The organism is Bradyrhizobium genosp. A (genome assembly GCF_049949275.1).
Taxonomy (GTDB): domain Bacteria; phylum Pseudomonadota; class Alphaproteobacteria; order Rhizobiales; family Xanthobacteraceae; genus Bradyrhizobium.
The window spans coordinates 4,064,448-4,121,458 of the sequence record NZ_CP188196.1 but is presented as its reverse complement, the minus strand read 5'-3'; the positions used below and the strand labels follow the sequence as shown (position 1 = coordinate 4,121,458).

Annotated in this window: 49 protein-coding genes and 1 pseudogene (2 of these 50 cut by a window edge); 25 read left to right on the top strand and 25 right to left on the bottom strand. The window is 64.6% G+C overall.

Annotated elements, in window-relative coordinates; translation table 11 throughout:
* The 4 genes from sufD to ACP2YP_RS19050 form a co-directional block, all read right to left on the bottom strand.
* Positions 1-541: the 5' portion of a Fe-S cluster assembly protein SufD gene (sufD, locus tag ACP2YP_RS19065; protein WP_426425957.1), read on the bottom strand. 764 nt of this gene lie to the left of the window's left edge; the window shows 541 of its 1,305 coding nt (coding positions 1-541); the start codon lies at positions 539-541; the stop codon falls past the left edge of the window.
* Between the two features lie 11 nt (positions 542-552).
* On the bottom strand, positions 553-1,305 hold the full coding sequence (gene sufC / locus ACP2YP_RS19060; RefSeq protein WP_200468012.1) for a Fe-S cluster assembly ATPase SufC: 753 nt from the start codon (positions 1,303-1,305) through the stop codon (positions 553-555).
* A gap of 133 nt (positions 1,306-1,438) precedes the next feature.
* Positions 1,439-2,935, bottom strand: coding sequence for a Fe-S cluster assembly protein SufB (sufB, locus tag ACP2YP_RS19055; protein ID WP_426425956.1), 1,497 nt, complete (start codon positions 2,933-2,935; stop codon positions 1,439-1,441).
* 113 nt (positions 2,936-3,048) lie between these two features.
* On the bottom strand, positions 3,049-4,188 hold the full coding sequence (locus ACP2YP_RS19050; protein WP_426425954.1) for a cysteine desulfurase family protein: 1,140 nt from the start codon (positions 4,186-4,188) through the stop codon (positions 3,049-3,051).
* 347 nt (positions 4,189-4,535) lie between these two features.
* Here ACP2YP_RS19050 and ACP2YP_RS19045 point away from each other — a divergent pair, with 347 nt between their 5' ends.
* Entirely contained in the window at positions 4,536-5,183 is a 648-nt protein-coding gene (locus tag ACP2YP_RS19045) for an alpha/beta hydrolase (RefSeq protein ID WP_014495555.1), read from the top strand.
* Between the two features lie 10 nt (positions 5,184-5,193).
* Here the strand turns inward: ACP2YP_RS19045 and ACP2YP_RS19040 are convergent, their stop codons facing one another.
* The 3 genes from ACP2YP_RS19040 to ACP2YP_RS19030 all read right to left on the bottom strand — a co-directional run bounded on the left by ACP2YP_RS19040 (position 5,194) and on the right by ACP2YP_RS19030 (position 7,420).
* Complete coding sequence (locus tag ACP2YP_RS19040; RefSeq protein ID WP_426425953.1) at positions 5,194-5,517, bottom strand: DMT family transporter; 324 nt, start codon at positions 5,515-5,517, stop codon at positions 5,194-5,196.
* A 10-nt stretch (positions 5,518-5,527) separates the two neighbouring features.
* Positions 5,528-6,205 (bottom strand): glutathione S-transferase family protein, encoded by a 678-nt coding sequence (locus tag ACP2YP_RS19035; protein ID WP_426425952.1) that lies wholly within the window; start codon positions 6,203-6,205, stop codon positions 5,528-5,530.
* 111 nt (positions 6,206-6,316) lie between these two features.
* On the bottom strand, positions 6,317-7,420 hold the full coding sequence (locus tag ACP2YP_RS19030) for an anhydro-N-acetylmuramic acid kinase (protein WP_426425951.1): 1,104 nt from the start codon (positions 7,418-7,420) through the stop codon (positions 6,317-6,319).
* Between the two features lie 166 nt (positions 7,421-7,586).
* Between ACP2YP_RS19030 and tyrS the strand changes: the two genes are divergently transcribed.
* The 3 genes from tyrS to ACP2YP_RS19015 all read left to right on the top strand — a co-directional run bounded on the left by tyrS (position 7,587) and on the right by ACP2YP_RS19015 (position 10,823).
* Positions 7,587-8,840, top strand: coding sequence for a tyrosine--tRNA ligase (gene tyrS, locus ACP2YP_RS19025; protein WP_426425949.1), 1,254 nt, complete (start codon positions 7,587-7,589; stop codon positions 8,838-8,840).
* Between the two features lie 56 nt (positions 8,841-8,896).
* Positions 8,897-10,165 carry an MFS transporter gene (locus ACP2YP_RS19020; protein WP_426425948.1) on the top strand — a complete coding sequence of 423 codons (1,269 nt, stop codon included), beginning with the start codon at positions 8,897-8,899 and terminating at the stop codon, positions 10,163-10,165.
* A 220-nt stretch (positions 10,166-10,385) separates the two neighbouring features.
* Positions 10,386-10,823, top strand: coding sequence for a DoxX family protein (locus tag ACP2YP_RS19015; RefSeq protein WP_426425947.1), 438 nt, complete (start codon positions 10,386-10,388; stop codon positions 10,821-10,823).
* Between the two features lie 160 nt (positions 10,824-10,983).
* On the opposite strand, the gene ACP2YP_RS19010 is transcribed toward ACP2YP_RS19015, so the two are convergent.
* Complete coding sequence (locus ACP2YP_RS19010; protein WP_426425946.1) at positions 10,984-11,199, bottom strand: hypothetical protein; 216 nt, start codon at positions 11,197-11,199, stop codon at positions 10,984-10,986.
* Between ACP2YP_RS19010 and ACP2YP_RS19005 the strand changes: the two genes are divergently transcribed.
* Positions 11,182-12,876, top strand: a complete 1,695-nt coding sequence (locus ACP2YP_RS19005) for a methyl-accepting chemotaxis protein (protein WP_426425945.1) — start codon at positions 11,182-11,184, stop codon at positions 12,874-12,876. The two genes, ACP2YP_RS19010 and ACP2YP_RS19005, sit on opposite strands and share 18 nt — an antisense overlap.
* Before the next feature lie 168 nt (positions 12,877-13,044).
* On the opposite strand, the gene ACP2YP_RS19000 is transcribed toward ACP2YP_RS19005, so the two are convergent.
* Positions 13,045-16,851 carry a DUF3971 domain-containing protein gene (locus ACP2YP_RS19000; protein ID WP_426426200.1) on the bottom strand — a complete coding sequence of 1,269 codons (3,807 nt, stop codon included), beginning with the start codon at positions 16,849-16,851 and terminating at the stop codon, positions 13,045-13,047.
* A 204-nt stretch (positions 16,852-17,055) separates the two neighbouring features.
* Here ACP2YP_RS19000 and ACP2YP_RS18995 point away from each other — a divergent pair, with 204 nt between their 5' ends.
* Both ACP2YP_RS18995 and ACP2YP_RS18990 read left to right on the top strand, forming a co-directional pair.
* Complete coding sequence (locus tag ACP2YP_RS18995) at positions 17,056-17,757, top strand: peroxiredoxin (protein ID WP_426425943.1); 702 nt, start codon at positions 17,056-17,058, stop codon at positions 17,755-17,757.
* A gap of 111 nt (positions 17,758-17,868) precedes the next feature.
* Positions 17,869-19,233, top strand: a complete 1,365-nt coding sequence (locus ACP2YP_RS18990) for a M23 family metallopeptidase (protein ID WP_426425942.1) — start codon at positions 17,869-17,871, stop codon at positions 19,231-19,233.
* Between the two features lie 18 nt (positions 19,234-19,251).
* On the opposite strand, the gene ACP2YP_RS18985 is transcribed toward ACP2YP_RS18990, so the two are convergent.
* The 6 genes from ACP2YP_RS18985 to ACP2YP_RS18960 form a co-directional block, all read right to left on the bottom strand.
* Complete coding sequence (locus tag ACP2YP_RS18985) at positions 19,252-20,487, bottom strand: ABC transporter substrate-binding protein (RefSeq protein ID WP_426425941.1); 1,236 nt, start codon at positions 20,485-20,487, stop codon at positions 19,252-19,254.
* 160 nt (positions 20,488-20,647) lie between these two features.
* A complete protein-coding gene (locus ACP2YP_RS18980; protein WP_426425940.1) occupies positions 20,648-21,517 on the bottom strand; it encodes a DMT family transporter in 870 nt (289 codons plus the stop codon).
* 14 nt (positions 21,518-21,531) lie between these two features.
* Entirely contained in the window at positions 21,532-22,413 is an 882-nt protein-coding gene (locus ACP2YP_RS18975) for an NAD(P)-dependent oxidoreductase (protein ID WP_426425939.1), read from the bottom strand.
* A 2-nt stretch (positions 22,414-22,415) separates the two neighbouring features.
* Positions 22,416-23,547 (bottom strand): peptide chain release factor 2 gene (gene prfB, locus ACP2YP_RS18970; RefSeq protein WP_426425938.1). Its coding sequence is split into 2 segments (ribosomal slippage): positions 22,416-23,477 and positions 23,479-23,547, totalling 1,131 coding nucleotides; the frame shifts between segments, so codons are not numbered across the junction.
* 108 nt (positions 23,548-23,655) lie between these two features.
* The gene (locus tag ACP2YP_RS18965) at positions 23,656-26,163 is read right to left on the bottom strand and encodes a penicillin-binding protein 1A (protein ID WP_426425937.1); all 2,508 of its coding nucleotides are present in this window, start codon (positions 26,161-26,163) and stop codon (positions 23,656-23,658) included.
* Positions 26,164-26,394: 231 nt separating this feature from the next.
* Positions 26,395-27,693, bottom strand: coding sequence for an N-acetylmuramoyl-L-alanine amidase (locus tag ACP2YP_RS18960; protein WP_426425935.1), 1,299 nt, complete (start codon positions 27,691-27,693; stop codon positions 26,395-26,397).
* Between the two features lie 706 nt (positions 27,694-28,399).
* Here ACP2YP_RS18960 and ACP2YP_RS18955 point away from each other — a divergent pair.
* Both ACP2YP_RS18955 and ACP2YP_RS18950 read left to right on the top strand, forming a co-directional pair.
* Positions 28,400-31,519 carry an Rne/Rng family ribonuclease gene (locus tag ACP2YP_RS18955; protein WP_426425934.1) on the top strand — a complete coding sequence of 1,040 codons (3,120 nt, stop codon included), beginning with the start codon at positions 28,400-28,402 and terminating at the stop codon, positions 31,517-31,519.
* Positions 31,520-31,583: 64 nt separating this feature from the next.
* Entirely contained in the window at positions 31,584-32,816 is a 1,233-nt protein-coding gene (locus tag ACP2YP_RS18950) for an NAD(P)/FAD-dependent oxidoreductase (RefSeq protein ID WP_426425933.1), read from the top strand.
* On the opposite strand, the gene ACP2YP_RS18945 is transcribed toward ACP2YP_RS18950, so the two are convergent.
* From ACP2YP_RS18945 to ACP2YP_RS18935, 3 genes are all read right to left on the bottom strand, one after another.
* Positions 32,813-33,532, bottom strand: coding sequence for a tetratricopeptide repeat protein (locus ACP2YP_RS18945; protein ID WP_426425932.1), 720 nt, complete (start codon positions 33,530-33,532; stop codon positions 32,813-32,815). The genes ACP2YP_RS18950 and ACP2YP_RS18945 overlap by 4 nt on opposite strands.
* 61 nt (positions 33,533-33,593) lie before the next feature.
* The gene (locus ACP2YP_RS18940; RefSeq protein WP_426425931.1) at positions 33,594-33,719 is read right to left on the bottom strand and encodes a hypothetical protein; all 126 of its coding nucleotides are present in this window, start codon (positions 33,717-33,719) and stop codon (positions 33,594-33,596) included.
* A gap of 7 nt (positions 33,720-33,726) precedes the next feature.
* On the bottom strand, positions 33,727-34,161 hold the full coding sequence (locus tag ACP2YP_RS18935; RefSeq protein WP_426425930.1) for an Lrp/AsnC family transcriptional regulator: 435 nt from the start codon (positions 34,159-34,161) through the stop codon (positions 33,727-33,729).
* Between the two features lie 131 nt (positions 34,162-34,292).
* Here ACP2YP_RS18935 and ACP2YP_RS18930 point away from each other — a divergent pair, with 131 nt between their 5' ends.
* Complete coding sequence (locus ACP2YP_RS18930) at positions 34,293-35,186, top strand: EamA family transporter (RefSeq protein ID WP_426425929.1); 894 nt, start codon at positions 34,293-34,295, stop codon at positions 35,184-35,186.
* On the opposite strand, the gene ACP2YP_RS18925 is transcribed toward ACP2YP_RS18930, so the two are convergent.
* From ACP2YP_RS18925 to ACP2YP_RS18915, 3 genes are all read right to left on the bottom strand, one after another.
* Positions 35,183-36,517: a dicarboxylate/amino acid:cation symporter gene (locus tag ACP2YP_RS18925; protein WP_426425928.1), complete on the bottom strand. Its 1,335-nt coding sequence runs from the start codon at positions 36,515-36,517 to the stop codon at positions 35,183-35,185. The two genes, ACP2YP_RS18930 and ACP2YP_RS18925, sit on opposite strands and share 4 nt — an antisense overlap.
* A gap of 83 nt (positions 36,518-36,600) precedes the next feature.
* Positions 36,601-37,149, bottom strand: a complete 549-nt coding sequence (locus ACP2YP_RS18920; RefSeq protein ID WP_426426199.1) for a biotin transporter BioY — start codon at positions 37,147-37,149, stop codon at positions 36,601-36,603.
* A 90-nt stretch (positions 37,150-37,239) separates the two neighbouring features.
* Positions 37,240-38,427 carry a pyridoxal phosphate-dependent aminotransferase gene (locus ACP2YP_RS18915; protein ID WP_426425927.1) on the bottom strand — a complete coding sequence of 396 codons (1,188 nt, stop codon included), beginning with the start codon at positions 38,425-38,427 and terminating at the stop codon, positions 37,240-37,242.
* 188 nt (positions 38,428-38,615) lie between these two features.
* On the opposite strand from ACP2YP_RS18915, the gene ACP2YP_RS18910 reads away from it, so the two are divergent.
* The 10 genes from ACP2YP_RS18910 to aat all read left to right on the top strand — a co-directional run bounded on the left by ACP2YP_RS18910 (position 38,616) and on the right by aat (position 48,530).
* Complete coding sequence (locus tag ACP2YP_RS18910) at positions 38,616-40,019, top strand: M48 family metalloprotease (protein WP_426425926.1); 1,404 nt, start codon at positions 38,616-38,618, stop codon at positions 40,017-40,019.
* Positions 40,020-40,115: 96 nt separating this feature from the next.
* The gene (locus tag ACP2YP_RS18905) at positions 40,116-40,883 is read left to right on the top strand and encodes a DsbA family protein (protein ID WP_426425925.1); all 768 of its coding nucleotides are present in this window, start codon (positions 40,116-40,118) and stop codon (positions 40,881-40,883) included.
* Between the two features lie 210 nt (positions 40,884-41,093).
* Positions 41,094-41,930, top strand: coding sequence for a DUF1236 domain-containing protein (locus tag ACP2YP_RS18900; protein ID WP_426425924.1), 837 nt, complete (start codon positions 41,094-41,096; stop codon positions 41,928-41,930).
* Between the two features lie 256 nt (positions 41,931-42,186).
* Positions 42,187-42,654: a type II 3-dehydroquinate dehydratase gene (aroQ, locus tag ACP2YP_RS18895; protein ID WP_027530894.1), complete on the top strand. Its 468-nt coding sequence runs from the start codon at positions 42,187-42,189 to the stop codon at positions 42,652-42,654.
* A 37-nt stretch (positions 42,655-42,691) separates the two neighbouring features.
* Positions 42,692-43,183, top strand: a complete 492-nt coding sequence (gene accB, locus ACP2YP_RS18890; protein WP_426425923.1) for an acetyl-CoA carboxylase biotin carboxyl carrier protein — start codon at positions 42,692-42,694, stop codon at positions 43,181-43,183.
* A 58-nt stretch (positions 43,184-43,241) separates the two neighbouring features.
* Positions 43,242-44,600, top strand: coding sequence for an acetyl-CoA carboxylase biotin carboxylase subunit (gene accC / locus ACP2YP_RS18885; protein WP_426425921.1), 1,359 nt, complete (start codon positions 43,242-43,244; stop codon positions 44,598-44,600).
* A gap of 109 nt (positions 44,601-44,709) precedes the next feature.
* Positions 44,710-46,227, top strand: a complete 1,518-nt coding sequence (locus ACP2YP_RS18880) for a sensor histidine kinase (protein WP_426425919.1) — start codon at positions 44,710-44,712, stop codon at positions 46,225-46,227.
* Positions 46,224-46,664, top strand: a complete 441-nt coding sequence (locus tag ACP2YP_RS18875) for a response regulator (protein WP_426425918.1) — start codon at positions 46,224-46,226, stop codon at positions 46,662-46,664. The genes ACP2YP_RS18880 and ACP2YP_RS18875 overlap by 4 nt, the downstream gene beginning before the upstream one ends.
* Complete coding sequence (locus ACP2YP_RS18870; RefSeq protein ID WP_426425917.1) at positions 46,661-47,788, top strand: sensor histidine kinase; 1,128 nt, start codon at positions 46,661-46,663, stop codon at positions 47,786-47,788. Before ACP2YP_RS18875 ends, ACP2YP_RS18870 begins: the two co-directional genes overlap by 4 nt.
* A gap of 61 nt (positions 47,789-47,849) precedes the next feature.
* A complete protein-coding gene (aat, locus tag ACP2YP_RS18865; protein WP_426425916.1) occupies positions 47,850-48,530 on the top strand; it encodes a leucyl/phenylalanyl-tRNA--protein transferase in 681 nt (226 codons plus the stop codon).
* Between the two features lie 28 nt (positions 48,531-48,558).
* Here aat and ACP2YP_RS18860 read toward each other — a convergent pair whose 3' ends face one another.
* Complete coding sequence (locus ACP2YP_RS18860; protein WP_426425914.1) at positions 48,559-49,068, bottom strand: GNAT family N-acetyltransferase; 510 nt, start codon at positions 49,066-49,068, stop codon at positions 48,559-48,561.
* Between the two features lie 112 nt (positions 49,069-49,180).
* A pseudogene (locus ACP2YP_RS18855) lies at positions 49,181-50,235 on the bottom strand (DUF2155 domain-containing protein).
* A 304-nt stretch (positions 50,236-50,539) separates the two neighbouring features.
* Here ACP2YP_RS18855 and ACP2YP_RS18850 point away from each other — a divergent pair.
* Complete coding sequence (locus ACP2YP_RS18850) at positions 50,540-51,577, top strand: Na+-dependent transporter (protein ID WP_426425913.1); 1,038 nt, start codon at positions 50,540-50,542, stop codon at positions 51,575-51,577.
* A gap of 378 nt (positions 51,578-51,955) precedes the next feature.
* Here the strand turns inward: ACP2YP_RS18850 and ACP2YP_RS18845 are convergent, their stop codons facing one another.
* The gene (locus ACP2YP_RS18845; protein ID WP_426425912.1) at positions 51,956-52,894 is read right to left on the bottom strand and encodes a GlxA family transcriptional regulator; all 939 of its coding nucleotides are present in this window, start codon (positions 52,892-52,894) and stop codon (positions 51,956-51,958) included.
* A gap of 92 nt (positions 52,895-52,986) precedes the next feature.
* On the opposite strand from ACP2YP_RS18845, the gene ACP2YP_RS18840 reads away from it, so the two are divergent.
* A complete protein-coding gene (locus tag ACP2YP_RS18840; RefSeq protein ID WP_426425911.1) occupies positions 52,987-53,673 on the top strand; it encodes a DJ-1/PfpI family protein in 687 nt (228 codons plus the stop codon).
* Between the two features lie 479 nt (positions 53,674-54,152).
* Here ACP2YP_RS18840 and ACP2YP_RS18835 read toward each other — a convergent pair whose 3' ends face one another.
* Positions 54,153-54,560, bottom strand: a complete 408-nt coding sequence (locus ACP2YP_RS18835) for an NADH:ubiquinone oxidoreductase subunit NDUFA12 (protein WP_426425910.1) — start codon at positions 54,558-54,560, stop codon at positions 54,153-54,155.
* Positions 54,561-54,806: 246 nt separating this feature from the next.
* On the opposite strand from ACP2YP_RS18835, the gene ACP2YP_RS18830 reads away from it, so the two are divergent.
* The 3 genes from ACP2YP_RS18830 to ACP2YP_RS18820 form a co-directional block, all read left to right on the top strand.
* Entirely contained in the window at positions 54,807-55,406 is a 600-nt protein-coding gene (locus ACP2YP_RS18830; protein ID WP_426425909.1) for a BA14K family protein, read from the top strand.
* A 517-nt stretch (positions 55,407-55,923) separates the two neighbouring features.
* On the top strand, positions 55,924-56,337 hold the full coding sequence (locus tag ACP2YP_RS18825; protein WP_200468062.1) for a response regulator: 414 nt from the start codon (positions 55,924-55,926) through the stop codon (positions 56,335-56,337).
* On the top strand, positions 56,334-57,011 hold the 5' end (the start) of the coding sequence (locus ACP2YP_RS18820) for a CHASE3 domain-containing protein (RefSeq protein WP_426425908.1). The gene runs 1,581 nt beyond the window's last position; 678 of the gene's 2,259 nt are visible here — the first part of the coding sequence; its start codon is at positions 56,334-56,336; its stop codon lies off the right edge, out of view. Before ACP2YP_RS18825 ends, ACP2YP_RS18820 begins: the two co-directional genes overlap by 4 nt.

Genomic DNA, 57,011 nt, shown 5'->3' with positions numbered 1-57,011 from the left:
CCGACGCGGAAGCTGCGGTCGCGATGTGGATGATCTGGATCGGTGCGGACAGCTGGGCGCCGTCAGCAATCGACAGCACCACGCCATCGGTCGCCATCGCCGCGTTGAGCGCAATCACGGCGTCGGTGGAAGCGGTCTTCAGCAGCCCCGCATCCTTCTCCAGCGTCTCCTGCAACGTCTCGAAGCCCGCCTCAGCGGCGAGCGCCTTCACGTCGGAGAAATCGGCCGCGAACACGCCGTCGACCAGCACCAGCTTGCGGGCGCCATCGATCGCATGCGCCTTCACCGCGTCCGCCGCGCGCTTCAGCGCGGCCGCATCGGGCGCGGCTGCGAGCGGCAGAACCTCGCCGACCAGCGCGCGCAAATCGGTGTATTTCCATTCTTCGATCCGGCGATGCGGCAGGCCGAGACGCTCATAGGTCTCGAATGCCTCGCGGCGCGCCGCGATCACGGAAGGCGAACCCGGCAAACGGCCTTCGGCGCTGGCGAAGAGATCGCTCACCGCGCGGCCGCTTCCGGTCTTTGCCACAGCAACGTTCATCGCAAAATTCCTTACGCGGCGTCCTCGAACTGGGTGTAGCCGGACGCTTCCAGCTCGAGCGCCAGTTCCTTGCCGCCGCTTTTCACGACACGGCCCTTCGACATCACGTGCACGACGTCGGGCACAATGTAGTTCAGCAGCCGCTGATAATGGGTGATGACGACCATCGCGCGCTTGGGCGAATGCAGCGCGTTGACGCCGTCGGCCGCAATGCGCAGCGCGTCAATGTCCAGGCCGGAATCCATCTCGTCGAGGATGCACAGGCTCGGCTCGAACAGCGCCATCTGCAGCACTTCGTTGCGCTTCTTCTCGCCGCCGGAGAAGCCGACATTGACGCCCCGCTTGAGCATGTCCTGCGGGATGTTCAGCGATTTCGAGACCTCGCGGACCTTCTTCAGGAAGTCCGGGACCATCAGCTCGCTCTCGCCGCGCGCCTTGCGCTGGGCATTCAGCGCGGTCCGCAGGAAATTCATGGTTGTGACGCCGGGGATCTCGACCGGATATTGGAACGCCAGGAACACGCCCTTGGCAGCTCGCTCCTCGGGAGCCATCTCCAGGAGATCCTCACCCTTGAACAGGATCTGGCCGTCGGTCACCTCATAGCCGGGCTTGCCGGCGATGACGTGCGAGAGCGTCGACTTGCCGGAGCCGTTCGGCCCCATGATGGCGTGGATCTCGCCCTCGTTCACGGTCAGCGTCAGCCCGTGGAGGATTTCACGCTCCTCGACACGAACCTTCAGGTCTTTCACTTCAAGCAAAGCCATTATGTTTTTCCATCTATCCCCTCATCCTGAGGAGCGCCGCAGGCGCGTCTCGAAGGAATGAGGCCAACAATCTTTCCGGTATCCATCCTTCGAGACGGCCGCTTGCGCGGCCTCCTCAGGATGAGGTCGGCGATTAGCCGACCGACCCTTCAAGCGAGATCGAGATCAGCTTCTGCGCTTCCACCGCGAATTCCATCGGCAGCTGCTGAAGCACGTCCTTGACGAAGCCGTTGACGACAAGGCCGACGGCCTCTTCCTGGCTGAGGCCGCGCTGGACGCAGTAGAACAGCACGTCCTCGGAGATTTTCGATGTCGTGGCCTCGTGCTCGAAGGTCGCCGAGGAGTTCTTGGCCTCGATGTAGGGCACGGTGTGCGCGCCGCATTTGTCGCCGATCAACAGGGAATCGCAGGCGGTGAAGTTGCGCGCGCCGGTCGCTTTCCGGTGCGCGGTCACGAGACCGCGATACGTGTTCTGCGACTTGCCGGCGGCAATGCCCTTCGAGATGATGCGGCTCGACGTGTTCTTGCCGAGATGGATCATCTTGGTGCCCGAATCGACCTGCTGGAAGCCATTCGAGATCGCGATCGAGTAGAACTCGCCGCGCGAATTATCGCCGCGCAGGATGCAGCTCGGATACTTCCAGGTGATCGCCGAACCGGTCTCGACCTGGGTCCAGGAGATCTTGGAGTTGTTGCCGCGGCAGTCGCCACGCTTGGTGACGAAATTGTAGATGCCGCCCTTGCCCTCCGAGTTGCCCGGGTACCAGTTCTGCACCGTCGAATATTTGATCTCGGCGTCGTCATGCGCGACGAGCTCGACCACGGCGGCGTGCAGCTGATTCTCGTCGCGCTGCGGCGCGGTGCAGCCTTCGAGATAGGAGACGTAGGAGCCCTTGTCGGCGATGATCAGCGTGCGCTCGAACTGGCCGGTGTTGCGCTCGTTGATGCGGAAATAGGTCGACAGCTCCATCGGGCAGCGCACGCCCGGCGGCACGTAGACGAACGAGCCGTCGGAGAACACCGCAGAATTCAGCGTCGCGTAGAAATTGTCCGAGGTCGGAACAACCGAACCCAGATACTTCTGCACGAGCTCAGGATGCTCGCGGATGGCCTCCGAGATCGGCATGAAGATCACGCCGGCCTTCTTCAGCTCCGCCTTGAAGGTAGTCGCGACCGAGACCGAATCGAACACCGCGTCGACCGCTATCTTGCGGCGGGCCGGATCTTCCTCGCCTGGCTTGGGCTCGACGCCTTCGAGCATGGCGACTTCCCGCAGGGGAATGCCGAGCTTCTCGTAGGTCTTCAGGATCTCCGGATCGATCTCGTCGAGCGAGGTGATCGTCTTCTTCGGCTTCGGCGCTGCGTAATAATAGAGGTCCTGGAAGTCGATCTTGGGATAGTCGACGCGGGCCCAGGTCGGCTCAGTCATCGTCAGCCAACGCCGATAGGCTTCGAGCCGCCACTGGAGCATCCAGGCGGGCTCGTTCTTCTTCTCGGAGATGAACTTGACGGTCTCTTCCGACAGCCCTTTGGGGGCCTTGTCGGACTCGATCAGGGTCTCAAACCCATAACGATACTGATCGACGTCGATGCGCTTCACGCGCTCGACCGTCTCTTGCACGGCTGGCATTCTATCCTCCGCTCGCGGTTTCAAGGACCGCGGTGGATCAAACTCGGACGAGTATTACGATGTTTTTTGGCACAAAGCACGGGCTTAGAACCATTCAAGCCGTGTTTCGTCGCTTAGCCCTTAAGTAGGGTATTACCGAGCTTTCGCCAAGCCTCTAACGTCCTATTGATGTCATCTGGTTCCGTGGACCAGCCCAGACTGAGACGCACCGCTCCCTGGGCTACGGCGGCATCGTACCCCATCGCCGACAGCACGTGGGATGGCTGCACCTTGCCCGAGGAGCAGGCTGAGCCTGAGGATACTGCGATGCCTTCAAGGTCGAAGCCGATCACTGCGGTCTCGGCCTTGAGCCCAGGCGCGGTGAACAGGACGGTATTTGGCAACCTCTTCACGTCGTCCGCGAGGACGATCGCTTCGGCAATTGATCGAAGGCCATTTTCCAAGCGATTCCTGAGGCTTGTCATCCGCTCCGCATGTTCCGGCAAAGCCTGAAGGGCGACCTTGACCGCCGCACCGAAGCCGGCGATGCCGGCGACATTCTCGGTTCCCGCCCGCCGGCCGAGCTCCTGTCCGCCGCCCCTTAGTACCGGTTCCAGTCCAGACAGCCCCTCGCCCATGACCAGCGCCCCCACGCCTTTGGGGCCGCCGATCTTGTGCCCAGAAAAGCTCGCAAGGTCCGCGCCTATCGCGTTAATATTGAAAGCAATTTTGCCGAGCGCCTGGATCGCGTCGACATGCAGGAGGCCGCCGGCCTCGTGAACAAGCCCTGCCGCCTCCGCAACCGGCTGGAGGGCGCCAGTCTCGTTGTTGGCCGCCATGATCGAGACCAGCGCCGGCGGGCCAGCGGCGAGCAGTGCCCGGAGATGATCGAGGTCAACAACGCCGGAGCGGATGACACGGATCTGGCCGATGTCGTCGGCCGGGAATCGGCCGCCCGCGAGCACCGAGGCATGCTCGACCGCGGAAACCAGGAGCCGCCGCACCGGCTCGCCTGATCGGCTGCGCAAGCCGGGCGAAAGCGCCAGCGCATTGGCCTCGGTTCCGGCGGAGGTGAAAACCACGTTCCGCGGCAGCGCGCCGACGGCTGCCGCAAGCGCGGCACGGGCATCCTCGACCAGCCGCCGCGCCTCGCGCCCCTCGGCGTGGACCGAGGACGGATTGCCGATCAGCTCGTAAGCGGCCAGCATCGCTGCGCGCGCCTCGGCACGCAGCGGCGTGGTCGCATTCCAGTCGAGATAGACGCGGCTTGGCATGAAAGTAATATAATACCCTGCAACGGGACCTGCTCCGCCCGCTCCGGTCCCCGACATGGGCTGCTACCACGCGATTGGCAACCGCAAAACCGATCCGGGCCGGGCCATGACGCGGCGGTGACACGCTAACATCTTGAGGCGATTGCGGGATGTTCAAGATGCTTGCTTTTTGACCCACGCCTCATGTTAGAACGCGCGCGTCAGTTCACCGCGCGCCGCTCGCGCATCATCCGAGGGCGCCGCTCCACCCTTCCATTCGCGGCTTGATCGGCACAGCAGTCGATGAAGTCCGCACAATCGGTTGATTGCTGAAGACCGTCTTCCAGGGATCAATCAAGAGACCATCCATGCCCGAAGTTATTTTCACCGGCCCCGCCGGCCGTCTCGAAGGCCGCTATCACCCGGCCAAGCAGAAGAACGCGCCGATCGCGATGATCCTGCATCCGCATCCGCAGTTTCACGGCACGATGAACCATCAGATCGTGTACCAGTGCTACTACGCCTTCGCGCATCGCGGCTTCTCGGTGCTGCGCTTCAACTTCCGCGGCGTCGGCCGCAGCCAGGGCTCGTTCGATCACGGCACCGGCGAGTTGTCGGATGCGGCGGCCGCGCTCGACTGGGCGCAGACCATCAATCCCGAAGCGCGCGCCTGCTGGGTCGCCGGCTTCTCCTTCGGCGCCTGGATCGGCATGCAGCTTCTGATGCGCCGCCCCGAGGTCGAGGGCTTCATCTCGATCGCGCCGCCGGCCAATCTCTATGACTTCTCGTTCCTTGCACCCTGCCCGTCGTCGGGCCTGATCGTGCATGGCGAGAAGGACGCCGTGGTGCCGCCGAAGGACGTCAACACGCTGGTCGAGAAGCTGAAGACGCAGAAGGGCATCGTGATCGACCAGCAGGTCATCCCCGGCGCCAACCACTTCTTCGACGCCAAGCTCGAGCCGCTGATGGAAACCATCACGGCCTATCTCGACATGCGTCTCGCCAACGTGCGGTAAGACGCGCAGCTCAAGCCAGCTTGAGCGCGACGATCCCCATCAAGACGAGCGCGATGCCGGCGAGCTTCATCGCGCTCAAGGTCTCACCGAACAGCACGACGCCCATGACGAAAGTGCCGGCAGCCCCAAGGCCGGTCCACACCGAATAGGCGACGCCGACCTCGAGCACCTTCAGCGCGCGCCCGAGCAGGAAGACGAAGGCGGCGAGTAGCACGAACGAAATGATGCTCCAACCGATGCGCGTGTAGCCTTCGGCATACTTCATCGAAATCGCCCAGCCGACATCGAGTGCGCCGGCGATCACCAGCATCATCCAGGCCAGAGATTGCGACATCGGCGTGCGCTCAGGCCGCGAGCTTGAGGAGATGCGCGTCGTGGCGCACGAGGAAGGCGCGCAGCAATTGCGGATAGTCTGCACCGACCGCGGTGACCACACTCGGACGTTTCGCGAGCTCGCTCCGCCACGCGCGCACCGTCGGGACATCGCTGAAGATGCCGTGCTCGGTCAGCTCGTCGAACAGATCGAAATAGCGGAAGATCGGCGCGAACACGGCATCGACCAGGCTGAACGCCTCGCCGGCGAAGAACGGGCCTGCGCCCAGTGCCGCCTCCACGCGCGCGAACTTTGACACGAGCGCCTGACGCTTGCTCTCGAATGTCGCGGGATCCGTCGTGGTCTCCAGGCCCCAGAGATCGCCGAGGATCGCAGAGCCAAACTCCATCCAGGCGCGATGCTCTGCGCGCTTGAGCGGATCAGCCGGGTGCAATTTTGCACCGCCCTGCGTCTCCTCGATGTATTCGCAGATCACGTTGCTCTCGAACAGCGCGACTTCGCCCTTGTCGGTCGTGACCACCAGCACCGGCACCTTGCCCAGCGGCGACAGTTTTAGAAACCAGTCCGGCTTGTTGGCGAGATCGATATCGATCCGCTCGAACGGCACGCCCTTCTCCTTGAGCGCGATCACGGCGCGCTGCACGTACGGGCAAAGCTTATGGCTGATTAATTTCAGTGAAGCGGTCATGGCAACGATCCCAGCGGTTGAATGCATCTGCATTCAACATAGATGCACTTGCATGCACCCGTCAAGGTAAATGCAATTGCATCAACCCACCGTGACCTCAGGCAGTCCTTTTTAGGGTCTGGCGATCACCCCACCCGTCATCGGCATCGGCACGCCTGTGGTGGCGGGATAGGACAGCGGCAAGCCCTTCAGGCCACGCGCGGCGAGGAAGCCGAAGGCCTGCGCCTCGATCGCGTCGGAGGCCCAGCCGAGCGTCCCGGCGGCCTCGACCGTCGCCGACCCTACCTGCTCCCGCAGCATGCGCAGCATAGTGAGGTTGCGGGCACCGCCGCCGCAGACGATCCAACTGCGCGGCCTCCGCGGCAGCAACGGAATGATGCGCGTGATCGCAGCCGCAGTGAAGGCGGTGAGCGTCGCAGCGCCATCGGCCGGCGCGACGTCGCCGAGCTTCAGCGCGGCAAAATCGTTGCGGTCGAGCGATTTCGGCGGCGGGCTTGCGAAGAACGGCAGCTCCAGCGCCCGCGCGATCCAGGCTTCATCGACCTTGCCGAGTGCTGCGAACTTGCCCTCCGTATCAAACGCCTGGTTCATGGTGCGGTACATGAAATCGTCGAGCAGCGCGTTGCCGGGCCCGGTATCGCAGGCGATCAGCGTGTCGTTGCCGTCGATATAAGTGATGTTGGAGACGCCGCCGATATTGACCACGACGATCGGCCCTTCGCGCGCCAGCGAATTGGCAAGTGCCCGGTGATAGACCGGCACCAACGGCGCGCCCTGTCCGCCAGCCTCGACGTCGGCGGCGCGGAAGTCGTGCATCACGGGGATATGGATGGCCCTGGCCAGCGCAAGCGCGTCGCCGATCTGCACCGTCAGCCGCCGCTCGGGGCGGTGCAGCACGGTCTGGCCGTGGAAGCCGACGATGTCGATGTCTTCGGGCTTCATCCGGTTCTGGGCGATGAAGGCGGCAACCGCCTCGGCATGCGCCAGCGTTACTGCGCGCTCGGCCTCGGCCAGGATCCCCGGCCGGGCATCGCGTTGCGGCAAATGCACGGCCTCGGACAGCGCCTGGCGCAGCAGGTTGCGCTCGGCCGGGCTATAGGGCCGGTAACCGTACGGTCCGAACGCCTTCACCTGCTTTCCGTCGGTCTCGATCAGCGCGATGTCCACCCCGTCCAGCGAAGTGCCGCTCATCAAACCGAGTGCCGTCAACATCATGGGATCAGCGTCCTCAAAACACCCCCTCCGGCATGCCGATCTTGTGCCAGAGGGACACATCTTATAATGCCACAGCGCCAAGCGGCGGGCAGCAATCGAGTTCCAACGGAAGACCTTTAAATTGCTCCCAAAACAGTAAACCAAGAATTGTCAGGCATGCCGACAGATGACTGCATTTAAATCGGATTTCCTCAATACCCTGCAGGAACGTGGTTTCATCCACCAGTGCTCCGATTTCGAGGGGCTGGACGCGCTCGCGGCCAAGGGCGAGGCGATCGCCTATGTCGGTTACGATTGTACCGCCCCCTCGCTGCACATCGGCAACTACCTGACCATGATGCTGCTGCACTGGTTTCAGCAGTCCGGCAACAAGCCGATCACGCTGATGGGCGGCGGCACCACCATGGTCGGCGACCCTTCCGGCAAGGACGAGACGCGCGCGATCCGCACCGTCGCCGAGATCGAGGCCAACAAGGCTTCGATTCGCGGCGTGTTCGCAAAGGTGCTGCGCTATGGCGAGGGCAAGAGCGACGCCATCATGCTCGACAATGCGGAGTGGCTCACAAAGCTCAACTGGATCGAGATGCTGCGCGACGTCGGCCGGCATTTCTCGGTCAACCGCATGCTGACGATGGACTCCGTACGCCTGCGCCTCGAGCGCGAGCAGGAGATGAGCTTCATCGAGTTCAACTACATGATCTGCCAAGCCTACGACTTCGTCGAATTGGCCAAGCGGACCGGCTGCCATTTGCAGATGGGCGGCTCCGACCAATGGGGCAACATCATCATGGGCGTCGATCTCGGCCGCCGCATGGGCACGCATCAGCTGTTCGCGCTGACGACGCCGCTGCTGACAACCGCATCGGGCGCCAAGATGGGCAAGACCGCGCAAGGCGCGGTGTGGCTCAACGCCGACCAGTTCTCGCCGTATGATTTCTGGCAGTACTGGCGCAACACCGAGGACGCCGACGTCGCCAAATTCCTGAAGCTGTTCACGACGCTGCCGATGAGCGAGATCAAACAGCTCGAAGCGCTCGGCGGCTCGGAAATCAACGAGGCCAAGAAGGTGCTCGCGACGGAAGCGACCGCGCTGCTGCATGGTCGCGACGCGGCAAACGAAGCGGCCGAAACGGCACGCCGCACCTTTGAGGAAGGCGCGCTCGCCGAGAGCCTGCCGACAGTGGAAATTCCGCGTGGCGAGCTGGAGGCCGGACTTGGCGTGCTCAACGCCTTCGTCAAGGCGGGCCTCGTCGCCTCCAATGGCGAGGCGCGGCGCCAGATCAAGGGCGGCGGCCTGCGCGTCAATGACGAGTCCGTCACCGACGAAAAGATGGCGCTGTCAGCGGCCAATTTGACGCCGGAAGGCCTGATCAAGCTGTCCTTCGGCAAGAAGAAGCACGTCCTGCTCAAGCCTGCATAGGCGTATGAGCTTTTGATGCTTGTCAGGGCGCGCCGAAGCGCGCTCCCTGACGAGCAATGGATCAGAACACGCCCAGGCAAATTTCGAAGGAAGCGGCTAAGGAACAAGGAAGCACGCAGCAGGACACCGTGCGAACCGCGCTCGTCGTGCTCGCGCTGTGCTTCACGCTGGCCGTGCTCGGCCGCGGCTTGAGCGAAAGCTTCACCGTCTTCCTCAAGCCGATTTCCGAAAATTTTGGTTGGGACCGGGCGCAAGTCGTCTCGATCTACTCGCTGACCTGGCTGATCAGCGGACTGACAGCGCCGCTGGTCGGCCGCCTGTTCGATCATTCCGGCCCGCGCATCGTCTATGGGCTTGGCCTGTTGCTGCTCAGCTCGGCCTTCCTGATCGCAGGCCATGCGCAGGCGCTCTGGCAATTCCAGCTCTCGATCGGATTGTGTGTCGGCGTCGGCGTCGCTTTCATCGGCAACGTCCCGAACTCGATCCTGCTCGGCCGCTGGTTCGGCCCAAAACTGCCGACCGCGATGGCGGTGGTGTACTCGGCGATGGGTGGCGGCGTGCTGGCGCTGCTGCCGGCCTCGCAGCTCCTGATCGATCATCTCGGCTGGCGCGAGACCTATCAGGTCTACGGCTTCGCCGCGCTTGGTCTGCTGGTGCCGCTGCTGCTCCTGCCCTGGCGCAGATTCGCGTCCGGCTCGCCGTACGTTGCCAAGAAGACCGATCCTGATTTCATCGACAACGGCTGGACGCTCGTGAGCGCGATGCGTCACCATGCTTTCTGGGCGCTGTTCTCGACCTTCTTTTTCACCGCGGTCGGCATGTACTGCATCGCCGCGCAGATCGTCGCCTATCTGATCGATGCCGGCTTCCCGCCGCTGCAGGCCGCGACCGCCTGGGGCTTTTCGGGAGTCGTGTTGGTGTTCGGCATGATCGGCGTCTCCGCGCTAGACGGGCAGATCGGGCGCCGGCCGTCGGTGCTGCTGAGCTACGCGATCTCGATCCTCGGCATCGTCCTGCTCTGGTTGCTTCAGTATAATCCGAACGTCATACTACTCACCGGATTCGTCGTCTGCTTCGGCAGCATGATGGGCTCGCGCGGACCGCTGATCACGGCGACGGCGATGAAGATTTTTCGGGGCAAACGGGTCGGCACCATCTTCGGCACGATCTCGATCGGCAGCGGGCTCGGCTCGGCCTTCGGCTCCTGGAGCGGAGGCCTGATCCACGACGCCACCCACGGCTACAACGCGCTGCTCGCCTTCGCACTTGCAAACGTGATCCTCGGAATGATCCCGTTCCTGATCGTGCCCGCCTTGCGGCGCTAGGTTTCCCGAAGGTAACCTGCGCTCGTTCGTGTCACCGGGAAACTACGGGCGGACGTGACGCGTAGACGCGCAAAAAATGCGGACGGCACACGGCTCAAATCACGGCCTGCGGTGTTTTGTCCGACATGACGAAAATGTCAGCGCAAATTGACCTGGCGCGGCTTGCAGGGCGGAACCGAATGCGGTCCTAGTCGCAGCATTGGATGGAGGGCACAAACCAATGAACTTTCCCTATCTCACTCGCTTTCAGCCGGTTCTCTTGAGCCTGTTTCGCTTCGTCACCGGACTGCTGCTGTTCCAGTACGGTGTCGCCAAGCTGTTCAAGTTCCCGGTGCTCCCCTACTTCGCTGACATCCCGCCGCTGATCTATCTGGCCGGCACGCTCGAGCTGGTGCTCGGCGCGACGCTGATGCTCGGTCTTTTCACCCGCCTCACGGCCTTCATCCTGTCGGGCGAAATGGCCTTCGCCTACTTCATGGGCCATATGATGAAGACTGGATCGCCGGTGCTTCTGCCGTTGCTCAACGGCGGCACCGCCGCGATCCTGTTCTGCTTCGCCTGCCTCTACATCTCGGCAGCGGGCGGCGGCTCGGTCAGCGTCGATGCGCTGATGGGCAAAGAGAGCGACGCGCCCGGCGGCGCCTTCGCACGGCGCTGACGCGCGCGCAACCGATCCGCAGACCCAGCACTGGCGTTTCGCCGGTGCCGGTTCAGCGCGAGCCCAGCACGTTCCAGATGAGGACGAGGGCCGCCACGAGCAGCACGGACATGATGATGCGATGAACGAATCGGTTCATTGCGCGCTCATCCAAGCTCGATCACCACCAAAGTCTGAGATCGCTTTCCTCCAGCAAAAAATACCGGCGCACGGCATCGCATCGCGATTTGCCTGCACGATTGCGCACAGGGTTGCGAAGGATCAGCCGCGCGGCCGCCGCGCGCAGGCCTATCTTCATGATTGGTAAGAACTTCATGTTAGCGATGGCAGCAATAACTGACATGTCGTAGGGGCTGTGATGAAGCTGCTGAGCCATCTGAAGATCCGCACCAAGCTTGCCAGCATGGTCTGCCTCGCAGCTCTGACAATCACGGCCATCATCGCGGTATCGACCGTCCTCAGCAAGAGCCGCATGATGGACGACCGGGTCCAGCAAATGAAGGCCGCGGTCGATCTGCTCCACGGCCTCGCGCAGACGTTCCAGGATGACGCCGCTGCCGGCAAGATGACGGTAGACGACGCCAAGCTGCAGTTTCGCCAGCATGCCCGCAACATGAAATTCGGCGGCGGCCAAGGCTATCCTGTCGTCTACAATTCCGACACGTCGATTCTGGTCAACGGCGCCAATCCGCAGCTCGAAGGCAAGATCACCGGCGCCACGGATTCAAATGGCGTCTTGATCGCCGATGCTCAGCTCAACGCCGCCAGACAGGCGCCGCAGGGCGGCGTCACGTCCTATCTCTACCCTCGCCCCGGCCAGACCGAGCCCGTCCGCAAGATGGTGTTCGTTCGCCAGTTCACGCCCTGGAACGCCACGATCAGCTACGGCCTCTATGTCGACGATATCGACGCCGACGTGCGCGCGCTCACGCTCGAGCTCGCCGCGATTGGCGCCGGCCTGATGCTGCTGATGGCGGCGTTGTCCTGGCTGATCGCCCGCGACGTGCTCGGCGCGCTCGACCGTCAGAAGACCCGCATGCAGGATATCGCCGACGGTGCTATCGACAAGCCGGTCGAGGAGACCGACCGCGGCGACGAGATCGGCCGTATGGCCGAGACGCTCGAAGTGTTGCGCCAGACCGCCCTGACGGCGCGTACGCTGGAGGCCGAGCAGGTCGCGGCCAAGGCGCGCAGCGAGCAGGAGAAGCGCGACGCCCTGATCTCGCTCGCCGATCGCTTCGATGCGTCGGTCGGTCAGCTCGTGGGCCTGATGGCCTCGGGCTCCGGCGAACTGGAGACCACGGCCAAGTCGATGTCGTCGACCGCGGAGGGCACCAACCGCCGCGCCGCCGTAGTCGGCTCGGCCGCGACCGAAGCCAGCCAGCGCGTTCAGACGGTGGCGGCCGCCGCCGAAGAGCTGTCCTCCTCCATCACCGAAATCAGCCGCCAGGTCGCGCAATCCGCCGACGTCACCGGCCGCGCGGTGGAGAGCGCACGCCGCACCGACACCATCGTGCGCGCGCTGTCCGACGGCGCCCAGCAGATCGAGCACGTCGCCGAGCTGATCTCCAGCATCGCCGCGCAAACCAATCTGCTCGCGCTCAACGCCACTATCGAGGCCGCGCGCGCCGGTGAGGCCGGCCGCGGCTTCGCCGTCGTCGCTTCCGAAGTGAAATCGCTGGCGAGCCAGACCGCGGAAGCCACGCGCGAGATCGGCGACAAGATCGCCCAGATCCAGGGCGCGACCAAAGAAGCCGTGGACGCCATCGGCGGCATCACCGCCACCATCGAGGAGGTCAGCCGGATCGCCACCTCGATCGGCGCGGCCATCGAAGAGCAAGGCGCGGCCACCGCCGAGATCGCTCGCAGCGTCTCGCAGACCGCCGAGGCCACCAAGGAAGTCACCACCAATATCGGTGGCGTCAGCACGGCGGCGAACGAAACCGGCAACGCCGCCGGCATGGTGCTCGCGGCTGCGTCGAACCTCTCCAAGCAGGCCGAGCAGCTCTCGGGCGAAGTCGGCACGTTCCTGGCGGGCGTGCGCGCGGCGTAGGCTTCCGGGCGCCAAAACCTCCACACGCGTCATGGCCGGGCTTATCCCGGCCATCCAGGTTTTAGCCGCGCACCACGAAGAACGTGGATGCCCGGAACAAGCCCGGGCATGATGGCTATTCGTAAGTGCATTTTAGCGGAAGCTGCAGCGCATCTCCGCGAAGCGCCGCTAACGCCGCGCCAGGCTGCAACCGCTCGACAGCGGCCTTGCCGCTCCCGTCGGGCTGTCGCCGGACTGAGCCGACGGCAGCTCGTCGATCGGCGTGTTCTGTTTGCCGGTGTTGAACTCGAAGATCTTGCGGAACACGCCGGGTACCATCGCGGAGATCGGATTGACGCGCATCACGGGCGCCGCAGGCGTGCCGACGACCTCGTAGGTGACGCCGATCAGCCCCTCCTTGTCGCCGCCGCCGAGGAAGAGGCCAAACAACGGGATCTGGCCGAAGATGTTGTTCACGCCATACATCGGCACGAAGGTGCCGCTCATGCAGACCTGGTTGCCGGGATAGTCGATCGACCCCTCGATGGTGGCGCCGATCATCGGCCCCTTGACCAAGCCATCGCGGACCGTGAGCGCGCCGTTCTGCCGGGTGAACTCCGCACGCAAGGCGCTGAAGGAGACGCCGCTGCCCCCCGGCGTGCCGTTCGGCGCGCCCGCGGCCACGCGCTCGAGCTGTGCCTCACCCTTCACCGTAAAGTCGCGCACGTTGATGAGGCCCTCGCGCGCCGTAGTCGGCTCGGACGTCGGCGGCTCCATCGCCACCACCATCTGGCCGCCGACCGCCTTGGTATAGGTGTCGGTGAACTTCAGCAGCGATCCGGCATCATTGGTCTGGAGATAGATCACCTCGCGGCTGCCCTGCGCACGCCCGCCGCGCAGATCGGCCGCCACCGGCGTGTTCTGACCGATCCTGCCGCTCAGCGAGAACGCCTTGATCGCCCCGCTGCGTTTCGACATCTTGGCATCGACGCTGCGCATCGCCTCGCCGTTGAAACCCGCGACCGTACCGAGTTTCACGTCGATGTCGAAATCGACGTTCTTCAGCTTGCTCTTGCCGTCGTCCTTGGAATTGCCTGAGATCGCCGACTTCAGGAAGCCGCGGCCGTCGAACACGTCGCCGCGCATGGTGCCGCGGACCACGCCGTCCTGACCGCGCTCCACCTTCAGCGACGTCTTGTCGCCGTCGGACGGCGAATAGACCGGGAAGTTCGCGTTCATGAGGTCGCCGTTCGGGTCGACTTCCAGCGAGCCCTTGATCGAGGCGCCGCCGCCCTCGATGACGATGTCCTCGAGCCGCGTCGATTGTGCCGTCGGCACCACCTTGAACGTCGCCTTGCTCGATTTGCCCGGCAGCTTCACCCAGCCGGGAAGGATGTTGTCGAGCTTGACCGCGGTGAGGTCCGCCTCGATGCCGAGCTTCGTCGTCTGCTCGGGACCACCGGCAATCTTGCCGGACACCTTGACCGGCACCGAGCCGCTGACGGCCGGACTGAGGTCGAAGCCAAGGCGGGCACGGCTGGCGTCGTCCAGCGTCGTCTGCAGCTTGACGTCCGCGTCGCCATCGGTCGCCTTGCGATAGTCGAGCGAGGCCGCCTGCCCGTTGATCTTGACGTCGCCCTTGACCTGGTAGCCCTGGTTGTTGGCAACGATCTTGAGATTGTTGGCCTCGAGCTTCTGGTTCATCACCAGTTTGTCGGCGGCAAAGCCGTTGAGATCGGCGGTGACGGCGTAGACGGTGTCCGCCTTGGTCAGCTCGCCCTTGACCGGCAGGCCGAGCTGGATGTTGGCCGTGAAGGTACCCTTGCTGGTGTTGGGATCGACGACGGTCGACGACAGATCGCTCAGCCGATCATTGGACAGCATTTCGGCCGCCGCCGGCACCGGACCCTCGACGCGGAAACGGGTCCGCGAGGGCGAGGGTTTCGGCGCCATGTCCGGCACCTCGAAAGTGAAGTCGGAGATCGTGATCTTGCGGCCCGCGGGCGTGTCGGCAATGCCTTGGGCGATATTCACGGTGGCGGTGCGTCCGGTCACGTGCGCCTTCAGATCGGCGTCGTGCACCACCGGCATGCCGTCAACGGGACGAACCGCGACGCCATTCGCCACGATGTTGACGGACAGGCCGTCATCGGGAATCGGCGGTCCCTTGCGCGGCAGGTTCCGCGTCGGCGAGTTGATGCCGACCTCGATGCGCTGGAGCGTGCCTCGCTCGATCCGCTCGATCACCCATTGGCGCAATTCGGGGACGACCAGCGTCGGCCACATCCGCTTCAGCGCCGAGGCCGACATCGGCGTTCCCGCGAAGCCGAGCGTCAAGCGCGGCTCGCCGGAATAGTCGATCGCACCGGTGCCGGCGACGCCGATCTCGCCATTGGAGATGTCGGCCTGTGTCAGCAGCATGCGCTTGTGATCGGTGTCGAAGCGGAAGCCGATCGCGATGCGGTTGAAGACGAGCGGCGGCTCGTTGTCGATGCCGCCGAGCAGGATCGAGCCGCCGCTGAAGCCGAGCTGCCAGTCGTTGGTTGTGCCGTTGGGCGGCTCGAGATGGGCGAGCAGCGTCAGGCGATTGGCGCCCGCAAGGATCTTGAACGGTGCAACCAGCACCCGCCGTCCCGCATCCCACTCGACGTTGATCTCGGCCGAGTCGATCGCCATCGGATAATCGGGCGTGTCGGTGTCGATGATGTTGCCCGCACCGATCGTGACCTTGCCGCGGAAGAACGTCGGCACGCCGTCGCGGCCGAGCTCACCCTTGAGCTCGCCGCTCAGAGGCAGGTCGGCAGTATAGGTCAGGTCCTTCACCCGCAGCGCCAGCAGAATGTTGGCGGTCGACACCTTGTCGGCGCGGATATCGATCGAGCGCACGCCATTCTCGCTCGGTCCGATCGTGGCGCGCAGCGACCACGGGCGCGCGCCCTCTTCGCCGAAGCTGAGCGCGATGCCGCCATGGGTCGGCCGGCGCAGGCTGAGCGTGATGTTCTCAAACGTCCATTTGCTGCCGCGTTGCTGATCGTCGACGATCAGATTGCCGTTCTTGAGACCGATCTCGTTGAGGTTCTGGCCGTCGAGGCCGGTCAAGCTCAGGCTGTCGAGCCAGTCGAGGCCCTGAAGAATTCCATTCTGCGCGGCGGGTTGAGCTGCAGCCTGGGACGCGTCGGGGGTTGCAGGCGCCGTCCCGAACGGCGGCGGCGGAACGCCGTTACGCGGGAATGTCGGCGGCAGGCCCGCTTCCTTCTTGGACGCGACGCCGGTTGCGAGCGGCTTCGCGGTGTCGCCGGCCGACACCGTCACGGTCCCGTCGGGTGCGATCCGGATCGCGAGCTCGGCATCGACGAGGTTGAGGCTTTCGGCGCGCAGATGCCCGGTGAAAAGTGCGGCCCCCGACAGCCGCACCTCGGCCTTCGGTGCGCTGGCGACGATGGCACGATCATGATCGCGGACGATGATGTCGCGGATCCGCACGGCAATCCGGATCCGCCCGGCGCGCTCGATCTGGGTGCCGCCGACCTCCACGGTGTTGCCGTGGCCGATATTGTCCTCGATGGCAGCGGCGAGCCAGGGCGTCGCCATGTCGAGGTTGATGGGACCGGCGCCGAGCCGCCACCACAGCGCGCCAAAACAGCCGACGAAGATGACGATCAGGGCGCCGAGGACGACGGCCATCCGGCGCAGCCAGCGTCCGCTCGGCATCACCCGCCGAAACATAGAGAGACCGTCACCGACGCGAAAGCGCGAGTTGGAACGCGACAACAGGCGGCGTGCGCGATGACCCGCCTCCTCTACCTGGTCTTGATCCCAGTCGGCCTCGTCCCATTCCGGCTGCGCGTGATGGCCGCCGTGCCGATCGAAGTCCCGATTGTGATCCTGGGGCGACGTATTCCTAGCCATTGCCTCTCGATACAGGCGCCCGTCGTAGGATTGAGCGCCGCCGGGACCGCAGCCGTCGACGGGAATCGACGCTCCCCGCCCCGGCATTGCCGCCATACCTCGAATATTCCTGCTGTTCGTCATTTCGCCCCGGGAGCGCGTTCAACGAGCAGTGGGGTGGTACGTGGAGTTCCTTGTAACCATACTCCGTCGCCGCCAAAATTGCCCAGCCGAGGGCGCGAATCCGGCACACCGGACGAGAGCTGCAATACCGCTTTGGTTGACCCGCTGAAAGCGACGAAAGGAAGGCGTATGTCCAAGAAATCCCGAAAGAAATCGTCCAAAACGCCCTCCGGCAGTCCGACCGCTAAAAAGAAGCCCCTGAAAACACGGGCATCGACTCAAACACGTGGCGCGAAAACACAGCCGGCATCGGCACGCAAATCAAGCAAAGCAGGCGCCAAGGCAGCATCGCATAAGGCCGCATCGAAACGGTTAAAATCTTCTGAAGAGCCCTCTAAGCCCGCCGCTTCGTTGTCCGGCACCAAACCCGCTCTGGCCGAGGGCCAGAAGGCGCCGGCCTTCCGCCTGCCCCGCGACGGCGGCAACGTCGTCACACTGTCGGACTATGCCGGCCAGAAGCTCGTCCTGTTCTTCTACCCCCGCGCCGACACGCCGGGCTGCACCCGCGAGGCGATCGACTTCACCCGGCTCAAGGACGCCTTTACCGCCACCGACACCGCCGTGCTCGGCATTTCGGCCGATCCGTTAAAGACCCAGGAGAAGTTCCGGGACAAGCACAGCCTCAGAATCCCCCTGATCTCGGACGAGCAGCATGTGATGCTGGAGGCGTATGGTGCCTGGGGCCAAAAATCCATGTATGGCAAGAGCTTCCTCGGGATTCTTCGCACCACGGTGCTGGTCGGACCCGACGGCAAGGTGGCCAAGGTCTGGCGCAATGTCCGGGTCGACGGCCATGCCGACGAGGTGCTGGCCGCGGCAAGAAGTCTTTAACCAGCTCGTTAAAATCGAGCGTTCCTGTTTCCGGAAAATTAACCATGACCGGCCCAGATTGCTGCGGCAATTGAGCCGCAAGGAACCGTTCCGACCGGCGCGGGAGTGCCGATGTCGAAAAGTTCTGCCCAATATTTGCAGCACCCCCAACATCACCCTCACGACCACGGACGGGCGTTCCATCGCCGGCCGGCCACCGCAGCTGCAGCCGCTGCGATTCCGCTGCCCGACGCCGATGACGCCTATACCATCGTGCATCACGGCAAGCAGGTTCGTCTCGGGCCTGTCGTGTTCTGGATCGTGGTCGGCACCGTCGTGCTGCTCGGCCTGTGGTCGGCGGCGACCGCCACCTATTTCGCCTTCCGCGACGACGTCCTGACCCGGCTGATCGCCCGTCAGGCCGAGATGCAATACGCCTATGAGGACCGCATCGCTGAGCTGCGCGCCAAGGTCGACCGCACCACCAGCCGGCAATTGCTCGACCAGGAGCAATTCGACCAGAAGCTCGACCAGATCATGAAGCGCCAGACGGCGCTGGAGTCCCGGGCCACGGCGCTTGGCGCCATGCCTGACGTCACCGGATCGATTTCCCGCTCGGCGCCGCAGCGCGGCGACGCGAACCAGACGACGCAAGGCACGTCAAAGCCGTCGCCGATCAGCGACACCGTGATCTTCGTGGCGCCGCCTGATCGCGAAGCGCGGCTCGAATCGCGCGCGCAGACCGTGATCGCCCCGCCGGTCAATCAATTCGCCAAGAACCAGGGTTTTGACAACGTCCTGGTCCGGCTGACGACCTCGCTCGATCAGGTCGAGCGCCGCCAGGTTGCGGCGCTCAGCGCCGTCGAGGAAGGCATGGATTCGCGGATGCGGCGGATGCGCGGCGTGGTCAGCGACCTCGGCCTGAACCTTTCCAATCTCGAGGCCGCCGTGCCGCGCGCCGCGATGGGCGGCCCGTTCGTGCCGGTGAAACTCACCGCCAACGCGGGCCCGTTCGAGAAACAGCTCTATCGCATCAACACCACGCGCGCCGAGATGGATCGCCTCAGCCGCACGCTGGCGCAGGTACCCTATCGCAAGCCTGTCGTCGGCGAGGTCGAATTCACCTCCGGCTTCGGCGTGCGCAGCGATCCCTTCCTCGGTCGGCCCGCGATGCATACCGGCCTCGATTTCCGCGCCGCGACCGGCGATCCCGCGCGCGTCACCGCCAACGGCAAGGTGGTCTCGGCTGGCTGGTCCGGTGGTTATGGCCGCATGGTCGAGGTCGATCACGGCAACGGGCTGTCGACCCGCTACGGCCATCTCTCCGAGATCAACGTCAAGGTCGGCGAGATCGTGAAGATCGGCCAGGTCATCGGCCTCGTCGGCTCGACCGGCCGTTCGACCGGTCCGCATCTGCACTACGAAACCCGGATCGATGGCGAAGCGGTCGATCCGCAGAAGTTCTTGCGCGCCGGCGTGCGTCTCAGCGCAGGCTAAGCCGCCCCCCAGTCCTGACTACTGGCTGCGTTCGTGGCCGACCTCGCCGGTGATGACGTCGCCGAACAGCTCCCAGGCCTGCCCGTTGAAGCGCATCAGCTGCATCTGCTCGATCGGAAAGTAATCGTCGGGCGACGTGTTGACCATGATGCCGGGCAGCATCAGGTCGGTGTGGAAATTCTTCAGGCTCGCCGCCTGCTTCATGACGTTGTCACGCGTGAGATTGTCGCCGCACTGCTTCAGGACCTGCACCATCGCCTCGGCCTGCACGTAGCCGTAGACATTGTTGGCATTGGTCTTGTCGCCATCAGGATAATATTTGTCCATGAATTCGCGCCATTTCACCACGGCCGGATCCTTGTCCCAGGTCGGATCTGTCGGCTCCTTCAGATAGATGGTTGAGATGATGTCCTTGGAATAGTCGAGGCCAGCGGGCTTCAGGACCGAGGCGACCGAGGTCGCGGTGTTGGCCAGGAAAAACTTTGGCTTCCAGCCGAGCTCGCCGACTTTCCGAATCGCCTGCGCCGAACCCTTCGGCGCCGCCCATGAGAAGAAGATGTCGGCACCGGAGTCATGCAAGGCGACGATCTGCGAGTCGATCGAGGGATCGCTGACCTCATAGGATTTGTCGGCGATAATCATGTTGGCCTTGTCGCCGAGCCCGTCCTTCAGGCCCTTGAACTGATCCTTGCCGGCATCGTCGTTCTGCCAGAACACCGCGATCTTGCCGTTCGGGAAATTGTCGCGAATGTACTTTGCGTAGATCCGCCCCTCGCTCTGGTAGTTGGGCTGAAAGCCCATGGTCCACGGAAAGTTCTTGGGATCGCCGAACTTGGTGCCGCCGGAGGCGACGAACAGCTGCGGCACCTTCTTGGCATTCATGTATTTCATGATCGCGGAGTTCGAGGGCGTGCCAAGCGCCTGGAAGATCAACAGCACCTCGTCGCTCTCGACCAGCTTGCGCGCCTGCTCAATCGCCTTCGGCGGCGAATAGGCGTCGTCATAGCTGATGAAGTTGATCTTGCGGCCGTTGATGCCGCCCTGATCGTTGATCATCCTGAAGAACGCGGCCTCGGTCTTGCCGATCACGCCATAGGACGACGCCGGTCCGCTATAGGGCATCATGTTGCCGATCTTGATTTCGGTGTCGCTGGCGCCGGGATCGTATTTCTTTTGTGCCATGGCCGGTGTCGTGACGAGCAGTCCGGCAGCAAGCATGGCGAGGGCAGCAAGGCTTTTGCGACGACCCGGCATCGTTCTCTCCCCTATGTAGTCTTGTTTTGCGGAGAGTGTCGCAAGGTGGCCGACCGCTGGCAAGCGGCAGGATTTCCCGCGGAGTGAAACGCCGGACCCGGAACTTAGCGGGCGCGCTGCAGCATCCTCACCGCCCGCCCGATTTCCGATAAGACGGAATTCAAGAAGACCGCCGCGAACCGCCCGCGATATCAGCGATCACGGCCCCGATCACCAGCGTGCCGCCGATCAGCGCATGCACGGCCGGCACTTCGCGAAAGCCGACCCAGATCCAGAATGCCATCAGCGGCGTCTCCAGCGTTGCGATCAGCGAGGCCTGCCCTGACGGCAGCAGGCGTGAGCCGAGCATGTAGAAGGTCAGGCCGAGCGCGACCTGGAGGCAGCCGAACATCGCGAGGATCGCAAGGTTATGGCCACTGACATGGGCAATGTCGTGGGCGAACGGCAGGCTGACGAGGCTGCCGATGAAATTCGACAGGGCGGCGGCCGCGACCATCGACGTCTCGCGATGGCGCCGAACGACGACCGTCATCGCCGAGATGGCGAGCACCATGAGGCAGCTCAGTGCCACGCCGCTGACGTCGGCGCCTGCTCGGACACCGCCGACGGTGATAACGACACCGGTGAAGGCGACGAGGCTCGCGATCAGCGTGCGCCATGTCGCGGCCTCGCCGAGCCACAGCCACACCAGCGCCGCCGCCACGAACGGCTGGGTCGCGATCAGGACCGCGACATTCATGACATCAGTCATCTGGAGCGCGGGAATGAACGAGATCATGCCGAGCGCGGACAATGACGCCACGAGCAAGCCGCCGCGTCCCGGCACCAGCAATTGCCGCAGCGCGCCCGGCCCCTGCATCAGGACGAGAAGCACCGAGATCAGGCTGCCGCCGAACAGGCCGCGCCAGAACAGGATGGTCCAGGGATCGAATGGCAGAAGCCGCGTGAAGAACGGCGCCGTGCTCCAGGCAATCGCCGCCGCGGTAACGAGGGCAATGCCGAGACCGCGTTCCGAGCGAGGCTGCCCCATGTCAGAGTGCCCGGTTAAGACGGCTTCTTCGGCCGCGACACCAGCTCGATCATCTTGCCTTCGTCGTCGTCGGGCATCGCAGCCCTCGCCTGCGCGTAGGACTCGACTGCGGCGCGCGAGACCAGCGGCTTGTCGGCCAGCAGGCTCTCGGCGAGTTTCACGGCATAAGCTGCATCCTTGTGCCGCAGCGCGGCCGTGAACGTCGCGCCGCTGAAGTCGCGGGCGACCATGCGCTTGGAATGGCGCTGCACTTGCGGACTGGCAGCGACGCCCGCCTGGATCGACTCCAGCACCAGCTTCATGTCGAGCCCAGCCTGCTCGGCGATCGCGAGGCCCTCGGCAAGGCCGGCGATCTGGATCGCGCCCATGAGGTTGTTGATGAGCTTGTAGACCGTACCGGATCCGACCGCGCCGAAATGTCGGATGGTCGAGCCGATCGGTTCGAGGAACGGGCGCGCACGTTCGAGGTCGGCCGCATCCGCACCGGCGAGCAGCGTCAGTTTTCCGGCCGCTGCGGCATCGGGCAATCCCGTCACGGGGCAATCGATGTAGATCAGCCCGCGTGCGTTGAGCTCGCGGCCCATCTCGCGCGCATGGTCATAGGAGACGGTGGAGCACTCGATCGCAATGGTGCCGGCCTTCGCCGTTTTGGCCGCGCCGTTGAGCCCGAGCCAGACGGCGCGCGAGGCTTCGTCGTCGGCGACCATGGTCACGACGGCATCGGCATCGATCGCGGCATCCTCGGGCGACGTCGCCCATTTCGCGCCGCGCACGATCAGGTCTTCTGCTTTTGCCTTGCTGCGATTCCACAGCGTGACCGTGAAGCCGGCGTCGAGATAGCGGCCGGCCATGCCATGGCCCATCCGCCCCAATCCGATGAAGGCGATTCGGGGCATGGCTAATCAACGTCCTCGATATCGGCGCCGGTGGTGCCGAAGGCGCGCTGCGCCAGGGTCGCGGCCATGAAGTCGTCGAGCTCGCCGTTGAGCACGCCCGACGTGTCGGACGTCTGCACGCCGGTGCGCAGATCCTTCACCATCTGATAGGGCTGCAGCACGTAGGAGCGGATCTGGTGGCCCCAGCCGATATCGGTCTTGGCGGCCTGGTCGGCGGCGGCCTTCTCCTCGCGCTTCTTCAGCTCGATCTCGTAAAGGCGCGCGCGCAGCATGTCCCAGGCCTGCGCCCGGTTCTTGTGCTGGGAGCGGCCGGCCTGACAGACCACCGCGACACCGGTTGGGATATGCGTCAGCCGCACCGCGGATTCGGTCTTGTTGACGTGCTGGCCACCGGCGCCGCCCGACCGCATGGTGTCGGTGCGGACGTCGGCCTCCTTGATGTCGATCTTGATGCTGTCGTCAATGACCGGAAACACCTGCACGCTCGAAAACGAGGTATGCCGTCGCGCGTTGGAATCGAACGGCGAGATGCGCACCAGCCGGTGCACGCCGGCTTCCGTCTTGAGCCAGCCATAGGCATTGTGGCCGGAGACCTGGATGGTCGCGGACTTGATGCCGGCCTCTTCGCCCTCGGACTCCTCGAGGAACTCGACCTTGAAGCCGTGCGTCTCGGCCCAGCGCGTGTACATGCGCAACAGCATCTGCGCCCAGTCCTGGCTCTCGGTGCCGCCGGCGCCGGCATGGACTTCGAGATAGGAATCGAAGCGGTCGGCCTCGCCCGACAGCAGCGCTTCGAGCTCGCGCCGCGCCACTTCCTTCTTCAGGGTCTTGAGCGCGGCTTCAGCCTCGGCCACGACGCCGGCATCGCCCTCGGCTTCGCCGAGCTCGATCATGCCGATATCGTCTTCGAGCTCCTGCTCGACCTTGCCGATGCCCGAGAGCGAATCCTCCAGCGAGGTGCGCTCCTGCATCAGCTTCTGGGCTTTCTGGGGATCGTTCCAGAGGTTGGGATCTTCCGCGAGCTTGTTCAGCTCAGCGAGGCGCGCCGTCGATTTCTCGACGTCAAAGATGCCTCCTCAGCAGCCCGACTGACTGCTTGATCTCTTCTACCAACCGTTCGATTTCGGCGCGCATGGCGTTCTCGTCTCGCGGAATCCCGCGTGCAATTGAGGATGGGGATGTAGCGGCGGCGGCTGCAAAGCGCAACCGCCGGAACCGCGATCGTCTGTCTTATACGCTGGCCTAGTACAGGCCGCCGGTGCCCGGCCGCATGAAGAAGCCGGAATCCGGCTGCTGCTGCGGCGCCCCCGGCACGCCGCGGCCGTCAGCATCAGCGACGCCGATGACGGAGTAGTTATCCGGCGGCGCCGTACCCGGCTTGAAGGCTTCCAGAATGGTTCCACCGGTCTCGCCCGGGCCAGCGCGCATGCCGGTCTTGGCGACGACGCGAACCAGCTTGATGCCGGCCGGCACCTTGAACGGGACCGCGGGCTTGTCGGCAAGCGCGAGCTTGAAGAAGTCGCGCGCGATCGGGGCAGAGAGATGGCCGCCGGTTGCGGCATTGCCTCTGCCGAGCGAGCGCGGCTTGTCGTAGCCCATGTAGATGGCAACCGCGACATCAGGCGAGAAGCCGACGAACCAGGCGTCCTTGGCCTCGTTGGTGGTGCCGGTCTTGCCGGCGATCGGCTTGCCGACTTCCTTCACGACGGTTGCGGTACCGGCCTGGACCACGCCCTCCAGCAGCTCGGTGATCTGATAGGCGGTCATGGAGTCCAGCACCTGCTCGCGGCGGTCGATCAGCTGCGGCTCGGTCTGGTTCTTCCAGCCGCCGGGCGCGTCGCAGCCGCGACATTCGCGCTGGTCGTGCTTGAAGATGGTGTGGCCGTAGCGATCCTGGATACGGTCGATCAAGGTCGGCTTCACCCGGCGGCCGCCATTGGCGAGCATCGAATAGGCCGTGACCATGCGCATCGCCGTGGTCTCGCCGGCGCCGAGCGCGTAGGAGAGATAGTTCGGCAGCTCGTCGTAGACACCGAAGCGGCGCGCATATTCGCCGATCAAGGGCATGCCGATGTCTTGCGCAAGCCGCACCGTCACCGTGTTGCGCGATAGCCTCAGCGCATTGCGCAAGGTCATCGGCCCCATATACTTGCCGGCATCAAAGTTTTCCGGACGCCACACACCAGCGCCCTGGCCCTGGTCGATTTCGATCGGCGCGTCGAGCACGACGGTCGACGGCGTGTAGCCGTTGTCGAGCGCGGCCGAATAGACGATCGGCTTGAACGACGAGCCAGGCTGCCGATAGGCCTGCGTGGCACGGTTGAACTGGCTCTGGTCGAACGAGAAGCCGCCGACCATCGCGAGCACGCGGCCGGTCCAGGGGTCCATCACGACCATCGCGCCCGACACTTCGGGAATCTGGCGCAGACGGTACTGACCTTCAACCGGCTGTCCCTCCTTGCTGTAGAGCGGATCAGCATAGATCACGTCACCGGGCTGGAGCACCTGCGACACACCCGTGGCAGCCCTCCCCTTCGCAGCTCCTGAAGCCGCCTTCGCCCATTTGACGCCATCGAGCGTGATCAGGCCGGTCTCGCGCTGCTTGCTGACGGCGCCGCCGAGCTCGCGGTTCGGCTGGAAGCCGATGCGTGCCGACTGATCGCTGGTCTCGAGCACCACCGCCATGCGCCACGGCGAGATGTCGGAGAGCGACTTGATCTCGGCGAGCTTCACGCCCCAGTCGCCCGAAATATCGAGCTTGCTGATGGCGCCGCGATAACCCTGCTGCTCATCATAGTTCACGAGGCCGGCGACCATGGTCTTGCGCGCCATGACCTGGATCTTCGGATCGAGCGTGGTGCGCACCGAGAGGCCGCCCTCGTACAGCTTCTTCTCGCCATAGCGCTCGAAGATGTCACGGCGGACTTCCTCGGCGAAATATTCGCCGGCGAAGGTGTGGGCGCCGTTGGAACGGTTGGTGACGGCCAGCGGCTCCTTGCGCGCCTTGTCGGCGTCGGCCTGCTTGATCCAGCCGTTCTCCTGGAGACGGTCGATCACGTAGTTGCGGCGCTCGATGGCGCGATCACGGTTACGCACCGGATGCAGCGTCGCCGGCATCTTCGGCAGCGCCGCGAGGTAGGCGGCTTCCGCCACGGTGAGCTCGTTCACCGATTTGTCGAAATAGACCAGCGAAGCGGCCGCGATGCCGTAGGCGCCGAGGCCGAGATAGATTTCGTTGAGATACAGCTCGAGGATCTTGTCCTTCGAATAGGTCTTCTCGATGCGCATCGCGAGCAAGGCTTCCTTGATCTTGCGCGCGAAGGAGACCTCGTTGGTCAGAAGGAAGTTCTTCGCAACCTGCTGGGTGATCGTGGAAGCGCCCTGCGGACGGCGGTTGGAGCCGTAGTTCTGGAGATAGACCAGGCCGGCGCGCGCCATACCGGTGTAGTCGATGCCGCCATGCTCGTAGAAATTCTTGTCTTCGGCGGCGAGGAACGCGTTGATCACGAGCTTCGGCACCGCCTGGATCGGCAAATAAAGCCGCCGCTCCTTGGCGTATTCACCGAGCAGCGAACCGTCGACCGCGTGCACGCGGGTCATCACCGGCGGCTCGTAATCCTGAAGCTGAGAGTAGTCGGGCAAGTCCTTGGAGAAATGCCAGATCAGGCCTGCCACGGCACCGACACCGACAAGGAACACCACCGTTCCCGCAGCGAACAGGAAGCCCATGAACCGCACAAGCAAGCGCATTATGTGTTTATCCGTTCAATCCCTGGATCAGCCCAAGATCAGCCTCAAGGCGCCCCAAACGAACGCCATCCTCACGTCGCGAATTCACCGGCCTACTCAATACCATCGATGCCGGACCGAAAGACGCTTGCCGAACGGGATTCTCGTCGATTCCGGAACCCCCTGCGGCGTTTTTATAAAGCGTCCGCTGTGGCCAAACTAGGGCTTAACATCGGAACCGGCATTCCCTGCTTAATTGCCGGCCCCCGCGGTTGCCATCCGCTTGGCCAGGAACGTGTTGATCGCCTGGGCCATCGAGCCCACCGCGCGCGACCGCCAGCCCTCGGACACGAGGTGATCGAGGTCGCCCTTGTTGGAGACATAGCCGATCTCGACCAGCACCGAGGGCACATCGGGGGCCTTCAGCACCCGGAAACCGGCCGACTTCAGAGGATGCTTGTGCATCCGCACGGTCGACTTCATTTCGCCCATCAGCAGATGGGCAAAACGGTTTGAAAAGGTGCGGGTTTCCCGCTGCGTGAGGTCGATCAGGATGTCGGCGACGTCGGTCGGCTCCTCCGCCAGATTGAAACCGGCAATCGCATCGGCGCGGTTTTCGGCATCGGCCAGCCGCTGGGCCTCGGCGTCGGAGGCCTTGTCCGAGAGCGTGTAGATGGTGGCGCCCTGGGCATCGCCCTCGGCCTTCGGCAGCGCGTCGGCGTGGATCGAGACGAACAGCGCGGCGTTCAGATTGCGGGCGATTTTGCTCCGGTCGCTGAGCGGAATGAAAGTGTCGTCGTCCCGCGTCATCACCACCCGGTATTTGCCAGCCTTTTCCAGCCGGTCGCGCAGCGCCAGGCCAAAGGCGAGCACCAGGTTCTTCTCGCTCTCGCCGTTCGACTGGGTGCCGTTGTCGATGCCGCCATGGCCGGGATCGATCACGACGACCGGACGGCCATCGGATGGCGCCCCTGGCTTTTGCGGCGCCGCTTCGGGCGCGGCAGGAATCGTTGCCGGCGGCGCGGCGACAATCGTCGGCCGCAGCTCGGGGCGATTCTCTGGGGCGGGCGTCTGCACGAATGCCGCGCGGTCGACCTCCTCCAGCTCGAGCACCAGCCGGGCCGGCTGGCCGTTGGCCGCCTCGAGCACGTAGGAATTGGTGATCTTAGCGGGCCCGGTCAGGTCGAACACGATTCGGGAGCCGCCGGGCATCACCAGGCCGTAGCGGAAGGCCTTGACCAGCCCTCGCCCGGCCCCGGTTCCCGGACCCAGCTGAAAATTCACCTGGGGAACATCGACCACGACCCGGTAGGGATCGGCGAGCGCCGTGGCGCGGAAGCTAACGGTCTGGTCGAGGTCGAGAATGAAGCGGGTCTGCTTGCCGTCGCCGGCCAGCCGCGCGGCTGTCGCAATCGGAAAATTCGCCGTTGCAACAGAGGGTTGCGAAGGGCTCTCGGCCGCGCTCAGACGCGAGGAATCGGCGCACGGCAATACCGCGGCGCACAGCAGCGCAAACCCCAGCAAAACCCGTTGATTTGTGCGGCTCGCCACCGAATCCGTGCCTCCGAGCAGCCCTCTTTAACGCAATAGAACCACAGGGTTAATCGATCCTTAATGACGGAGATGCGAAACTCTTCAACTGTGACCGGCGTGCGACGCTCCCTTGCACCAATGGCCCATTCCTCGTATGTACGGAATGCTGACGGCCAATAATTTCCGGTTGTGTCGCATTCAGCCTCCCGGTGCAGCGCCGGAACTCCCAAGGTTTGGGGATTCCAGTGTTTTTCCGTTCCCCTCTAAGACCAGCGCGGTGCGCGGCAGCGAGGCGGAACGGGGCAAGCCCCGGCGGCGGACGGTTTCCGGTTACCACAGTGTTTCCGGGACGGTTTTTGACAGCGACGCGACCAGTTACCCGGTCCCTTAATCCCAAGGGGGCGGTTCGTGATCCCAGGGCGAGCGCGCACGCGCCATGCCTGGCCAGCAGCAACTGATTAGGGGCGGCCCCGCCGCCCAATGTTTCATACGGGCCGACGCTTGATGCGCCAGACTGTGCCGACGAATTCTGAAGGACAATTCGCGACGCTGCGGAGTGAAAATCCCGCGCGCCGCTTCGGTCCTGAAGCTTCCGATTCGGCAAGGCGCGAGAGACGGCGTTTCGGCCTTCCCCTCACCCCCGAATCAGGTGGACCGTCGCGTCACCCGGCAGCGCTCTTCGCGCCCACGGTCGATCGCGCCCGCCGCCGCCAAGAGTTAAGACATGCCCAACAAGATGTTGATCGATGCCACCCACCCGGAAGAGACCCGGGTCGTCGTGGTCCGCGGCAATCGCGTCGAAGAGTTTGACTTCGAGACCGCACAACGCAAGCAACTGCGCGGGAATATCTACCTCGCCAAGGTCACAAGGGTCGAACCCTCGCTCCAGGCCGCTTTCGTTGAATATGGCGGCAACCGCCACGGCTTCCTCGCCTTCAGCGAAATCCATCCCGACTACTACCAGATCCCGGTCGCCGACCGGCAGGCGCTGATCGAGGCCGAGGAGCAGGCCCATCGCGAAGCCGAGGAAGAGAGCGAGAACCGCTCCCACGGCCGCCGCCGCTCGCGCCACCGCAACTCCCGCCGCCGCGGTCATGGCGAGCGCGTCCGCAGCGACATCGTCGAGGGCATCGACCCCGGCGCCGATCCGGCCGCTCTGCCGGTGGAGGGCCAGGCCCTGCCGGAGCATGCCGACGGCGTTGCGCACGAGGGCGAGCACCTGCACGCCGATGCCGAGCATCACGGCGAGCACGAAGGTCACGACCATCACGACCACGATCATCATGACCATGATCACGAGCACGAGCACGATGATCACCATCACGCCCATGATGACGAGCACCATCACGCTCACGATCATGACGACCATGGTCATGACCACGAGCACGATCATCACGACCACGATCATGCCGACGAGACGCCCGCGCCTGTCGCAGCGATCGGCGCCGAGCCCGCTGTTGCGGCCGAGACCGTTGCCGAGCCGCAGGAGGCCGCCACCGCCGAAACGGATGTCGAGGCTTTTGCCGAAGCCGTGACCTCCGTCGCCGAGCCGGCCGATGCCGTCTACGCCGCCGGTGAGAGCATTGAAGCTCCGCATCAGGACGCGGACGCGAGGGCCGACGAAGACGACGAGGACGATGAAGACGGCGAGGACGCCGAAGAGGAGCACGTCGAATCCGTCGGCGGCGACGACGTGATGGAGGAAGTGCCGGAGCGCACCTTCCGTCCGCGCCGCCAGTACAAGATCCAGGAAGTCATCAAGCGCCGCCAGGTGATGCTGGTGCAGGTGGTCAAGGAAGAGCGCGGCAACAAGGGCGCGGCGCTGACGACCTACCTCTCGCTCGCCGGCCGCTATGCCGTGTTGATGCCGAACACCGCGCGTGGCGGCGGCATCAGCCGCAAGATCACCAGCGCGCAAGACCGTTCGCGCCTGAAGGAAGTGGTGCAGGATCTCGACGTGCCCGAGGGCATGGGCATCATCCTGCGCACCGCGGGTGCCGCCCGCACCAAGCCCGAGATCAAGCGCGACTTCGAATACCTGATCCGGATGTGGGAGACGGTGCGCGACCTGACGCTGAAGTCACAGGCTCCGACGTTGGTCTACGAGGAAGGCTCGCTGATCAAGCGCTCGCTACGCGACCTCTACAACAAGGAGATCGACGAGATCTCGGTCGCCGGTGACTCCGGCTACCGCGAAGCGCGCGACTTCATGAAGATGCTGATGCCCGCCAATGTCAGCGCGGTGAAGCAGTATCGCGACGGCCAGCCGCTGTTCTCGCGCATGGGCGTCGAGAGCCAGCTGGACGCGATGTTCTCGCCGACCGTCCAGCTACGCTCCGGCGGCTACATCGTGATCAACCAGACCGAGGCGCTGGTTTCGATCGACGTCAACTCCGGACGATCGACGCGCGAGCACCATATCGAGGACACCGCGCTCAAGACCAATCTGGAAGCGTCCGAAGAGGTCGCCCGCCAGCTTCGCCTGCGCGACCTCGCCGGCCTGATCGTCATCGACTTCATCGACATGGACGAGAAGCGCAACAACCGTGCGGTCGAGCGCAAGCTGTCCGATTGCCTGCGGCAGGATCGTGCGCGCATCCAGGTCGGCCGCATCTCGCATTTCGGCCTGTTGGAAATGTCGCGCCAGCGCATCCGGGCCAGCGTGCTGGAATCCTCCACCGATCCCTGCCCGCATTGCGGCGGCACCGGCCATGTCCGCTCGGTGTCCTCGGTGGCGCTGCAGCTGCTGCGCGGCCTCGAAGAGATCCTGATGAAGGGCGCGACCCACAATCTTGTGGTCCGCACCCGCACCGACGTCGCGCTCTATGTGCTGAACCACAAGCGCGGTCATCTGCGCGATCTCGAAAACGGCTTCAAGGTCTCGCTGTCGGTGATCGCCGACCCCAGCGTCAGCGGACCGCAGGCCTATCTCATCGACCGTGGCGAGCAGGTCCATACGCTGGAAGCCGCCAAGGCGCTGCTGGTTGCACAGGCAGCCGCAAGCCCGCCGCCGCTGGCCGAAGAGGCCTATGACGACGAGGAATTCGATTCGGAGCTGGAATCCGAGGTCGAGACCGAGGAAACCGAAGGTCTCACCGAAGAGCAGGCTGCAGGCGATGCCGCGGCCGAGCAGGATGGCCAGCGCGGCCGCAAGCGCCGCCGGCGTCGTCGCGGTCGCGGCGGTCAGCGGGATGGTGAGGCGCGCGAGGATGGCGCTCCGACGTCTCCTGAAGGGGCCGTAGCGGCCGCTAGCGAAGTCGAAGAGGATGCCGAGGCCGAACAGGACGGCGAGGAAGGTGAGGAACAGGCAGCCCGTGGCGAGCAGCAGGGCGCAGACGCGCGCCGCCGCCGTCGTGGTCGTCGCGGCGGACGTCGTCGGCGCGGCGGTGGCGAGGAAGGTCTCGCCGGATCGATCGGCGACGAACTCGGTGGCAATCCGCCGTCGGAAGCAACCGACGCTGTGGCCGATTTCGATAGCTCCGGCAGCGAGACGGCGCCGTCGATTGCACATTCGGAGCACATCGCGCCGGTTGAGCCGCAGATGTCTCAGCCCGAGCCCTATACGCCGGTACCGGTTGAGGCGCCGGTCCAGCCTGCGCCTTCTGCTGCTGTCGTGGAGGAAGAATCCGCAGCCGACGAAAAGGCGGCACGACGCCGCTCCACCGTCCGCGAGAAGGTGAGCTTCCTGTCGAGCAGCCCGAGCGAGCCGACAACCCCGGTTGCGGCCGCGCCTGAGCCGGTTGCTCCGCCCGCGCCTGAGCCCGCACCGGAAGGTGCAAGCGAGACGCCGGCCGCACCGCGTCGCGCCGGCTGGTGGTCGCGCCGTTTCGGCGGCGGCGAATAGAACGAAATCCAGATAAAACCGCCCGGCCAAGCCGGGCGGTTTTGATTTGGCGAGGTCAGATCCGATGCAAAGCGCAATCATTCTCGGCGGCGGCATGGTGGGCGTCGGTGCCGCCCTGCACCTGCGGCAGCGCGGCTGGACGGTCACGCTGGTCGACCGCAGGGAGCCCGGCCGCGAGACCAGCTACGGCAATGCCGGGATGATCCAGGCGGAAGCGGTGCGGCCCTATCCGATGCCGCGCGATCTCGCCTCGCTCGTGAAGATCGCGACCGGCCGCACCAATGACGTGCGCTACAGCTTGTCCTCGCTGCATCGCCACGTTGAGCCCCTGCTCCGCTATTGGTGGCATTCGGCGCCGAAGCGGCATCGCGAAGCGGTCGCCGCCTGGGCGCAGCTGATCGCCTACGCGACGCCCGAGCACGACATCCTGATCCGCGAGGCCCATGCCGACAATCTGATCCGCCGCGCCGGTTATCGCGCGCTATTTCGCGATGCCGCCGCGCTCGATCTGTCGATCAAGGCCGCGGAAGAGGACCGCCGCGAGTTCGGCGTGAATTTTCGCGTGCTCTCGGGCAGCGAGCTGACCAAGGCCGAGCCGATTTTGCGCGACGATCTCCCCGGCGCGATCCATTGGCTCGACACCTGGACCGTGTCCGATCCGGGCGCCCTGGTCACGGCCTACGCCAATCTGTTCGAACGCCTCGGCGGCATCATCGTGCTCGGCGATGCGCAGTCGCTGCAGCAGACCGCGACCGGATGGTCGGTCGACACTGACAATGGCCGCATCGATGCCGCCAATGCCGTCGTGACGCTCGGGCCGTGGTCGCCGGATCTCCTGCACAAGTTCGGCTATCGGATTCCGCTGGTGCGCAAGCGCGGCTACCACATGCATTACAGCGGCGGCGCCTCGCTCGATTTGCCGCTGGTCGACAAGGGCAGCGGCTACGCCATGGGCCCTATGGCCAAGGGCATCCGTATCACCACCGGCGCGGAGCTGACGGGACCGGATGCGCTGGCCACGCCGGTGCAGCTCGCCAGTGCCGAAGCCTCAGCGCGCGAGCTGATCGACCTCGGCAAGCGCGCCGAACCGGAGCCGTGGTTCGGCACCCGTCCCTGCACACCCGACATGGTGCCCGTGCTCGGGCGCGCTCCGCGCCACCCCGGCCTCTGGATGAATTTCGGCCACGGTCACCAGGGTTTTACGCTGGGACCCGCGACGGGACGCCTGCTCGCGGAGATGATGAACGGTGAGACGCCTTCGATTGATCCGACGCCGTACCGCCCGGAGCGGTTCTAACTCTCCGCTTTCGCGGCGAGGACTGAGAGCGCGGCCGTCAGCCGCCCTTGTCGATAGAGCGCCGCGCCGAGATTGCAAATCAAGCCGACATCGTTGGGATCGAGCTGGAGCGCGCGGCGATAGGCGTCCACGGCATCACCAAATCTGTTCTGGTCCGCAAGCACGTTGCCGAGATTGAGCCAGGCGCCGCGAAAAGCCGGCTCGCGCGCGATCACGGCGCGATAGGCGTCCTCCGCCTCGGTCAGCCGCCCCTGCTCGGCGAGCGCGACGGCGAGGTTGAAGCACGCGCGCGTCAGATGCGCATCGAGCGCGATCGCGCGGCGATAGGCGGTCTCGGCCTCGCCGAAGCGCGACAGCTCGCCCAGTGCCACGCCGAGCTTGTTGTGCAGGCCGGCGTCATCGGGCCGCCCGCGCAGCGCGCGCTGGAACGCGGCCACGGCACCTGCGTGCTCGCCTTTCACCGCAAGCGCATCGCCAAGCGTCACCAGCGCCGGCGCGTGGTCGGGATCGATATTGAAGACCCGGTTGAGCAGCGCGGCGCCGTCGGCAGCGCGGTCGGTGACGAAGGCCGCGACGGCGGCCAGATGCAACGCCGGCACATGGTCCGGCTCTGCCTTCAAGACCTCGGTGCAGAGCGCCTCCGCCTGATCCGGCCGACCGGCCGCAAAATGCTCCGCCGCCGCCAGCACAATCCGAGTAACAGCCGCATTGCCCACGATACTGCCCGCCCCTTCGACATCAGAGATGCCGGTTAAACGTGCGAGGTGGCAAATTCCGTCAGCCGGCGCGCTCGGCCAGGACGGCCTTGATGCGCACGGCATCCGGAGGCGTGACCGGATTGTAGACGACCACTTCCCATGTGGCGGTCCTGATCAGCACCGGACTGAATTCGAGCGAGGACAAGCCTCGGCTAGCTTCCCGTCTCGCTCGGCAGGGGCAGGTTTCGCAGCGGAACGGGCGAACTCTGGATGATACTGGTGGTGGTCTGGCCGAAGGCAAGAAACCGGTCGAGCACCTCATCGAGCTTGTTGATCGACGGCAGATAGACCTTCAGCACGAAGCAGTCCTCGCCGGTCACACGATGGCACTCGACGACCTGCGCTAGCGACTGCGCCAACTCGACGACCCTCGGAAGTTGACCAGGCGCGGGCCGCACACGCACATAAGCCGAAACCGGAAAGCCCAGTGCAGCGGGGTCCAGCTCCAGGCAATAGCCGCGAATGATGCCGGCCTCTTCCAGCCGCAAGACCCGCTCGCGTACGGCGGGCGCCGACATGCCCACCCGTCGCGCCAATTCGGAAATGCCAAGCCGCGGATCATCGCTGAGCAGAGCCAGCAGCTCCACGTTTCGGGGGTCGCGCAACAGCTCGGATCGATGAAGGCCCAAATCCGAATCTCCCTCCAGATTGACGGCAATTTCAGGCTATCACCTTCATATCGGCATTCAATGGGCCATGCCTTCCGTTATGCTGCAATATGGCTTTCAAGGTCCCCAGCACCGTGTCCGCGTCGCCGAGGTTCACCGACCGGCTACCACCGCACATCTTCTTCCTCATCAGTGCGGTGTTCCACTATCTCGGACCGTCTTTCGCGGTGCTCTTGTTCGCCAGCCTCGCGCCGCCTGGTGTCGCCTGGCTGCGGATCGCCAGCGCCGGACTGATCTTCGGCATCTGGCGCAGGCCGTGGCGGACCTTCGTCGTGTTGCCGTCGCGGGACAAGGCGATCATCATCGCGCTTGGCGCCGTACTCGCGGCGATGAACACGCTCTTCTATGAGGCGATCGCCCGCCTGCCGCTGGCAACTGTAGGAGCCATCGAGTTCCTCGGTCCCATCGGGCTTGCGGCGTGGGGCGCACGCACGCGGCGTAACCTTGTTGCCCTCCTGCTGGCCGCGGCTGGCGTCTACGTCCTGACCGATGTGCGAATCGCGGGTGCGCTGCTTGGCTATCTGTTTGCCTTCGCCAACTGCGCCCTGTTCATGGGTTACATCATTCTCGGCCACCGCATCTCGGCAGGCGGTGCCGGCGTGTCCGGCATCGATCGCCTTGGCTGTGCGATGATGGCCGCGACAATCGCTGCGCTGCCATTCGGTCTACGCGATGCCTTGCCCGCATTCTCCCATGCGTCATTGCTGGCGGCAGCGGCCGGGGTCGGCGTGTCGTCCTCCGTCATTCCTTATGTCTGCGACCAGCTTGCGATGGCGCGCCTGCCGCGGGCGACCTTCGCGCTGCTGTTGTCACTGCTTCCGGCCAGTGCGGCAATGATCGGGTTCCTCGTGCTGCGCCAAGTACCGAACCCGGCGGAACTAGCCGGGATCGCACTCGTCATGGTCGGTGTCGCACTGCATCGAGTTGATCTAGCAGTACGCTAGTCCGTCGTAACAGCGGTTTCCATGTCCGTTGGATCGATCTGCTGGCTCAGCCGCGCGTTGAGCTTGTCGCGATCGAGCTCGCCTTCCCACCCGGCGACGATCACGCAGGCCACGCCGTTGCCGCAGAGATTGGTCAGCGCGCGGCACTCGCTCATGAACTTGTCGATGCCGAGCACGATCGCCATGCCCGGCACGAGCCGCGGGTCGACCACGGCGAGTGTCGCGGCAAGCGTGATGAAGCCCGCGCCGGTGATGCCGGAGGCGCCCTTCGAGGTCAGCATCGCCACGACCAGGATCGTGAGCTGCTGGCCGAAGGTGAGATCGAAGCCGAGCGCCTGTGCGATGAACAAGGTCGCCAGCGTCATGTAGATGTTGGTGCCGTCGAGGTTGAACGAATAACCCGTGGGCACCACGAGGCCGACCACCGACTTCGAGCAGCCGAGCCGTTCCAGCTTCTCCATCAAGGACGGCAGCGCGCTTTCCGACGACGAGGTGCCGAGCACGATCAGCAGCTCGTCCTTGATGTAGGCGAGGAACTTGAAGATCGAGAAGCCTGCGATCCGCGCGATGATGCCGAGCACCACGAGCACGAACAGTGCAGCCGTCAGGTAGAACGTCGCGATCAGGCCCATCAGATTGAGGATCGCACCGGTGCCGAACTTGCCGATGGTATAGGCCATCGCACCGAACGCACCGAGCGGCGCCGCGCGCATCACGATGGAGATGACGCCGAACACCGCATGCGCGGCATCGTCGATGAAGCTGCGGATGGTGTGGCCGCGCTCGCCGAGCCCCATGATAGCGAAGCCGAACAGCACCGAGAACAGCAGCACCTGCAGGATCTCGCCCTGCGCAAAGGCGCCGACCACGGTGTCGGGAATGATGTGCAGGATGAAGTCGACGCTCTTCTGGCCCTCAGCCTGCTTGGCGAAGTTGGCAACCGCATTCGCATTCGCAGCCGCACTGCCGAAGCCCGCGCCCGGCTTCACGACGTTGCCGATGATGAGGCCGATGATGAGCGCGAAGGTGGAGACGATCTCGAAATAGACCAGCGCCTTGACGCCGATGCGTCCGACCTTCTTGGCGTCCTGGATGTGGGCGATGCCGGAAACCACCGTGCAGAAGATGATCGGGGCGATCACCATCTTGATCAGCTTGATGAAGCCGTCGCCGAGCGCCTTGATCCATTCGTTGGTGGCAACCGTCGGCCAGAGCCAGCCGACAATCGCGCCGAGCACGATGGCAATCAGCACCTGGACGTAGAGAATTCTATACCACGGCTTGGCCGCACTCGGTGCGGCCGGCGCCCCCGCCATTGTTGTCGTTGTCATTGTTTCACTCCCCCTCAAATTTAGAGCCAGCCAAGATCAACTTGGCCGGCCCTGTCAATTGGAACTGCTCGGACTTGCGCGCTTTACCGGCGATCGATGATCCGGCGTGCCGCCGGCATCAGGGTCGCACCCAGCGCGTTCTTGACGAGAGATGCCGCTATAAACGGCGCGACGCCAACCTGCCAAGCCTTGGCGGCACCAAGGCCGAAGGCCAGCCAGCCGAACCCGCCGACGAAAATGACGACATGGCCGACGGCCATTGCCGCAAACAGCAGACCCACGCTGCGATCCCAGCCGCGCTCGGCGAGCCAGCCGGTGACGAAAGCCGCGGCGACGAAGCCGAACAGATAGCCGGCAGTCGGGCCGACCAGCGGCGCAAGTCCGCCGACCGGACCGGCAAACACCGGCAGCCCCATCGCGCCCTCAGCGAGGTAGGCGATCATGGTTGCGCTGCCAAGGCGCCAGCCATAGGCCGCGCCGATCATCAGCACGACCAGGCTCTGCAGGGTCATGGGCACGTAAGGCAGCGGCAGATTCACCTTGGCTGATAGCGCCATCAACGCGGTGCCAAGCGCGACCAGCACGAATGCGCGCAAGCTGCCTACGGTCTCACCCGGTCGGGTCGGCCACAACAAGGCGGCGAGAGAAGAATGCCGCGTGGCGGCGGACTGTACGGTTCGGTCAGACAAGATGCACTCCGGAAGGCTGTTCGAAACTGGCGGCTATTTAAGCCAGTGAGCGATCCGGTCAACTGCCTCCCGCATCTCCGCAGCCGAGCGGGCATAGGAGAATCGGATGAACGAGCGGCCATGGATCGGATCGAAATCGACGCCCGGCGTTGCCGCAACGTGGGCCTTCTCCAACATCTGCTTTGCAAAGTCGAAACTGTCCGAGGTGAAGTCCGAGACGTCGGCATAGAGATAGAACGCGCCATCCGCCGGCAAAAACTTGCTGAGGCCCGCCTTTGGCAATCCCTCGATCAAAATGCGCCGGTTTTCCTGATAGCCATGCTTGATCTCCTCCATCTCGGCCGCACCGTCGAAGGCGGCTTCGGCCGCGATTTGTGACAATGACGGCACCGAGATCGAGAGGTTCTGCTGCAGCCGTTCGATCGGGCGCACCAGGATGTCGGGCACGACCATCCAGCCGACGCGCCAGCCCGTCATGCAAAAATACTTCGAGAACGAGTTGATCACGAGTGCGTGGTCGGACAGCGCCGCCGCCGTTACCGCCGGAAAGGCATAGTCGAGCCCGTGATAGATCTCGTCGGAGATGAAGCGGATGCCCGCATCCTCGGAGGCCGCGATCAGGCCAGCGAGCGCCTCCCGGGACATCATCGTTCCCGTCGGATTGGCGGGGCTGCCGACCAGCACGCCCTTCAGCGGCGCCTCGCGATGGGCGGCGAGCAGCGCCTCGCCGGTCAGCGCGTGACGCGTCTCGTTGGTGGTCTCGATCAGCACCGGCTCGCAGCCGAGCGCAGTGAGGATGTGACGATACGGCGGATAGCCCGGCACCGTGACGGCGACGCGATCGCCCGGCTCGAACATCGACAGGAAAGCGAGGATGAACCCGCCGGAGGAGCCTGTGGTCACCACGATTCGCTCCGGGCCGACGGTGCAGCCATGGGCATCGCGATAATGCCGCGCGATGCGCTCGCGCAAGGAAGGAATGCCGAGTGCCGAGGTATAGTCGATCCGCCCCGCAGGAAGCGCGGCCTGCGCGGCCGCAATCGCCGTCTTCGGTGCGCCGGCCGCGGGCTGGCCGACCTCCATGTGAATGACATGGCCGCCGGCCGCCTCAATCCTGGCCGCCGCGGCCATCACGTCCATCACCATGAACGGGGGAACATCACTGCGGCGGGAGGGCTCGAGCCACTGCCCCATCCGGTTCCTCAATGTCGCATCGTGCATCGATTTCTGCTATTTCGCTGGCGGACCGGGTCGTTCGGTCCGGAAAACAGGGCGCTTGCGCCCCAGACTGGCCGCATTATACGGCTCATAAGGGCATATCGCGTATCCGGTCCGCCGCCAATCGCCAAAACCAATCACAAAACTGCATTCCAAGTCCGCTTAAAAGCCCGTTTGACCCAGACCGTTTGATGCTGCTCCAGATCGCATTGCGCAAGAAGGCCTCCGCTCTCACCGCCCTCGTCACGGCGGCCGCGATCGCGCTGCTGCCGGTCCCGGCGACACAGGCGCAGGAAGGCCGCGGACCGCCGATCCTGCGCGACACTGAAACCGAGCAGCTGTTGCGCGAATATACGCGCCCGATCCTGCGGGTTGCCGGTCTGGAGAAGCAGAACATCCAGATCGTGATCATCAACGACAACTCGTTCAACGCGTTCGTCGCCGATGGCCGCCGCATCTTCGTCAATTTCGGCGCGATCCTGCAGTCGGAGACGCCGAACCAGCTGATCGGCGTGCTCGCGCACGAGACCGGGCATCTGGCCGGGGGCCATCTGTCCAAGCTGCGCGAGCAGCTCGCCAATGCCCAGACCCAGATGATCATCGCCATGCTGCTCGGCGCGGGTGCGCTCGTCGCGGGTGCGAGCCGCGGCTCCAGCAGTGGCAATAACGGGCTCGCCAATGCCGGCGCGGCTGCGATCGCCGGACCGCAGGAGATGATCCGCCGCTCGCTGTTGTCCTACCAGCGTCAACAGGAAGAGAACGCCGACCGCGCGGGCGTGAAATTCCTGACCGCGACCCAGCAGTCGCCGAAGGGCATGTACGAGACCTTCAAGCGCTTCACCAGCGAGAGCCTGTTCGCGGCACGCGGCGCCGATCCCTATCTGCAGTCGCACCCGATGCCCGCTGAGCGCGTTGCAGCGCTCCAGGAATTCGCCAGCACCAGCCCGTATTGGGACAAGAAGGACGATCCTGCGCTGCAGCTCCGCCACGACATGGTGCGCGCCAAGATCTCCGCCTTCATGGAGCGGCCGGAACTGGTGTACCGCCGCTATCCCCTGACCAATGACAGCATGCCGGCGCGCTATGCCCGCGCCATCAGCACCTATCTGCACGGCGATTTGCGCAGCGCGCTCACCCAGATCGACGCGCTGATCGCGGTGCAGCCGAACAACCCGTACTTCTACGAGGTCCGCGGCCAGGCCCTACTGGAGAGCGGCAAGCCGGCCGACGCGATCGCCCCCCTGCGCAAGGCTGTCGCACTCTCGAACAATGCGCCCCTCATCGAGATGTTACTTGGGCAGGCACTGGTTGGAACCGATAATAAGGCCTACACGGACGACGCCATTCGGATTCTCCGTGCCGCCGTGACACGCGAGCCGGAGGCCCCGCTCGGCTACATGCAGCTCGCGATGGCCTATGGCCGGAAGGGAGACTATGCCGAGGCGGATCTCGCCTCCGCCCAGGCCGCATACTTGCGCGGCGACAACAAGACCGCTCGCGAGCTCGCCACGCGCGCGAAAACCCGTTTCGCCGTCGGCACGCCCGGATGGGTCAAGGCCGACGACATCGTGGCGTCGAAACCGCCGCGCAACTAGCCCGATCACGACATCCGCCACTTTGACGTCACGACACTCCGATTAAGTCCGCCGGGACGTTTTTTCGAAACCTGCTCTGGATAAGAGGATTTGCCAATGCCTTCGCTGCGCCTGCTTGCTCCCGCGCTGTTTGCGCTCGCCATGTTCGGCGCAACGGCACCGGCTTCCGCCGACAGCTTCTCGGGTGCCCAGCGCACCGACATCGAGGCGATCATCAAGAACTACCTCGTCAGCCACCCCGAGGTCCTCGAGGAGGCCATGACCGAGCTCAGCAAGCGCCAGGCTGATGCCGAAACCAAGAAGCACGAGGCCAGCATCGCGCAGAACTCGGATGCGATCTTCAACTCGCCGCGCCAGGTCGTGCTCGGCAACAAGGACGGCGACGTCACCTTCGTCGAGTTCTTCGACTACAATTGCGGCTACTGCAAGCGCGCGATGGGCGACATGCTCGACCTGATGAAGTCCGATCCCAAGCTGAAGGTCGTGCTGAAGGAGTTTCCAGTGCTGAGCCAGGGCTCGGTCGAAGCCGCCCAGGTCGCCGTCGCCGTGCGCATGCAGGACCCCTCCGGCAAGAAATATCTCGACTTCCACCAGAAGCTGCTCGGCGGTCGCGGTGCCGCCGACAAGGCGCGCGCGCTTCAAGCGGCCAAGGAAGCCGGCCTCGATACCGCTAGAATCGAGAAGGACATCGCGAGCCCCGAGGTGCGCACCACCATCGAGGAGAACTTCAAGCTCGCCGAAGCGATGGGCATGAACGGCACGCCGAGCTACGTGATCGGCAAGCAGATCGTGGTCGGCGCCGTCGGCCTCGACGGCCTCAAGGAAAAGATCGGCGTCGCCCGCTGCGGCAAAGCGACCTGCTGATCAGACGCCTTACAACTCAGGCGCGAAACGAGGCCGGCTGAAAAGCCGGCCTTTTTCGTTATCCGAATACTGGCGCGAATCCGGCACGCGCATTCATCTCGCGTTTAAGAAACAAATGCCTCGGAACCGAAGATGTTCCGGAACTACTGACACCCCCTCTCGTTGTCGGCGCGGGCAATGACGCAAAAGAAACATGTGAGGAGAAATTCAATGTCGAACCGCTTTATGATCTCGGTTGCCGCGCTCGCACTCGTCGCCGGCACTGGTCTGGCGAACGCACAAGGCACCATGAAGAACGACAGCGGCGGCGCCGGCGCGCAGCCGATGCAGCATTCGCAGCCCGCCGGCGGCGCCGCCGAGCGCGGTGGTGCGACGGGCAAGGAAGCGGCTCCCGAGAAGGGCACCGTTGGTCAGGCCGGCGGCTCCATGAAGTCCGGCGGCGCAGCCGAAGAGAAGTCGTCCGGCGCGATGGAGAAGTCCGGCGCCGCGGAGAAATCCGGCGGGATGGAAAAGTCCGGCGCGATGAACAAGAACGCGGCTGACGAGAAGGCCGGCGCGGCGAAGGGTGATCACGCCCAGAGTGCGCAGGACAAGTCAGCCCAGGACAAGTCAGCCCAGGACAAGTCGAAGAGCATGAGCTCGGAATCGACGACCAAGTCCGGCAGCAAGGACATGAAAGCCGAGGACAACAAGGCCGGCGCCGCCACCAAGAGCAACAATGCCGAGAACCGTCCGGCTGCGACCGACAGCAAGTCGCAAACCACGACCGGCAACGCCGCCACGTCGGCGACCGCTGCTCCGCCGCCGGAAAAGCGGACCCAGATCGTATCGGCGATCAAGTCCGAGAAGATCGAGGAAACGACCAACGTCAACTTCAACATTTCGGTTGGCACCGCCGTCCCGGCGGGCGTCCGTTTCCATCCGCTCCCGGCACGAATTGTCGAGATCTATCCGGAGTGGCGCGGCTATGACGTGATCTTCGTGCACGGCCAGTACATCATCGTCCGGCCCCAGACGCGCGAGATCGTCTACATCATCGAAGGCTAAGCCCTTCATTGACGCCCCAAATGAGCCCCTGCCGAGCGATCGGCAGGGGCTTTTGGCCTTCTGGGCGGCCTCCCCAGCCCGACCAGGCCGGCAGCCATGCTTTAGACTGGTTAACAAGCAATTTCCGTAGTTTCCGCACAGGTTTTTGCGCACTGGATGAGGTGCCTGATGCGGCCCTGGAGGCCCTTCAAGGCTTCCCCTAGGTCGCTTTGTTACCTATAACCCCGCCACGCCGAAACACCTTTCCGGGACAGGAATGGCCGAAGCAGCAACCGACACGATCCTCGTTCTCAACGGGCCGAACCTCAACATGCTGGGGACGCGCGAGCCGGAGAAGTATGGCCATGCGACGCTGGCCGACGTCGAGGCGCTGTGCCGGGAGACGGCCGCGACCTTCGGCCTCAAGGCCGACTGCCGGCAGTCCAACCGCGAAGGCGAGCTGATCGACTTCATCCACGAGGCCCACGCCCGCAAGATGAAGGGCATCATCATCAACGCCGGCGGTTATTCGCACACCTCGATCGCGCTGCACGACGCGCTGCTCGCGGTGCAGATCCCGACCGTCGAAGTGCACGTGACCAACATCCACGCCCGCGAGAGTTTCCGCCACCACTCCTACACCGCGCGCGCGGCCTTCGCATCGCTCTGCGGCTTCGGCATCGAGGGCTACCGCCTTGCCATCCAGGGCCTTGCCGCCAAGGTCGGCATCAAGCCTAAAGCCTGACGCTCCCTCCTCACACAGAACATTCGGATCAAAGAACATGGCGCGCCAGCCAGACGACAAAGCAGCCGCAAAGTTTTCCAGCGAGGATTCCGCGCTCGTCCGCGAGCTTGCTCTGCTGCTCGATGAGACCAGCCTCACCGAGATCGAGATCGAGCGCGCCGGCCTGCGCCTGCGCGTCGCCCGCAACATCAGCGTCGCTGCAACGATGCCCGTTCCGGTCGCGCATGCGGCCCCCGTGCCGGTCGCCGTTACGGCTGCCGCACCTGCCACGACAGCGGCGGACATGTCGAAGCATCCGGGCGCAGTGACCTCGCCGATGGTCGGCACCGCCTATTGGGCGCCGGAGCCCGGCGCCAAGCCGTTCGTCGAGGTCGGCTCGAAGGTCTCGGTCGGCCAGACCCTGCTGATCATCGAAGCCATGAAGACCATGAACCAGATCCCCTCGACGCGCGCCGGCACGGTGACCCAGATCCTGATCGAGGATGGCCAGCCGGTCGAGTTCGGCGAGCCGCTCGTCATCATTGAGTAACGGTTGAGGGCGGCAATCGCCCTCGCCGCTTTTCGCGCGCCAGTCCCTTAAGGACACCATGTTCGACAAGATCCTCATAGCCAATCGCGGCGAGATCGCCCTTCGCATCCTGCGAGCCTGCAAGGAGCTCGGGATCGCGACCGTCGCCGTGCACTCCACCGCCGACGCCGACGCCATGCATGTGCGCCTGTCGGACGAGAGCGTCTGCATCGGGCCGCCGCCGTCGAAGGACAGTTATCTCAACGTGCCCGCGCTGCTCGCGGCCTGCGAGATCACCGGCGCGGATGCCGTGCATCCCGGCTACGGCTTCCTGTCTGAGAATGCGCGCTTCGCCGAGATCCTCGGCGAGCACAATCTGCAATTCATCGGCCCGAAGGCCGAGCATATCCGCCTGATGGGCGACAAGATCGAGGCCAAGAAGACCGCCAAGAAGCTCCGCATTCCCGTGGTGCCCGGCTCGGAGGGTGCGGTTGGTCCCAACGACGATGCGATGGCGATCGCCCGGACAATCGGCTTTCCCGTGCTGGTGAAGGCCGCTGCCGGCGGCGGTGGCCGCGGCATGAAGGTCGCGCAGAGCGAGGCGGATCTCCAGGTGGCGCTGTCGACGGCGGCCAACGAGGCCAAATCGGCCTTCGGCGACGCCTCCGTCTACCTCGAAAAATACCTCCAGAAGCCGCGCCACATCGAGATCCAGATTCTCGGCGATGGCCGCGGCGGCGCGATCCATCTCGGCGAGCGCGACTGCTCGCTGCAGCGCCGTCACCAGAAGGTTTGGGAGGAAGGCCCCTCGCCCGTGCTGGCTGCGGCTGCGCGCGCCAGGATCGGCGAGACCTGTGCCAAGGCGATGCGCGAGATGAAGTATCTCGGCGTCGGCACCATCGAGTTCCTGTTCGAGGACGGCGAGTTCTACTTCATCGAGATGAACACGCGCATCCAGGTCGAGCATCCCGTCACCGAGAGCATCACCGACATCGATCTCGTGCTGGAGCAGATCCGTATCGCCGCAGGCGGCGAGCTGCCGGCCAAGCAGAGCGAGATTCAGATCATCGGCCATGCGATCGAGTGCCGCATCAATGCGGAGAACCCGCAGACCTTCCGTCCCTCGCCGGGCCGCATCACGCAGTATCATCCGCCGGGCGGCCTCGGCGTCCGCATCGATTCCGCGGTCTATCAGGGCTACACGATCCCGCCTTATTACGATTCCCTTGTCGGCAAGCTGATCGTCCACGGCAAGACCCGCGCCGAATGCCTGATGCGGCTGCGCCGGGCACTGGACGAGATGGTGGTCGAGGGCATCGAGACCACCCTGCCGTTGTTCCGCGACCTGGTGCGCCAAGACGACATCATCAACGGCGACTACCACATCCACTGGCTCGAGCAGTACCTCGCCGGGAAGCCGGAACCGACTGCGACATAATTTCGCTCCGGTCATGGAACCCCTTGGCCCCAATCGCGTTCTGGACGGTTGGGGGGCAGTTCCAAGGGGGCGTTTTGAACTCCGCTACGCGTAACAACGCGAGACCGTCGTGACGGCTGGGGAACAGCGGCGGCGCGCATTTTGGCAGATCCTGCTATTCGCGGCAGGACTCCTGGTGCTGACCGTGATCAGCGCCGGCTCCGTTTATCTCGTCAACGAGGCCCGAGACGACAGCAAATGGGTCATCCACACCATCGAGGTGGAGAACCAGATCAACACCCTGCTGCTCGAAATCCGGCGCGCCGAGAGCAGCGCCCGCGGCTTTCTCTTGACGCAGGGACCGGATTTCCAGTCGGATCACGAGAAGGCCGTCGCAGCAATCGTTCCGGCGCTCGACAAGCTCACGCGCCAGATCGGCGACAATCCGGCGCAACGCGAGAGCATCGAGAAGCTGAGTGCGGCGATCGAGACCCGGCTCGGCCAGTTCTCGCGCGAGATGAATTACGTCGAACAGGGTCAGCCCGACATGGCCACGGCGCTCATCCGCGAGGCCGCTGCCGGCGACACCACAACCACGATCAACAATCTGGCCAACGCGATGATCCGCGAAGAGGAACGACTGTTCCGGATCCGCACCTCCAACTCCGACCGGAGCCAGACGCTGGCCGCATCGATGACCGGCATCGGCTCAGGTCTCGTCGTGCTGCTTGCCCTGATCTCGGTCTGGCTGGTGCGGCGCTCCGCTGGCGCCCGCGACGACGCCGAGACCCGCCTGCGCGACGCCAATCTCAATCTGGAGGCCACCGTCGACGAACGCACAGCAGACCTGCGCGAAGCCAACGACGAGATCCAGCGCTTTGCCTATATCGTCAGCCATGACCTGCGTTCGCCGCTGGTCAACATCATGGGCTTCACCAGCGAGCTCGAAGAATTGGGCAATGACATCTTTCGCCGGATCGGGGAGCTCACGGGCGTGCCGGCAGGCGGCCCGCCGGTCGATGTCGCTGACATCCCGCTCGACGGCCCCGACAAGCAGCTTTCGGCGGATTTTTCCGAGGCGCTCGGCTTCATCAAATCCTCAATCGCCCGGATGGACCGGCTGATCTCGGCAATCCTCAATCTCACCCGCGAGGGCCGCCGCGAGTTCCAGCCGGAGAGGATCGATACCGGCGATTTCGTTGGGACCATCGTGTCATCGCTGGCGCATCAGGCCGCCGAAGCGCAGGCCGAGATCCACATCGAACCGCTGCCGAATATCGTTAGCGACCGCCTTGCGCTGGAGCAGATCTTCTCCAATTTGATCGATAACGCGATCAAGTACCTGAAGAACGGCGTTCCCGGCGAAATCAGAATTCGCGGGCGCACCAAGCTCGGCTACGCTATCTTCGAAATCAGCGATAACGGCCGCGGTATCGATCCGAAGGATCATCAGCGGATTTTTGATTTGTTCCGCCGTGCGGGAACCCAGGACAAGCCCGGCCAGGGCATCGGTCTTGCCCATGTACGTGCACTTGTGCGCCGCCTCGGGGGCACGATGTCGGTATCATCGGAACTCAACGCGGGCAGCACCTTCACGATCACACTGCCCATCAACTGGAACGCCAGCAACCGGAACGCGGACCAATGACACTGCCCGTCACCATCATCATGATCGAGGACGACGAGGGCCACGCCCGGCTGATCGAGCGCAATATCCGCCGCTCAGGCGTCAACAACGAGATCGTGTCGTTCGCCAACGGCACCGAGGCGATGAAGCATTTGTTCGGCGCCGACGGCAGCGGACTTGTCCAGAAGGGCAACGCGCTCCTGATCCTGCTCGACCTCAACCTGCCCGACATGAGCGGGATCGATATCCTGAAGCAGATCAAGGAAAACAAATATCTCAAGGCCTCGCCCGTGGTGGTGCTGACCACCACCGACGACAGCCAGGAGATCAAGCGCTGCTACGAACTCGGCTGCAACGTCTACATCACAAAACCCGTCAATTACGAGAATTTCGCCAATGCCATCCGGCAGCTCGGCCTGTTCTTCTCGGTCATCCAGGTCCCGCCCGCCGCCACATGACCCAGCGCACGCCAACACTGCTTTACATCGATGACGACGACGCGCTGGCGCGCCTGGTCGATCGCGGCCTGACGCGGCGCGGCTACAAGGTCATCCATGCCGCGAGCGGCGAGGAAGGCCTCGAGCGCATCCGCAACGCAGGCAGCCAAGGCTCGATTGAAGGCTCCACCGAAGGCTGCATCGATGTCGTGGCGCTCGATCAATATATGCCGGGCCTCGACGGGCTCGAGACGCTCGAGCAGATCATGGCGATCCCGGACGCCCCGCCGGTAGTGTTCGTCACGGCCTCCCAGGATTCCAGCATCGCCGTCACCGCGCTGAAGGCAGGTGCGGCGGACTATCTGGTCAAGGACGTCAAGGGCGACTTCATCCCGCTGCTGCACGTCGCGGCCGAAGGCGCGCTGCGCCAGGCCGAGTTGCAGCGCGCGCGCGAGGAAGCCGAGGCCGAGATTCATGCCTCGCGCGACCGCTACGCAGCGCTTGCCGCCGAACGCGAGATGCTGCTGCGCGAGGTCAATCACCGCGTCGGCAATTCGCTCCAGATCATCGCCTCGCTGTTGCATCTGCAGGCGAGCTCCGCCGCACAGGACGAGGTCAAGGCCGCGCTGACCAACGCGATGGGCCGCGTCGCCGCCGTCGCCCAGGTGCACCGTCGCCTCTACACCTCGCAGGATCTGAAGAGCGTCGTGCTCAACCAGTATCTGGACGCCCTGCTCGAGGATCTCCGCCGCTCCGCTGAAGGCAATCGGATGTCGCGCCTGACGGTGAAGGCCGAGCCGATCGAGATCGACCCGGACCGCGCGGTCGCCGTCGGCATCATCGTCAACGAGCTGGTGATGAACGCGGTGAAATACGCCTATCCCGACGGCGCAGGCCCGATTCATGTCGAGCTGAGATCGGAGGGCGACGATCTCCTGCTGTCGATCACCGACGACGGCGTCGGCGACAACGTCAAGGCCGATCCGCGCTCCACCGGCATGGGCCAGCGCATCGTCGCGGCCATGGCCTCCAAGCTCGATGCCACCGTCGAGCGCGATCCCAACCATTCCGGAACCCGCATCATCCTGCGGTTCCAACGCACGCCCGCGGCACCCGGCAAGGCGAACAGCGCCGCGGCGGGTTGATCCCTGCATCCGGAATTGCCCCCATCGCACGCGCATTGCGATTCTGCTATGATCGGGCACTATGACTTCGCGCGACTCCGCCTCGTCTGAAATCACGCCGGCAGTGCTGCTGCGCGCCTATGCCTGCGGCATCTTCCCGATGGCCGAGAGCGCCGATGATCCGACCTTGTTCTGGGTCGAGCCGGAAATGCGCGGCGTGATCCCGCTCGACGGTTTTCGCGTCGCCTCGCGGCTGGCGCGCACGGTGCGTTCGGATGCGTTTCGCGTCACCGTCAACACCGCGTTCAAGGCGACCATCGCCGGCTGCGCCGCGCCGCAGGCCGGACGCGAGGACACCTGGATCAACAAGCGCATCCGCGACCTCTATGGCGGTCTCTACGAGCTCGGCCATTGCCACAGCGTCGAGGCCTGGCAGGGCGACGACCTCGTCGGCGGGCTCTATGGCGTGAGCCTGGGGCGCGCCTTTTTCGGCGAGAGCATGTTCCACACCGCGCGCGACGCCTCGAAGATCGCGCTGGTGCATCTGGTCGCGCGGCTGATCCATGGCGGCTTCGAGCTGCTCGACACGCAATATGTCACCGAGCATCTCAAGAGCTTTGGTGCGGCCGAGATCTCGCGGCGGCGCTATACCGCGCTGCTCGACAAGGCGCTTGCCGGCGAGCCCGGCGATTTCCTGAGACTGTCTTCGGGGGATGCGATCCCGGGCACGCGCGCGCTCGAGATCATCGCCTCGCGGCAATAAATTGGTAGTGTCTCAGTTTGAAATTAGGTCACGCTCTTAAGCCACTCGACGCGGCGGTAGTGGGTCGGTTTGAAACAATGGCCATTCCAAGGTCTTCGTAGAAATGAAAAGCCCCGGACGGATTGTTGGCCTGAACCTTGAGATCAACGGCTTCGTCGCGCCTCTCTCTAAAAACGTGAAAAACGTGCAGAAGCAGCGCTCTTCCGAGCCCTCGCCGTCGAAACCTTGGGTGAACAACGAAATCCTTGACGAATGCCGAAGTCCAGCATTGGGCGACCGCAACGATGGTTCCGACACCGTCGTAGGCAGGAAAGACAAGATTGGGGTCGTACTCGCTGTCGCCCGCGAGCCCAGGCCACCATTCATCAAACGAAGCGACCGATCCTCCGCCGTTCGCATATGCCAATTCGAGGAGCGCATGTACCTCGGCGGCATAGCTCTCTGAAAAGGCTTTGAGATTTACGCCATCCGGCCAAATGGGTTTGTCGATTGGCCCACGCAGGCTGCGGCGCATGCGTAGCGGGGCTAGTTCTGTCAATCGGCAAATCTCCATTCCTCGACCGTCTGCTTCGCGGACTGGCCACTACCCACGATTTCAAACTGAGACACTACCAATAAATTACATTACCGGCCAAAGCCCGGGATTTGGCCTAACGGCCAAACCCGGGAATACCGAACAGACCCGGCCGCTGCTCCGGCGGCGGCGGTGGGGCTGCCTGCGGCTGCTGCGGTGGCGGCAACGGCTGCGGCGGACGCTGCTGCACGGCCTGCTTGGGCGCGGCCCTCTTCTGCGCCGGCGGCGGTGGCGGCGCGGGCTTGGTCGCGGGATCGGGTGCCGCGGTCGCAATGGTCTGCTGTGGCTCTTTGCAGTCTGTGAGCCAGATGTCGTAGATCGGGTGCTCGACGCCGTGCAGGCCGGGGCTCGCGGCATACATCCAGCCGGAGAAGATCCGCTTCACCTCACCCTGCAGGGTGATCTCGTCGACCTCGACGAAGGCGTCGGTGTTGGCAGCTTCCGTTGCGAGCCGGGTGTAGCAGGCGTCGGTCTTCACCCGCAGCGCGCCGAACTGCACGGTCTCGCCGATATCCTCGTCGAAATTGATGATGCGCCCGGTGATCTTGTCGAGGCCGGAGAACGTCGCCTTCTTGTTCATGATCTTCTGGGCCGGCGGCTCGGTGACGACCTCGTCGCCCGGCTGGAGGCTTGCAGGCGCCTGCGGCACCGCGCCCTGCTGCGGTCCGCCCTTCTGCTGCGGCTGGCGCTGGCCAGGAACTCCGCCCGGCTGGGCAGGCGCGCCCGGCGGTGCGACAGCGACGGCCGGCGGCTGGTTCTGCGGAGCGATGGTGGTGCCCGGTGGCGGCGCCAGCGGCTGGCTCTCGACCGGCCCGGGCATGACATTACCAGGAAGATTTCCTTGCCGGCTCGGCGGCATCGGGCGCGACGGCAGCACGCGGCCCTGCGGCGGCAGCTCGGGCACCTCTTCGTCGTCGTCGGGGGTCGGCTGCGGTTGCGGCTGCCCGCCACGGGGGATGCTCCCCGGCGGCCGCAGCGGCGGCGGATCGGAGAAGATCGTGCCGATCTGCGCCTGCGCGGGCGTCGCCACCGTCAAAGCGGTGGCGGCCAAAAGCGCCGCAAGACCTGTTAGGGTAATGGTTCGAAACATATCTCGCGCGGCTTCAACAGCGAATCGGGCTTGTTGGACATTCTACAGGGCATACCGCCGCTCGCAGGCCATCCGGTTAACACGTCGAATACGGCGGGGAAAGGGCGGCATTCCTGCCCTGCCCGCCGCCGGCTGGCCAGACCGGGCCACGGATGGGATAGTTGGAAGCCTCTCCCCGAGGCCGAGGCTGGCATTGCCTCCGAAAACCCGCCAACCCCCAACCAGGAACCCCGGAGGTCGCTCCCCATGCCCGTTGTGCTCGATCCCGATGCCGCCGCCGTCTGCAAGGCCTTCCAGGAGGCCCGCCGCCCCGCCTAGCGCTGGGCTGGCACCGCCATCATCCGAATGTCATCCGCAGTTCGAACTGTCTTCGCCCTTCCCCTCCGCGGCCTGACCTGGCTCGGCGGCCAGGGCACCCGTGCGGTGGCCGCCGTCGTGTTCATCGCCGCCGCAGTGCCGCCGCTCGGCGCGCTGCTGCGTCCCTACGTCACCGAGGCGATCCTCGTCCTGCTCTGCATCTCCTTCATGCGGGTGGACCTGGCGGCGCTGTACGGACATCTGCGCCGGCCGGCGCTGGTGGCGACCGCCACGGCCTGGACCACGATCGGCGTACCGCTGATCGTCGGACTGATCGCGCATGCGACCGGGCTCACCGTCCGCGCGCCCGGCCTGTCGCTGGCGCTGATGCTCCAGAGCATGGCCTCGCCGATGATGGCCTCGCCGGCGCTCGCGGCGCTGATGGGCCTCGACGCCACGCTGGTGCTGGTCACGCTGGTGACTTCGACCGCGATCGTGCCCTTCACTGCCTCGCTGTTCGCGAGCCTGTTCCTCGGCGGCATGCTGAGCATCTCGCCACTCACGCTCGGCCTGAAGCTGCTCGGCATCCTCGCAGCGTCGCTGCTGGCCGCGACCGTCATCCGCTGGATCTTTGGCCCCGATGCGATCCAGCGCCACAAGCAGCCGATCGACGGCTTCAACATCCTCATCCTCTTGATCTTCGCGTCCGCGATCATGGGCGATGTCGTGAGCGATCTGGTGGCGCGGCCGGTGTTCACGATCAGCCTCGCGGCTCTCGCCTTCGCGGTCTATTTCACGCTGCTCGCCGTCACGACGTTGCTGTTTCGCCGCATCGGCTACGAACGCGCGCTGGCGCTCGGGCTGATGGTGTCACAGCGCAATCTCGGCCTGATGCTCGCCGCGACCGCCGGCGCGCTGCCGGCCACGACCTGGCTCTATTTCGCGATGACGCAGTTTCCGATCCATCTTTCGCCGTACCTGCTGACGCCGATCGCGCGGCGATTGACGGCGCGGGCGGAGACGTCAAGCACAGCGGCCGCAACAGCACCACCTAAGCTGGATGCCGACGTGGGAAGTGCTCTTTAACCGCCCTGCGCGACAGTTTCTCGAGTGCCCCTGATGTGAACTTCCACTGTCCCCCGGCCATCGATATTCGGTAGTGGCCGCGCTTCCATCCAGCCTCCTCCGCAGAGACGTGGCAGATCGTAAACTCGTCGTTCGGAAGTCGAACTGACTTGAGGGTATCTGGCGTCAGTCGCTTATCGCCTATGGCCGTCCCAACCGCGGCAAAGATTTCCTGCAACTTGGTAGGCCAATATTCGGGATTGCTTTCATCCATAGCTAGCTGCCTGTGCTGACGCTCTCTCCCAGTAACATGCAAAAACCGCGACGTCGCATCTTGGGCCCAACGCGACATCTGCTTACTTGTCGTCGATACTCGCTTTTTGGCCGCGAGCAGATGCCCTAACCCGCCCGCGCCGCGCGCCGCAGCGCCTGCGGGGGCTGGCCGAAGGCGCGGATGAAGGCGCGGCGCATTCTTTCAGGATCGCGGAAGCCGGTCGCCTCGGCCACGAGCTCGATCGCCTCGCGCGAGGACTGCACGCGCTCGCGGGCGACTTCGACCCGCAGCCGCTCGATCGCCTTGGACGGGGTCGCGCCGGTCTCGGCGGCAAAGGCGCGGGCAAAATGCCGCGCGCTCATGCCGGCGCGATCGGCGAGGTTTTCCACCGTCAGCGGCGCGTCGAGATTTTCCCGTGCCCAGGACAACAGCGCGCCGAAGCGCCCGTTCGGCGTCTTCAATTCCAGCAGCGAGGAGAATTGCGACTGGCCGCCGCTGCGGCGATGGTAGAGCACGAGCTGCCGCGCGGTCTGTTGCGCGATCTCCTCGCCATGGTCCTCGGTGACCATCGCGAGTGCCAGGTCGATGCCTGCGGAAATGCCCGCCGACGTCCAGATATTGCCGTCGCGGGTGAAGATCTGGTCCGGCTCGAACTTCACCTTGGGATAGCGGGCGACGAACTCGCGCGTGCGGCCCCAATGCGTGGTGGCGCGGCGGCCATCGAGCAATCCGGCGTCAGCCAGCACATAGGCGCCCGAGCAGACGCTGGCGATGCGCACGCCGCGCCTTGCCAGCCGCTGCACGAAGACGCGCGTGACCTCGCAGCGCGCCGCCGCCCCAACGCCCGAACCGCCCGCCACCACCAGCGTCGTGATCGCGTTCGCTGATTTGAAATCGCGCGCCATCATCTCGACGCCGGAGGACGAGCGCACCGCGCCGGCGTTCACCGCCAGCACCCGGAGCGCAAGCGGCTTGTCGCTGGCGCGCGCCGCGATCTCGAACACCGAGATCGGGCCGGCCGCATCGAGCAACTGGAAATCCGGAAAGATCAGGACGCCGATCATTGGTCATGTCCGAAAGTGAGGGAATTACGCCATTTTGGACAAGATGGCATCATGCCAGTCTGCCGGCGTCAAGCTTTTCATTGGAGGCTTTCATGTCGGCACCGCTGCAGATCGGTCTCTTGGTGTTTCCGCACGTCACCCAGCTCGATTTCACCGGGCCGTTGCAGGTGTTCTCATCTGTCCCCGGCGCGACCGTGCACCTGATCTGGAAGACGCTGGACCCGGTGCCCAGCGATTCCGTGTTGATGCTGGCGCCGACCGTGACGTTTGCCGACTGTCCGCAACTGGATGTGATCTGCGTTCCTGGCGGCTTCGGCACCGACGCTCTCCTCAATGATGACGAAACTCTCGACTTCGTCCGCAAGCAGTCGTCGAACGCCAAATTCGTCACGTCGGTCTGCACCGGATCGCTGGTGCTGGGCGCGGCCGGGCTCTTGAAGGGCTACAATGCCGTCACCCATTGGAGTGCGATGGAGATGCTGGCGCTGTTCGGTGCGACTCCGACAAAAACGCGCGTGTGCATCGATCGAAACCGCGTGACCGGCGGCGGTGTCACCGCGGGAATCGATTTCGCGCTGACGCTGGTATCGCTGCTGGTCGATCGCACCACCGCAGAAGCGGTGCAGCTTCGCCTCGAATACAATCCCGCGCCACCATTCAATGCCGGCTCGCCGGATACCGCTCCGGCCGAGGTGCTCGCGCTCATGAAGGAAAGGGTCGCGCCATGGCAGGCACGCCGCCTCGATGCGGCCAGACGCGCAGCCGAGCGCTTGGCATAACCCCCTACTCTCGTGTCCCGGACGCGCTGCAGCGTGCAACGCTGCTGCGCAGAGCCGGGACCCAGGAAGCCTCACAGATCGCTGCAACATTGGGCCCCGGCTCAGCAGCGCACCGCCAAGAGGCGCTGCGCTGCGTCCGGGGCACGAGACCCCGACAACAGAAAAAGGCCGCTCGGTTTCCCAAGCGGCCTTTCCTGTCTCACGGCGGCGCACATTCTCATCGGGCGATTTCGGAGCTTCCAGACCGGGGGCCTATCTCCCGATCGAGTCCTGGTCGGCGGCCGCTGCATTTCGGGACAGTCGCGAACTGTTGCCCGAACCGAACGCGATGGTCTCCCATCCCCGTAAGATGAGTTCATTGAGCCGCATCGCTCGTGCAGGCGCAACGCCCGCGCAGGCGGCATCCCCGCTGTTCCCGTTGTCCACAGCGCTGCGCGGCGGATGCGGGTGCATCCAATCCAACGATGGGAGAAGCGCGGTTAGCCGGGCGTCCAGGGCTGGTAGTCGCCGGTCGCCTTCGGCCGCTTGCCGCTGGCCAGGGTCGAGCCGGAGGGCCGGTAGGCCTTGGCGGTACCAGTCGGATTCGGCTGGTGCGGCTTCTCCCATTCGCGCGGCTGGTAGTTCTCCTCGGTCGGCGGCACGTCGACGACGTGATGCATCCAGCCATGCCAGCCCGTCGGGATGCGGCTGGCTTCGGCGTAACCGTTATAGATCACCCAGCGCCGCTCGAAGCCCAGCGTCGGGTCGATCTTGCCACCGGCCGTGCGGTAGTAGCGGTTGCCCTGCTCGTCCTGGCCGACCAGCTCCCCGAACCGGCGGGTCCAGAGTTGCGTGCCAAAGGTCTGGCCGTTCCACCAGGTGAAGAGCTTCAAGAAGAATTGTTTCATGCGGCAAGGACCCTGCTTCGTGGGGGCCTGATGCCATCCGGACGGCCAAATGTCCAGTTCGCCCAGCGCCGCCGTGTCCAGCCAAACGCGGTGACACGGGGCAGCCGCCGCTGCCGCAAATCGGTCGCGATCCATTCATGCCGGGTACAGCGACGGCATGGACATCTATTCCTCATGCGCAAACCGGCGTGATCCCCGGAACTGTAGCCCTTTCAAGGGATTTGCTTCCGGGAAAGGAGTTTGAACATGAACAGTCTGAGAGTTTTGAGCGCAGCTGCAGCGCTGGCACTGGTTCTTCCGATGGCGACCCCGAGCTTCGCCCAGGGCCATGGCGGCCGCGGCGGCGGAGGTGGCGGCGGCCATTTCGGCGGCGGTGGCGGAGCTCACTTCGGCGGCGGTGGCGGCGCGCATTTCGGTGCGGGCGGGTTTGGTGGCGGCGCCCGGATCGGCGGCGGCGGCAATTTCGCGGCCAGCACGGCTGTGCACCCGAGCGCCGGACCCGCCTTTAGCGGCGGTGGCCGCAATTTCGCGGCAGCCGGAGGCCAATGGAATGGCGGCGGCGGCAATTGGCACGGCGGTGGCTGGCATCGCCGCGGCGGCTTCTGGCCGGGCTTCGCGGCCGGTGCGGCGATCGGCGGCCTTGGCTCCTACGCATATTACGGCGGCGGTTACTACAACGATCCCTCCTACTACGACGACAGCTACTATGACGACGGCGTGTCCGTCGCCGTGGTGCCTGACAGTGGCGGCGATTCGTCGGCCTATTGTGCTCAGCGCTACCAGTCCTACGACCCGGCGTCCGGCACCTATCTCGGCTATGACGGCCTTCGCCATCCCTGCCCGTAACGCAGCCTGAAGAGCGTCATTGATGGGCGGCGCCGACGATCGGCGCCGCCCATTTGTTTTGGCCCCCTCTCGGCGAGTTCCCCGTTTCCGACACGGATTGAGCGACCATAACAGTGCGGTCGTGAAGCCAGAAGCTGGCGAACAAAACGGCGCGCGCCCATCGTCGATACGCCCTGCGATCTTCCGCGCCCAGGTCTTGCACGTCTTGTTGCGAACGCGTCATCGCAGAACCTCCGCAGATCACGGTTCTGCAATAGTTCGACCTGCACGCACGCGTCATCATCCCGTCGGGTGACTACGCGCCCCATTTGTTGAAGCAACAGCTCTCGCGGATCGCGCGGATTTGTCTCAACTGGTCAATGAAATCCGACGGAATTCACCCGCTACGCGGAACCTGCAGGAGGGCGCTATGCATTCCGTCGTGCATATCTACGTCGGCCCAATCCCAAATTGACCCGGCGCACGATTCGCCTATATCACCAATCGCTGTGGGGACTTCGATCTATTGGGAAAGGACATGCCGCGTATTCTCGTGGTCGATGACGATCCGATGGTCGGCGCGACCATCGAAGTCCTCCTCCTGCGCCAGGGCTTCGATGTCACGCTGACTGACGGCGGCGAAACCGGGCTTGCTGCGCTGGAAGCGCAGACGTTTGATGTGATGCTGGTTGATATCTTCATGCCGCATATGCGCGGCTTCGAATCCATCCGCATCTTTCACGAGCGTGCGCCGGCGATCCCGTTGATCGCCATGTCGGGCTACGCCTTCGCCTCATCCGCATCGCCCTCCCCGGACTTTCTGCGCATGGCGCTGGAGCTCGGCGCATCGCGCTGCCTGCGCAAGCCATTCACGCCCGAGACGCTGTTGACGACCATCCGGGAATGCCTCGGCGAGAACGCGCCGCCGAAGGACCAGAAAGAGGCCCCTTGATCCCCTCGCAGCGCGTCATTTTCGGTGCTGGACTTGCCATCCTCCTGCTCATCACCGCCGCCTCAATCGGTCTCGACCTCAAGTCGCGGTCGGATGCGGCCTGGGTCAACCACACTGTCGAGGTGCTGAAGAAGATCTCGGATGTGCGCCTGCAAGTCCGCCGCGCCGAGAGCGCTGCGCGCGGCTACGAGATCTTCCGCAGCAACGGCTTTAGCGAGGAATTCCAGGCATCCCGGAGCCGGATCGCACGGGCATTGGCCAACCTCAAGCTCGCCATTCGCGACAATTCGGACCAGATGGCGCTGCTGGAGGCCACGGAGCCTCTCATCCTCCGCCGCCTCGAGGTCGCAGCCGAAGCGCTCCGGCTGCGCGCAAGCGGCGATGACGACGGCACCAAGACGCTGCGGGACCGCGCCGAGGGTCGCGGCTTGATGGAAACTCTCACGGGAAATCTGGAGCGGCTCACCGGCGGCGAAGAAAAGCTGCTGGCCAGCCGCGAAGCCGACTCGCGCCGGACCGGGATCGTGCTGCTCGGCATCGACGTGATCGGCGCGCTGGTGATCCTCCTGCTCTTCCTGATGTTGATGCGCGAAAGCCGGCGCACCCAGGTCGCGCTCAAGAGCACGCTGCACGAGACCCAGGCCGCCAATGAGGCGCTCGAGGCCGCCGTTGCC

What these genes read in the sequence shown, in the direction of transcription:
- sufC (WP_200468012.1), bottom strand. Translation starts at nt 1,305, where the DNA reads ATGGCTTTGCTTGAAGTGAAAGACCTGAAGGTTCGTGTCGAGGAGCGT.
- sufB (WP_426425956.1), bottom strand. Translation starts at nt 2,935, where the DNA reads ATGCCAGCCGTGCAAGAGACGGTCGAGCGCGTGAAGCGCATCGACGTC.
- ACP2YP_RS19050 (WP_426425954.1), bottom strand. Translation starts at nt 4,188, where the DNA reads ATGCCAAGCCGCGTCTATCTCGACTGGAATGCGACCACGCCGCTGCGT.
- ACP2YP_RS19045 (WP_014495555.1), top strand. Translation starts at nt 4,536, where the DNA reads ATGCCCGAAGTTATTTTCACCGGCCCCGCCGGCCGTCTCGAAGGCCGC.
- ACP2YP_RS19040 (WP_426425953.1), bottom strand. Translation starts at nt 5,517, where the DNA reads ATGTCGCAATCTCTGGCCTGGATGATGCTGGTGATCGCCGGCGCACTC.
- ACP2YP_RS19035 (WP_426425952.1), bottom strand. Translation starts at nt 6,205, where the DNA reads ATGACCGCTTCACTGAAATTAATCAGCCATAAGCTTTGCCCGTACGTG.
- ACP2YP_RS19030 (WP_426425951.1), bottom strand. Translation starts at nt 7,420, where the DNA reads ATGATGTTGACGGCACTCGGTTTGATGAGCGGCACTTCGCTGGACGGG.
- tyrS (WP_426425949.1), top strand. Translation starts at nt 7,587, where the DNA reads ATGACTGCATTTAAATCGGATTTCCTCAATACCCTGCAGGAACGTGGT.
- ACP2YP_RS19020 (WP_426425948.1), top strand. Translation starts at nt 8,897, where the DNA reads ATGGATCAGAACACGCCCAGGCAAATTTCGAAGGAAGCGGCTAAGGAA.
- ACP2YP_RS19015 (WP_426425947.1), top strand. Translation starts at nt 10,386, where the DNA reads ATGAACTTTCCCTATCTCACTCGCTTTCAGCCGGTTCTCTTGAGCCTG.
- ACP2YP_RS19005 (WP_426425945.1), top strand. Translation starts at nt 11,182, where the DNA reads ATGAAGCTGCTGAGCCATCTGAAGATCCGCACCAAGCTTGCCAGCATG.
- ACP2YP_RS19010 (WP_426425946.1), bottom strand. Translation starts at nt 11,199, where the DNA reads ATGGCTCAGCAGCTTCATCACAGCCCCTACGACATGTCAGTTATTGCT.
- ACP2YP_RS19000 (WP_426426200.1), bottom strand. Translation starts at nt 16,851, where the DNA reads ATGCCGGGGCGGGGAGCGTCGATTCCCGTCGACGGCTGCGGTCCCGGC.
- ACP2YP_RS18995 (WP_426425943.1), top strand. Translation starts at nt 17,056, where the DNA reads ATGTCCAAGAAATCCCGAAAGAAATCGTCCAAAACGCCCTCCGGCAGT.
- ACP2YP_RS18990 (WP_426425942.1), top strand. Translation starts at nt 17,869, where the DNA reads ATGTCGAAAAGTTCTGCCCAATATTTGCAGCACCCCCAACATCACCCT.
- ACP2YP_RS18985 (WP_426425941.1), bottom strand. Translation starts at nt 20,487, where the DNA reads ATGCCGGGTCGTCGCAAAAGCCTTGCTGCCCTCGCCATGCTTGCTGCC.
- ACP2YP_RS18980 (WP_426425940.1), bottom strand. Translation starts at nt 21,517, where the DNA reads ATGGGGCAGCCTCGCTCGGAACGCGGTCTCGGCATTGCCCTCGTTACC.
- ACP2YP_RS18975 (WP_426425939.1), bottom strand. Translation starts at nt 22,413, where the DNA reads ATGCCCCGAATCGCCTTCATCGGATTGGGGCGGATGGGCCATGGCATG.
- ACP2YP_RS18965 (WP_426425937.1), bottom strand. Translation starts at nt 26,163, where the DNA reads ATGCGCTTGCTTGTGCGGTTCATGGGCTTCCTGTTCGCTGCGGGAACG.
- ACP2YP_RS18955 (WP_426425934.1), top strand. Translation starts at nt 28,400, where the DNA reads ATGCCCAACAAGATGTTGATCGATGCCACCCACCCGGAAGAGACCCGG.
- ACP2YP_RS18950 (WP_426425933.1), top strand. Translation starts at nt 31,584, where the DNA reads ATGCAAAGCGCAATCATTCTCGGCGGCGGCATGGTGGGCGTCGGTGCC.
- ACP2YP_RS18930 (WP_426425929.1), top strand. Translation starts at nt 34,293, where the DNA reads ATGGCTTTCAAGGTCCCCAGCACCGTGTCCGCGTCGCCGAGGTTCACC.
- ACP2YP_RS18925 (WP_426425928.1), bottom strand. Translation starts at nt 36,517, where the DNA reads ATGACAACGACAACAATGGCGGGGGCGCCGGCCGCACCGAGTGCGGCC.
- ACP2YP_RS18915 (WP_426425927.1), bottom strand. Translation starts at nt 38,427, where the DNA reads ATGCACGATGCGACATTGAGGAACCGGATGGGGCAGTGGCTCGAGCCC.
- ACP2YP_RS18910 (WP_426425926.1), top strand. Translation starts at nt 38,616, where the DNA reads ATGCTGCTCCAGATCGCATTGCGCAAGAAGGCCTCCGCTCTCACCGCC.
- ACP2YP_RS18905 (WP_426425925.1), top strand. Translation starts at nt 40,116, where the DNA reads ATGCCTTCGCTGCGCCTGCTTGCTCCCGCGCTGTTTGCGCTCGCCATG.
- ACP2YP_RS18900 (WP_426425924.1), top strand. Translation starts at nt 41,094, where the DNA reads ATGTCGAACCGCTTTATGATCTCGGTTGCCGCGCTCGCACTCGTCGCC.
- aroQ (WP_027530894.1), top strand. Translation starts at nt 42,187, where the DNA reads ATGGCCGAAGCAGCAACCGACACGATCCTCGTTCTCAACGGGCCGAAC.
- accB (WP_426425923.1), top strand. Translation starts at nt 42,692, where the DNA reads ATGGCGCGCCAGCCAGACGACAAAGCAGCCGCAAAGTTTTCCAGCGAG.
- accC (WP_426425921.1), top strand. Translation starts at nt 43,242, where the DNA reads ATGTTCGACAAGATCCTCATAGCCAATCGCGGCGAGATCGCCCTTCGC.
- ACP2YP_RS18875 (WP_426425918.1), top strand. Translation starts at nt 46,224, where the DNA reads ATGACACTGCCCGTCACCATCATCATGATCGAGGACGACGAGGGCCAC.
- ACP2YP_RS18870 (WP_426425917.1), top strand. Translation starts at nt 46,661, where the DNA reads ATGACCCAGCGCACGCCAACACTGCTTTACATCGATGACGACGACGCG.
- aat (WP_426425916.1), top strand. Translation starts at nt 47,850, where the DNA reads ATGACTTCGCGCGACTCCGCCTCGTCTGAAATCACGCCGGCAGTGCTG.
- ACP2YP_RS18850 (WP_426425913.1), top strand. Translation starts at nt 50,540, where the DNA reads ATGTCATCCGCAGTTCGAACTGTCTTCGCCCTTCCCCTCCGCGGCCTG.
- ACP2YP_RS18845 (WP_426425912.1), bottom strand. Translation starts at nt 52,894, where the DNA reads ATGATCGGCGTCCTGATCTTTCCGGATTTCCAGTTGCTCGATGCGGCC.
- ACP2YP_RS18840 (WP_426425911.1), top strand. Translation starts at nt 52,987, where the DNA reads ATGTCGGCACCGCTGCAGATCGGTCTCTTGGTGTTTCCGCACGTCACC.
- ACP2YP_RS18835 (WP_426425910.1), bottom strand. Translation starts at nt 54,560, where the DNA reads ATGAAACAATTCTTCTTGAAGCTCTTCACCTGGTGGAACGGCCAGACC.
- ACP2YP_RS18830 (WP_426425909.1), top strand. Translation starts at nt 54,807, where the DNA reads ATGAACAGTCTGAGAGTTTTGAGCGCAGCTGCAGCGCTGGCACTGGTT.
- ACP2YP_RS18825 (WP_200468062.1), top strand. Translation starts at nt 55,924, where the DNA reads ATGCCGCGTATTCTCGTGGTCGATGACGATCCGATGGTCGGCGCGACC.